Raw genomic sequence first — 57,671 nt, forward strand, 5'->3', positions numbered from 1 at the left:
TGCAGCGTCTTCAGCGGCCACGATGAGGCTTTCTGTTTACTCCGCGGCCAACGGCACCAAGGGCATTTGTTTGTCTACAAAGCCGGGGGCTGTACAGCTCAAAGTGCTCCTGCGCGGTAACACCCTGCCCACGCTGACATGGCTGAACAGCTGCTTTGAAAGCGAGCAAATGGTGGTGCTCGCGAGAGACATCGAGACCGGAAAGGATCTGGTCATTTCTGCACCCTTCCCTGTCCCAGACATCAGTGGACTGCTTGGCCTTTTGCGCGAGCCTTCCAGGCTGACGGATGATCAGCAAGCCCAGGGCATGGCGTGGCTTGTTCGCCGCCTTTCTTCCCCGCAAGACCAAGAGCGGCCTGCGGGCTCTCGTGTGCGAAAGGTGCTCATCTGTGTCGAGGATGCCCACGCACTGATCCCGCTGATGCCGGACCTCGGGATGTCATCAGGTTTCAGGGCAAGCCCCCTGCAGTGAGTTTCCTTTGATTCTGACCGGCCCTCGCGGCCGGTCTTTCATTGGGTCACACATGAAAAAAGCCGGCCCCAAAGGGCCGGCCATGAATCACTCACTTGATGCGTTTCACTTGCGTGAAAACATTCGTTTTGCTGGCCCTGTCGATGCGCGTTGTCACCTGGTATGTGGCGGACTGCTCATCGAGTTGCTTGTCATCAGCAGCCAGCGCAATGAGTGCGCCGGGCACCAGCTCAATCTCAAAAACCGCCTGCCCTCTGCCCGGACAGTTGACATACACGAACCTTTGAACCAATCGCCCAAGCATCGCCCTGACTTGCAGGACGGACGGTTGGCCAGCCAAGAGACGATCAACCAGGTCGTCAGCGGTGACTGCGCATTGACGCTCGACGGCCGCAGCGGTCAGGCTGCCGGCTTCCTTAGATAACGCTTGCAACCTCGCCTTGGCCGTGGCCAAAGCTGCACGGTTTTCGCTCAACTTTGCCCCGACGACTTCGATACCGATACAAGGCTGCACCGCGAGCTCAAGGAGCCGACTCTCTGCTGAAGCAAGCTTTTTGACTTCCGACTGTGCAGCTTGCAGCTCGGCAGCAGGGCCGTTTTTGAGTCTTTGTCTCAGCCTGGTTCGAACCTCTTCAATGGCTCCTGCTTTGGAGACTGCATCCAGCAGCACCGCACGCAGTGCTGCAAGAGCGGCTCGCGGAGATGTATACATCGCCCGGGGGGCCCCCTCCTCGCAGCGTGACCGCTGCTCGCACTGTTGACATGCAAGGCTCGCATGGACGCCACTGACTTTCACATTGAGATAGGCAGGGCATTGCCCGCAAGACACGAGGCCTGACAGCAAGTGTTTTGCACCACCTCTGGCCCTCTTGGGCCGTGCTGGCGGATTGCACTTTTCCCACAGGTCGTCCTCGACGATGCGCAGATGAGGGCGGTCAAAGACTTTGGTCTCTAGCGGCACACCCGTTTTCCGGCTTCTGGTCACGCTGAAACTTGACCCGCCGTAGACAAACAGGCCTTTGTAAATCGCGTTTCGCAAGATTCGATTAACCGAACCAGCGCGCCAGACTGTCGGCAGCCCATCCCGGCCATTTCGAGCAGAGGGAACACCGCGATCGTTCAAGGCCCTCGCGATCTGGTACATGGACATACCCTGGGCACGCATGGTGAACATGTCACGCACAACCTGGGCTTTCTCAGGGTCGATACGCCAGAGCGCGCCGGCAGCGCGGTTGGGGTCGCGGTACGCATTGACATCAAGGGCATAACCAATGGGCGGCGGGGCAATGAGCCCTCCGCGCTCGAGCACACCAGTCATCGACCGGGACACACGGGCGCTCAGGGTCCGAGCCTCTTCCGTCGCAAGGCCCAGCCTGATCATCGCGAGCATCATCCAGCCGGTCCGCCGGGAGTCAATGCCGTCGCTGGTCAGCAGGTGCACACCACCATCATGCAAACGCGCGATGACGGCCAGGCCGCCAACCGCGTCACGACCCAGGCGAGACATCTCTGTGCAAAGAACGATGTCAATGTAGCCACCGTCCCAGGCGTCGAACAGGCGCGCGAGCCCCTGCCGCTTTTTGATGTCTTTGCCGTGGCCTGAGATCGCCGCGTCAGTGAAGATCAAACTTTCTTCGACGAGGAATCCTTCGTCATCGGCCATTTGCCGACACTTTCGGATTTGATCGTCAAGGCTTGTCTCGTTTTGCATGTCGGACGAGAACCGAGCGTAGATGGCAGCTCTGAGCATGTAAGGTCTAGCGAAGTGGTTTTAGCCTTTTGCCGAGCGACATCGACCATGAGGTCGATGAGCTCGTCCAGAGAATGTTTTTTCATGTGTGTCCTGTCCTGCGAGTGCAGGGTCCAACGACGGCACAGGGGGCAACACCCCCTGGCCTTCGAAATCAACGTTCAATGAAGAGGGTCTAGCTCGTCGTCGTGCCCGTCACCGTCAAAGCCAAAAACCTGGCCGTTGATGAGTGACATGAATGCGTGAGGGTTCGGGCACGACTGAAGCTGCGCAGCGACAACGATGTGACGCGTCAGGGTGTCCACAACCAAGCCCGAGTCGTGATCGAATGCGAGTTGAGCAGCGGCCTCTGCGAGGTCGATGCAGCGGTTCTCGGTAGACAGCCACGCGGACCCAGCGGCCGCGCGCGACATCACGTCTGAATCCGCAAGCCGAAACTCGGCTTGAAAGGTCAGGAACGGCCCCTGGTCAGGAGTGCAGACCAAAATCTGCAGCCGCCCACTGGTGAGTGCTTCCGCTGTCAGCCGCATCGTTTCGGTACTTGCGAGTTCAAGTACGAGCCGCAGTTGGACACCACCCGCTTGAACGAACAGAGCCATCAGATACTGGCCGGCGCGGGACAACGAGGTTCTGATCGTCAAACCGACGTCCGCCCCGGAGTGCTCCAGCAAGGGCGCCATCGCGGGCTCTGGGAGGCGCAGCACGAGCGCGGCGCCCGTGGGCCCTACCGAGCCTGGCTGCAAGCCCTGCTGTGCCACCAACAGGGTAGCTTCACCGGGGGAAACAGCTTCGACTGTGCATACACACAACGAGACGAGCTCGCTGGTTTGAGTTTCTGGGAAAAGATCTTGTTCCATGAGTAAGGTCCTAGGCCCGCCACGAAGGTGGCGAGTGCTTCGTATAGACACCGACCCGTCAAGACCCCTCCTCTCTTTTTTTGGCCGCCCCTGGCGGCTGAGGACAAGGCCTTCGGCCCCATGTCCGACACCACCACCGCAGCACGCCAGGCCGGAGCACTGCGATGACCGCCCCTCACTGTTTGGCTTCGCCATCCCTCCTTTTTCTGCATTCGTACGGAACAAGCTGGAACCGCTTGGTGCTCAGGGCGGGTCAACTTCCTGCGGACGATGCTCGCCACCGAGGTTGCGGTCCGTACGCTTGAAGTAGCGGCTGACTGAAGATTTGCTGATGCCAAGAAGTGCAGCGATCTCAGCGGGAGCCTTGCCAGCTCGACGTAGCCTCAGGGCCGCAGCGCAACGGTCGTGGCCAGGCCGCAAGTACTCCTCACGTGTGAGTGCCCCGTCGGCCCTGCGCTGCGCCTCTTTGCGCTTGCGGTCGCGGCACCTCGCTTCTTCTTTGCTGATGATGCATTTCAGCTCCAGCTCTTCGGAAGGGGTGACCTCAAGACGCTCCAGGAGCACCTTGTTGCCGAACTTGTAGCGCGGATCTGTCCAGACTCCTGCATAGAGATCCTTACCCCCATCGAGGGCCTTCTGGGTGCGGCTAAGCACACTGAGAACGCAAGACTGGATCTCCTTCAGCGACCAAGTCGGAGCAAACTCACGGGCAAGGGCGACGGTCTCTATCCACAGCCGATCGGCGACACCTGATTGCGCCAAAAAACAGGCACCCAGGAAGACAAACTCATCCCGCTTCCCGGGTGGAACCCCTCCGCCCCAGCCTCGAATCTCAGCGAGTAGGCGAAGGTCTGCCAGGCGGTCCCAAGCCAGCTTTGTGGAGTTCAGAGCCCGTGCGCCTGGATGTCGAACTTCGTTTTTTGGGGCTGAGCTCTCAACCGGGCACGGTGCTGCCAGTGCGCTCGGAGGGGCGCAGGACGAGCCCGTTGCCTTGAGTGGGCCAGGATCGTTGGCCGCCTGAGATTCGAGTCTGGCCTCGCGTTGATTCGCCAGGTCCAGGCGCGTGAACGGGAGCACGGTGTTCACGAACTCATCAAACTGGTACACGATCAAACCGTCAGCGCGCATTGACGCACCCGTCGCAGGCACTTTGGCGCGATGGACCATACGTATCAGTTCCCCGCTCTTCGAGTGAACCGAACCGACAACGCGCAGAACCCGTGAAGCATCAAGTGCCTTCGCGTCGGCCCCCAACACAGTCATGCGCTCACACAACTTGCGTTGCACCGCTGTCCACCGCGGAAGGGCACCTGCCGGAACAGGCCGCTCGAGCACCCATTTGAGTTGCAAGCCACGGCCAGAAAAAATTATCTGGGAAGGTTCAGGCAGCCCTTGGTCATCCAGTTGACGCAGTGCAGCTTCCGTAAGGAACTCCGGTGCCCGGCCTTGCAGCCGACCCACGTTGTACGTGTCGAGATCAAGGTAAAAACTCGTGAGTCGCGTGCAGTGAACAACCTTACGACCCGGGCGGAAAAACTCGTTCTGTGTGAGATACACGTCACCGTTCAGCTCGCGCTGTAGCAAGAGCCTGGTTGGAAGCTCAGCCAGCCTGAAACTCTGCTGGGTTCGCGCCTGCCCAGGAGTGAACATCGACACGAAGCCAGTCCTCGTGAGATCGTGGTAAGCAAGCACCTCGTCGAGGGCATCATCGTCCGCAAGACGGGTGTGCGAGTTGTACCGAAAAACCATAACTGTCGCCCCTCGCGGGCGGCGCGGGCACTTCGCATGACCTCACCACCCGCAGTCGCCCCCACCTGCAGCAGGCACCAAGCGAGAACGCATGGGCGAATGCATGGGGTCGGGGCACGTTGGTACGGCGCACCCTGTGTGCGCCGCTTGGGGCGTGTAATGAGCCGGTTTATTCAAGGTGCTGGGGTCGTGAGAGCGGTATGGATAAAAGCAACTCGCCATGCACAAGAGCCAACGACTGTTCCACGCCGGGCAGCGTGGGTACACTCTGCAGAGCCACTCGGTGAAAAGGGTGGGCGACGACAACAAAAGCAGTGAGGGCGTGCGTTGTGGCGGTGTTGATTCCTGCGCTGGGCAGCTGTGTGTCCCGGATGACGTCTGGCGAAAAACGCCTGGCCGAGCGGCTGGAGCAAAAGCTCGACGATGACTACCTGATTTGGTACGACGTGCCCGTGGGCCCGAAGCAGTCGCACCCTGACTTCGTTGTGATTCACCCGCGCCGCGGGCTGCTGATCCTGGAGACGAAGGACTGGCGACTCGACACCATCCTCAAGGCCACCCGACAGGCGTGGGACATCCAGGCCAACGGCGAGCACAAGGTGGTCATCAACCCGGTGGCCCAAGCCCGCCACTGCGCCATTCAGGTTGTCAACGCGCTGGAGCGCGACACGCAGCTCATCCAAACCACAGGCAACCACGCAGGCAAGCTGGCCTTCCCCTGGGGCTACGGCGTGGTGCTGACGCGCATCACGCGCAAGCAGTTCGACGACGCGGGCCTGGACCAAGCCATCGCACCACACCTGGTGATCTGCCAGGACGAGATGCTTGAGTCGGCCGACGAAGAGGCCTTCCAGCAGCGGCTGTGGGACATGTTCCCCCACGCCTTCGGCGGTGCGATGTCGTTGCCTCAGCTGGACCGCGTGCGCTGGATCATGTTCCCCGAGGTGCGCCCACCGAGTCAGCGCACCTTCTTCGACGACACCGACGCTGATGCCGAGCTGCCTGACGTCATGCAGGTGATGGACCTGCAGCAGGAGCAGCTGGCACGCAGCCTGGGCGACGGCCACCGCGTCATCCACGGCGTGGCCGGTTCGGGCAAAACGATGATCTTGGGGTTCCGCGCCGAGCACCTGGCCAAGGCCCAAACGCCCACGTCCAAGCCCATCCTCGTGCTGTGTTTCAACGAGCCGCTCGCCGTGAAGCTGGATGCGATGTTCACGGCCCGCGGCATCGCCGACCGCGTGCATGCCCGCAACTTCCACAAATGGTGCTGGCACCAACTCAAAACTTTCGGCCAGCCCCTGCCCGGCCAGGGCCCGGACATGTTCGACCAAATGGTCGATGGCGTCATCCGCGCAGTGGAGCGCAGCCAGATCCCGTCCGGGCAGTACCAGGCCATCCTCATCGACGAGGGCCACGATTTCCGCCCCGAGTGGCTGAAGCTGGTCACGCAGATGGTGGACCCCGCCACCAACAGCCTGCTGCTGCTGTACGACGACGCGCAAAGCATTTACGAGCGCAGCCGCACGCGGCAGTTCAGCTTCAAAAGCGTCGGCATCCAGGCGCAGGGCCGAACCAACATCCTGAAGATCAACTACCGCAATACGAAGCAGATCCTGCAGACGGCCAGCCTCATCGCCGCCGACCTGCTGTCACCCGAAGAGCACGACGACGACGGCATCCCGGTCGTGCGCCCTGTGAGCTACGGTCGCGAAGGCCCGCCGCCCTTGGTGGTGCGATTGCCCAACCTGCGCGACGAGGTGGAGCACCTGGCCGACCTGCTGGCCGACGAGCACCACAGCGGTGGACGCGCATGGGGCGACATGGCCATCTTGTGTCACGACCACACCGTCATGAACGCCTGCGCCGAGGCTCTGCACCGCCGTCGCCTGCCCCACCAGGTGCGTCGCCGCTCAGGCGACTATCGCCCCGCGCAGGACGCCATCCGGGTGATGACGATGCGCGTGAGCAAAGGCCTGGAGTTCCCCCTGGTGGCCATCCCTGGCCTTGGAGCTATGCCTGCGCCGGGTGCGGATGAGAAGGAAGCGGCGAGGTTGTTTTATGTGGCGGCGACTCGGGCCACGGACAAGCTGCTGCTGACGGCCAGTGGGGCTGGGGGGTTTGGGAAGCGATTTGTGGCGGGAGTGACCGCATGAGGCTGGTAGCAGCCGGTTACCGCGCGTCGACCTCATCGCGATACGAGCGCTGGGTCGAATGCCCGTCAGCGGATACTGACCAGGGCAAGCGATTGCCCCATCTGCGACGCTCGCGGCCATGGGCTCGTCGCCCCAAAGCTGCAGCTCGCGCGAGCCGATCGGACCCATACAGAGCCACCCGAAGGAGGCCCTGCTGCGATGGGTACACGCTGGATGGCAGCATTCGGAGCGCCTGAGGCGCGGCAGGAGTTAGCCACATGGCGCGGTGCGGCTCGAGGAAGCGTTGCTGGCGACGCCATGCCAATAAGACGGGACTCACGGATAAAGCATGACTTCGCCTGAACTCACCGGCGGTGCCGGATTCACCTACGAAGACGCGGTCGCAGCGCAGTACCTCGCGGCAATCATCAGCGGCACGACGGCGGCGGGCCTCGACGGAAGGATCGTGCAGCGGGTTGCCCAGCAGCAGGCCGACTTCGGCGAACCGCTCGACGACGTGATCGTCGATGCCGCCTCCCTGGCCGATGGAACCGTCATGCGGCTGTCGCTGCAGGTCAAGCGTTCACTCACCATCTCGGACGCGGCGACCAACAGCGACTTCCGAGAAGTTATCCAACGCAGCTCACAGACGTTGCGGAAGCTGGACTTTCGCGAGAACGTGGACCGCGTCGGAGCAGTCACGGGGTCAGTGGCGGAAGAGACGTCTCGAGCTTTCACGACCGTGTGCGAATGGGCTCGGGCTTCCGACACGACTGCGGTCTTCATGCAACGGTTTGTCGACGGGGGAAACGCCTCGGTCAGTCACCGCGCTGTGGCCGAAGCGGTTCGAATGGCTGCACAGGACACAGGAACGCCCCTGTCCGACGAACAGCTGCACCGCCTGCTCGCGCATTTGGTGCTGATCCGGTTTGATCCCCCCCACGCCGGATCGACGCACGAAGCGGAGGCAATCGCCAGCCTGCAGCGCGCGCTGGAGCCGCAGCAAGTGATGCATGCCGGCGACTTGTGGGATTTGCTGCGCCAGGTCGCCCGCGATGGAGCGGGTCGGAGCGCAGTGCACACTCGCGCATCGCTCGTGCGCGCGCTGGCTGGCTGGCGCTTCTTGGGGGCGCCTGCGTTCGCCGGCGACATGCAGACTCTGCGCGACAACACTCGCCACTGGCTCGACCAGCAGGCCGACGACATCGGAGGTACGCACCTCACGCGCCAGGTGCTGCGCGACCAGCTCGGCGCTCAGATGGCGGCCCACCGCCTGACGTTGATCAAAGGCCTGCCCGGCACCGGCAAGACGGTGCTGCTGCGAGACGTGGTGCAAGAGCTGTCCGCCGATGGCACGACCTTGTTCCTCACCGCCAACCGGCTCTCTGGCCGCAGCTGGTCAGAGCATGCCCGCGCGATGGGCTTGGCGACGATATCGATCGAGCCGCTGCTCGTGGAGGTCGCGGCAACCGGTCATGCCACGCTACTGATCGATGGCCTCGACCGCATTGCGCCTGAACAGCGCGCGATCATGACCGACTTGCTCGGCCAGCTTCTGACGAACCCAGCACTTTCTGACTGGCGCGTGGTCGCCACCGCGCGCGACGCCGGCATCGAGCCCCTGCGCAACTGGGTGCCTGCTGCGCTGCTCGCTAGCGGCGGCGTAGGCTATGTCGATGTGGAGAACCTGACGGACGAAGAGGCCAGCTCACTCGCGGATTCGCTGCCGGCGCTGCGGCCGCTCCTGACTGGCGGAAACGAGCGCGTGCGCACAATGGCACGCCGCCCGTTCTTCGCGGCGGTGCTGGCACGGGGGTTCTCTCGGGCAGCGTATCCCTCCGGGTTCGCGCCTCAGTCGGAGGTGGACCTCGTGGAGGCCTGGTGGACACGGGGCGGCTATGACGCCCACGCGCCCCAGGCCCTGGCGCGGCAGCGGGGGCTTATCGAACTGGCCAAGCGCAGCGCGCCCGACCTAGGTCGCAATGTCCGCATCCGCGACCTGTCGACTGCAACGCAGGACGTGCTCCCGGCGCTGGAGGAGGATGGCCTAGTGCAGCAAGTACGCACGGGTCACACGGCCCAGTTCAGTCACGATATTTTGTTCGAGTGGTCGTTCCTCCACCTGCTGCTAGATGAGGGTGACGACTGGATCGCTGTCCTAACTGCGGCCGGGGAACCGCCCGCCTTGGCGCGCGTGGTGGAACTGCTGTCGCAGGCGACTTATCCGCTCCCTGACCAGTGGCCGCGAGAGCTACATGCCCTTGAGCGGGCTCAGGTGCGGCCGCAGTGGCTGCGCGCCTGGCTCGTGGCGCCCGTGTTCAGCCCACGCTTCGCTGAGCACGCCGAAATGTTCGCTGCCTCTTTGGCGTCGAACGGCTACCGGCTTTTCGGAAAGCTCATGGTGTGGATGCAGGCAGAGAAGACGACACCCAACCCCATGGTGCTCTCCGGAGCCCTGGGCGGCGATCTGGATGCCGCGGCGCGTATCCGTATCGCGGACTCGCTGGGCTGGCCTTCCGACTTCGCGGCGTGGCGCCGCCTGCTCACATGGGCGATCGAACAGGTCGAGTTGATTCCTGACGAACAGTTGCGGGATCTCGCCACGCTGTTCGAAACCTGGCAGGTCGCCTTCGCGGACTACCCAAACGTAGTGTCGCAGCGCATCGTAGCCCGGTGCGCAACGTGGTTGCACGCGATCGAGGACGAGCATGTGGACCGCCGGTTTCGATACAGCACGCCTGAAAGCGATGGCACGCCGCGCCCGCGGGTGCCGACGCAACTGGAGACGGAGCTACGTGCGTTGGTGCTCCGCGCAGCGCGCGCTTATCCTGATGTGGTCAGCGCCTATCTCGCGAAGGTCGAGACAATCGAGCGCTGGTCCGATGGCGGGTTCCGCGAGCTTATGACCTACGCGCCGTTGCTGGCGCAGACGCATCCTGCGCTGCTCGCGAGGGTCGCCAAGCGCTGGTTCATGAGGGAACTGCCGGACGACACATCGGCACGATGGCGTCGTGAAGCGCGTGAAGAGGGTCGTCGGCGCAGGGAAGCCGAGGCCGTCCCGCCGGAGAAGAGATCGCGGTGGGACAAGCTCGCGCTTTCGAGCACGTCGATCATGCACCACTCGTTCTCGCACCACGATTGGGACCGGCTGTCGATCGGCGGCGACCATCAGGGCTTCTTTCCCGCCTCGCCTCTCCGCGAACCGTTCCACTCGCTGCTCATGCGCGATCCAGCGACGGCGCTAGCGCTGATCCGCGACGTGACGAACCACGCCACCACGGCGTGGCGTCAATTGCATGGGCACTCGCATGGCAGCGCAACACCGATGCCGCTCGTGTTGGTGTTTCCGTGGGGGCAGCAGGAGTTCTGGGGCGACGACCGGCACTACTTATGGTTCCGCGGCCATGGCGGGCCGCAGGTCGTGGAGTGCGCACTCATGACGCTGGAGCACTGGGGCATCGCGCAGCTCGATGCCGGACGCCCGTTGGACGAAGTACTGCAACAGCTGCTGGAAGGGCACACGAGTATCGGTATCGTGGGGATTGCGGTGCACCTCGCCTTACGGGCCAAGCAAGTTTCGCCAACGACCTTGGCGCTGCTGCGCAGCCCGCGGCTGTGGCGGCACGACCTGCAGCGCCAGGTCCAAGAGCGCCAACTGCAAAGCGCGGGGCTGATGGGCTTCGACAACGCAAGCGGCGACGCAGTGCACCGTCAAGCAGTCGCCGACAGCAGCCAGATGACGTCGCGCCGCTTGGAGCTGCGCGACCTGGTACCGCTCTTCGTCCTCGGAGGCGACACAGCCTTGCGCGAGGCGTGCCGCGTCGCTCTCGACGACTTCCCGAACAAGCTGGAGTTCGCCTATCAGGAAGAGGCGCAGAACCCAGAACATTTGGCCGAGCTCCGCCGCACCGCCGAACTATGGTCGGAGTTGGGCCACGCCGAGAACTACACCGCAGCTCCGATCCCCGGCCGCAGTGATATGGTCCAGATCTCGATGAGCAGTTCGCGACACGAAGCTCCCGAGATACAAGCAGCCCTGCACCGCCATGCGCAGGCGGCGCGCGAGATGGAGCTGTGGCTGTGGGTTGATAAGTGCTTCACGTTGCGCCAATGGGCGCCGGGCTTCTCGGTGGACGATGCCATCGGGCGTGCGAAAGAGATGGCTGATGCGGCTGCTGCAGGGAGGTCGATGTCGCCGATGCCTGGCAGCGGGTTGACGGAAGGCGCGATTGCGGGAACGGCAGCGGCAGTGATTTGTTTCGCCGATGCGAGCGGGCATGAGGCCTGGGCCGATGCCACCATCGAAAGCTTCCGCGTTGCGGAGGACGAGATCTCCGACGACACGTTTTCTGGATCTGTGATCCCTTGGCACCGGAAGATCTTCGTGGCGCATGCGTTGGCCGCGCGTATCGGATCGGCCCGCGAACATCCTGCCTACCGTGAAGCGCTCTATCGCTTGATTTCGCACCCACTCGATTCGGTTTCGTTCGTTGCGCTGTCCGGCGTGGCTGGCTGCTGGCAGCACGACGCGCGGTTCGCCTGGTGTGGCTTGAACCTCGGGTTGCGGTTGGCGCAGCTCGTAAGCAGGCGAGACATGCACCGGCTAGACACCAAGGCACGGCGGCAGGTGGAATCGGACCACCGTGGCGCGACGATGGCCGCGGCACTCGACGAGTACCGTGCGCAAGGGCCGCTGCCTGCCTGGGTGCGCCCACGGGCTTCGTGGGTGCGGGCCGCGCCGGATGCTGAGAATCCGCAGACTCTCGACGTGGAAGAAGACGAAGGGTGGCAGTGCACCGATGATCTGTGGGACGGCCGGTACGCCGCGAACGTCTTGCAGAGAGTCCCAGTGGCGGTGGTCATGGCGAGCGCTGGCCGTGCGCACTTTGTCGACGCCCTCGAGGCGTATATCGGCTGGACGCTCGACACGCTCAATCCGGTGTGGCGAAAAGAGCGGCGTCGGGGCCGCGAGCGTGGCGATGCAAACCTGTACGAGTGGGAGGATCAGCTGGGTCGGATGGTGGCAAGCGTTGCCCCCCATCTTCCAGCCGACGAGATCTTGCAGAGGTTGCTGCGGCCGATCCTCGCGCAGCCTGACGAGATCGCGATGCGGCTGCTCGCGCCGTTCACTGAGTCGCTGGTTTGCGGTGAAATCCTCGATGCGCCGGAGGTCCGCGATGACACCCTCCTCCTGCTGCATGCCGTGCTCGAACGAATGCTGGAGAACGACTATCTGCGCCGTTCGCCGCACAACGAAGGGCGCATGGGCGGCTTCGACCTGCCGGAGCTGGTCAAGTCGCTGCTGTTCGTGGTCGTCGAGCACGCCTCCGGCGCCGCGCGATTCGCCAACGGCCGCTGGGACGACCTCGGCCAGGTGATGCCACTTGTTGACCGTATGGTGCGCGCTGCGGGCTGGCACCCCTACGTCGCGCGTCAGTTCGTCACGCTGTGTGAACGTTCCGGAGCTGCCTACCCGACCAACACATTCGCCGACCAGGTGCTGGCGCAGGTCGTCGATGGGCGCCTGCCGGCGGGCTGGAAGGGCTCCTCGGTGCCAGCCGCGATCGCGGCTCTGGTTCAGGCGCACGCCGACCGACAGCATCCGTTGCCGGCTCCTCTGGCCCGCAAGCTGCTGCAGGTGCTTGACGCGATGGTCGATTTTGGCGACCGCCGTAGCGCGGCCTTGCAACAGAGCGAGTCCTTTCGCGGCGTGCGCCTCGCCGCGCCAGCCTGATGTGCGCTACGCGAGCAGGACGCTCACCCGTTGTCGGGTCTTCACCTCTTGTTAATCAGGCTTCTCAAAGTTTGCTGGCACCCGCTGGAAGTACTTCTTCAGCGCCCAGCCCGTGGTTGGTCAGCAGCCTGAGAGCTTTCACGAGCAGATGACCGCTCCTGGCCGAGAGCAGTCCCCGGATGAGGTAGCCGCGACCGTCGGCTCTCGCTGCCCAGCAGTCGCTCCATTTCGCGCTTGGCGCGCCCCCCTCGGTAACTGACACCCGTCGCCGGTTTGCACAAGTGTCCGAGATCAGATTGCAGCCCAAGTTAGGACCCCAGACGGCCGAAAGACGACGCGGTCCCTATCCTGACATTGATAGCGGAAGTGATAGCGATTGAGGCTTCGGAGGCCTTCGCTCAGCTTCGGTCGATTTCGGACACATTCGCCTAAGTGGTTGCTACACTTAGGGTTCCGGTGACGGCAAAGCCTGCACACGGGCCTGAGAATTCAACTGTTAATCCGTAGGTCCCTGGTTCGAGCCCAGGTCGAGGAGCCAAATTCAGCGAAAGCCACCTTTGGGTGGCTTTTTGCTTTGTGCCGCCACGGTGATCACAGGGCCGCATTCACAGCGCCACCGTCTCCGCCGCCCCCGTGAGCAGGGCCTTGCTGAGGATGTGGTAGCCGTCGGCATCGAAGGTGGCGCTCACGTGCCTCAGCTTGCGCGCCGCCGCCAGAGTGGTCACGGTGCCCAAGTGGCACCAGTTGCGCACGACGTGGATGTCTTGCCGCTCGCCATCACGCTCCACCACCGCCACGGCCCCCTCGTGCGGCCAGATGGCCACGCGGTGCGCCTGCAGGGCCTCCATGAGGCGTGCGTGGTGCGCCTGCGCAGGCTCCGCGCCACAGCAAGCCCCCAGGCAGCGTCGGATCTGGTGCCGGAAACAGGGGCGCCCGGGGGCCAAGCGCTCCAGGCCCAGCAAGCCGCAGCACAGGCCATGCGCATCGGCCAACTGGCGCAGGTGCTCCTGGGCCGCGCGGGGGCTGCCGAACAGGCCGTAGAGCGGCCCGGCATCGGCGGCAGCACTGACATCGGCCTCCCGCGCCGGCACGATGTCCGGGCGCTCGGCGGCAAAGCGCAGCGACCACAACTGCCTCGACCGCCGCAGGCGCTGGTTGAACAAGGGATGCTCGGCCTTGATCCGGGCCGACTCCAGCAGCAGGGCGCCGATTTCGCCGGCCGTGCGCTCGCAACTGACGCGCACCGTCTGGCGCAGCATCGCGGCCTCGTCAGGGGTGTTGAAGTGGCTCATCACCCGGGCACGGATGTTCACGCTCTTGCCGATGTACAGCGGCAAGCCCCCGGTCGCGCCGTGGAAGGTGTAAACACCCGGCGCTGCAGGCAGGTCGGCCAAACAAGGCCTCAGGTGCTCGGGGTAGGTGTGCGGAACAGGGTGGCCCACGGTGGCAACGGCGCCCAGGGTGCCTGACGAACAAAAGAGGCGCCCAGTTTACGAGGCCATGCACTGCGGTGACCGAGCGAGATGCGCCGGGGCACCAAGCCAAGCACGTCAATCTGGCGTCAATCCGACACCGAGCCCCCCGCATGGCCGCAGCGCCCAAAAGAAAGGCCCCGGCCGTGAGACCGGAGCCTGGGGAAACCGCCCGACGGATCGGGCCGAGCCCACGCTGCACACGCCCATCTCAGTTCAACCTGACCTGGCCGAAGCCGGGCGGCAGGGACCCGCGTTGGATCCACTGCCTGAAAGGCCTGACCCCACATCCGGATGGCATGGGGCGATGGGCGTGGCGCACTCGCGTGCAAGCGCTGCGTGGGCTGGGTTGGCGCGCAAGGCGATCAACCTGCGCGAATCTTAGCCACGCAGGCCGATGCCGAGGGCGCTTTTGCCGCCCCACCTGCACAAGCGCACGCACGTTCCGGCCGAAAGCGTGACTTGCGACCGCTTGGGATGCGACGCCGCCGACATCATCGACGCGAAGAATGCATCAGATCATTTCAATCAATTTGCATGATTGAAACGCCATACGCACACTGTGAACCAAGGGCAAACCCGACCCTCATTCCCAGACTCACTGAAAGGATCGCACCATGAACTCGAACCGCACCGCCCAAGCCAAGTCCCTCAGCGCCACCCTGGCCCTGACCGCTTCCTTGCTGCTGGCCGCCGCCCTGCCCCAGGCCCATGCCGAGGAATTCGACCTGCCCAAGCCGACCGCCTCGCAGCTCAGCCGCGCCGAAGTCATCGCCGACCGGCACCTGTGGCAGCGTGCGGGCGTGGACCGCTTCGCCGACCTGCAGGAATACGGACTCCAAACCAGCGAATACCAGAAGGCTTTTGCCGAGTACCAGCGCCTGCGCAACAGCCCGGCTTTCGCCCAGGAAGTGGCCCGTGTCAAGGCCGAGCAAGCCACGCAGCACGCCAGCCGTTGAGCCTGCACGCAAGGGCGTCTGACGGGCCTGGCGCCTCAAGGCAGCCGGTAGGTTTCGAGGTGGATGCTGGTCTCGGTGTGGCTGATGCCGCGGATGAGGCGCACACGCTCCATCACCTTGGACAAACCGGCCAGGTTCTCGGCCCGCAACTCCGCCAGCAGGTCCCAGCGGCCGTTGGTGTCGCTCAGGCGGGCGACACCCGGCTCGCCCAGCAGGCTGGCAATGACCGCGCGGGCCTCGTTGCCCTCCACGGCGATGCTCATCCAGGCGGTGATCTCGTCCGGGCTGGCATCAGGCCGCAAGCGCACGGTGTAGCCGACGATGACGCCGGCATCCTCCAGCTTGCGGATGCGGTTGGTGACCGTGCCGCGCGACACGCCGAGCTTGTGCGCCAAGGTGGCCACGGTCAGGCGGGCGTCTTGCCTCAACAGGGCGAGGAGTTGCTGGTCGGTGCCGTCCATGTTGACGATTTGACACCTGCGGTTGACGTTTTGGCAAGTCAGGCACCCAAACAGCACATTTCTGGCGATTGTCATTGACGCGCGGGCCGGCCACACTGGTGTTCATCTGCAGGAGCACGGCCATGGGACACGCCATCGTCACGCATTACCTCGGCGCGGCCGACGCCGCCCACATCGTCCAGCGGCTGGGGCTGGCGCATTGCCTGCGCGGCATGGCCGATGCCATCGAGGCCGATTTCCGCCGCTGGCCAGCCTTCGACAAATCGGCCCGCGTGGCCCACCACTCGGCCGGCGGCGTGATCGAGCTGATGCCGATTTCCGACGACCAGGCCTACAGCTTCAAATACGTCAACGGCCACCCCGGCAACCACCGCCTGGGCCTGCCCACCGTGATGGCCTTTGGCGTGCTGGCCGATGTGGCCACGGGCGTGCCCGAGCTGCTCAGCGAACTGACCCTGACCACGGCCTTGCGCACCGCTGCGGTGTCGGCCGTGGCCGCGCGTGCCCTCGCCCGCCCCGACAGCCGCGTGATGGCCTTGATCGGCAATGGCGCGCAAAGCGAGTTCCAGGCCCTGGCCTTCCACCACCTGCTGGGCGTGCACACCCTGCGCCTGTTCGATGTGGACGCGCGGGCCACGGCCAAACTGGCGCGCAACCTGGCCGACACGGGCCTGCACGTGCAGCCCTGCCACAGCGCTGCAGACGCCGTCCAAGGCGCCGACATCGTCACCACGATCACGGCCGACAAGGCCAACGCCACCATCGTGACGGCCGACATGCTGCGCCCAGGCATGCACCTCAATGCCGTGGGCGGCGATTGCCCTGGCAAGACGGAACTGGCGCCCGAGGTGTTGCTGGCGGCCGATGTGTTCGTCGAGTACGCGCCGCAAACCCGCGTCGAGGGCGAGGTCCAGCAGATGCCGCCCGACTTCCCCGTGACCGAGCTGTGGCAGGTGCTGACGGGCCAGGCGCCTGGCCGCCGCCACCGCGAGCAGGTCACGGTGTTCGACTCCGTCGGCTTTGCACTGGAGGATTTCTCCGCGCTGTGCTTCATGCGAGACTGCGCTCAGCAGCTGGGCCTGCTGCGCACGCTGGCACTGATGCCCGAACTCGACGACCCGAAAGACCTGTTCGCGCTGCTGAGCACGCCCGCCACCACCCGAGTGCAAGCCGCATGAGCCCCCAGATCCCCGCGCGCCCCGCCGTCAGCCTCATCGGCGTGCCCACCGACGTGGGCGCAGGTCGCATCGGCGCGCGCATGGGGCCGAGCGCCTTGCGCGTGGCCGGCATCGTCCAGGCGATGGCCGATTTCGGCATCGACGTGCGCGACTGCGGTGACCTCCACGGCCCCGACAACCCCGAGCAGCCCGCCGTGGGCGGCTTCCGGCACCTGACGGAAGTGGCGCGCTGGAACCAGCTGTTGCACGAGGCCACCCTGGCCGAGCTCCGCGCAGGGCGGCTGCCGCTGATGCTGGGCGGCGACCACAGCCTGGCCATGGGCAGCATCAGCGCGGTGGCGCGCCATTGCCGCGACACCGGACGGCGCCTGCGCGTGCTTTGGCTGGACGCCCATGCCGACCTCAACACCGCCACCCTGACGCCCTCGGGCAACCTGCACGGCATGCCCGTGGCCTGCCTGTGCGGCCATGGGCCCGCCGAGCTGACGGGCATTGGCGGCCACAGCCCGGCCCTGTCGCCGCAAGACATCCGCCAGATCGGCATCCGCAGCGTGGACCCGGGCGAAAAACGCTTCGTGCACGAACTCGGCATCGAGGTCTTCGACATGCGCTTCATCGACGAAAACGGCATGCGGCACACCATGGCGCAGGCCCTGCTGGGCTTGGACGAGCGCACCCACCTGCACGTCAGCCTGGACGTCGATTTCCTCGACCCCGACATCGCCCCCGGCGTGGGCACGACGGTGCGCGGTGGCCCGACCTACCGCGAGGCCCAGCTGTGCATGGAAATGATCGCGGACACCGGCCGGCTGGGCTCGCTCGATGTGGTCGAACTCAACCCCGCGCTCGATGTGCGCAACCAGACCGCCGAGCTTGCCGTGGACCTGATCCAGAGCCTGTTCGGCAAGAGCACCTTGATGCGCACGCCCGAGCCCCCGCGCCGCGAGCCCACCGGCTGAGCCCCGACACGCCGTCAGCGAGCACCCCGAACGCGCGCACCGGCCACCGCCAGGAGGATCCCACCATGCGCCTGCCCGCCCCCGACCGCCCCGAAACCGACGTGGTGCGCCAGCGCCTGCACAGCCTGGAAGGCACCCTCGACTGGGCGGCGGTCGCGCGGCAGGCCCGCCCCTGGGTGGAGGCGGTGCGCGCCCACCCGGCCCCGTTCTGGGCGCTGGAATCGCTGCTCAAGGAATTCCCCATCTCCAGCAAGGAGGGCCTGGCCCTGATGCGCCTGGCCGAGGCCCTGCTGCGGGTGCCCGATGCGGACACCGCCATCGCGCTGACGTCCGACCAACTCGGCCGCGCCGATTTCGCGGACACAGCCGGCCACACCCGTCAGTCCGAGTCGGCCATGGGGCGGCTGACACATGCCGCGGTGGCGCTGTCCAAGAAGTTCCTGCCCGATGCCGATGGCAGCACGGGCCTCGCGGCGCGCCTGGGCGCCCGCGCCGTGGTCACCGCCACCGTGCGCGCCGTGCAGTTGCTGGGCCAGCAGTTCGTGCTGGGCGAAAGCATCGCACAGGCCTTGGCGCAATCGGCGCGCACCCACCGCGCACAACCCCACGTGCGTTTCAGCTTCGACATGCTCGGCGAAGGCGCCCGCACCGAAGACGACGCCCAGCGCTACCTGGCCAGCTACGAACGCGCGCTGGACGCCATCGCGGCCAGCCAGCGCGAGGCCCACACCCCGGCCTTGGCCGATGGCCTGTCGATCAAGCTCAGCGCCCTGCACCCGCGTTATGAAGAAGCCCAACATGAGCGCGTCATGGCAGAGCTGGTGCCGCGCGTCTGGGCGCTGTGCGACCGCGCGGCCCGCGCCGACCTCAACCTCACGCTGGACGCCGAAGAGGTTGACCGCCTGGAGCTCTCACTCGATGTGGCCGAGGCGCTGGTCGCGCGCATCGCCGCCGAACACCCGCAGTGGCAAGGCTTCGGCCTGGCCTTGCAGGCTTACCAAACGCGCTCGCTGGAATTGGTCGAGCACGTGATCGCAATGGCACGCCGCCACGGTGTCAAGCTGATGTGCCGCCTGGTCAAGGGCGCCTATTGGGACGCCGAAATCAAGCGCGCCCAGGAGGCGGGCCTGGCGCACTACCCGGTGTTCACGCACAAGCAGCACACCGACATCAGCTACCTGGCCTGCGCCCGCGCCATGCTGGCCGCGCCCGATGCCCTGTTCCCGCAGTTCGCCACGCACAACGCCGGCACCATCGCCGCGCTGCTGCAGATGGCCGAGCGCAGCGGCGCACGCTTCGAGCTGCAGCGCCTGCATGGCATGGGCGAAGCCGTGTACCGAGAGGTGTTGCGCGAACCGCTGATCAGCTGCCGCGTGTATGCGCCGGTGGGCCCGCACCGCGACCTGCTGGCCTACCTGGTGCGCCGCCTGCTGGAAAACGGCGCCAACTCATCGTTCGTGCACCAGCTGGCCGATCCAGCCTGCGGCGTGGACGAACTGCTGCGCTCGCCACTGCACCTGCTGCCGGCCTCGGGCCTGCCACTGCCGCGCGACCTGTTCGGCCCGGCCCGGCCCAACAGCATGGGCGTGGACCTGAGCGTGCGCCGCGACCGCGATGCGCTGTTGCAAGCGCGCCAGACCGCCGTGCTGCCCACCGTGGCCGAAGCCTCGGCGGACGACGTCGCTGCTGCGGCGCAACGCAGCCTGGCGGCCGCCCCCGCCTGGCGCCGCCGCCCGGTCACGCAACGTGCCGCCGTCTTGCGGCACGCCGCCGACGCCCTGCAAAACCGCTTGCCCGCGTTCTGCGCGCTGCTGGTGGACGAAGGCCGCAAGACTTGGCCAGATGCGGTGGCCGAGGTGCGCGAGGCCATCGACTTCCTGCGCTACTACGCCGTCGAAGCCGAGCGTGTGATGGCGCCAGTGAACCTGCCAGCCCCCTGGCCCGGCGTGACCGGCGAGACCAACACCCTGCGCCTGCACGGCCGCGGCATGTGGGTCTGCATCAGCCCCTGGAACTTCCCGCTGGCCATCTTTGTGGGCCAGGTGGCCGCGGCCCTGGTCACCGGCAACACCGTGCTGGCCAAGCCGGCAGAGCAAACACCTGGCGTCGCCCTGGCCGCCGTGGGCTTGCTGCACGACGCGGGCGTGCCCAGCGATGTGCTCCAGGTGCTGCACGGGCCTGGCGAAACGGTGGGCGCCACCTTGGTCGCACACCCGGGCGTGGCCGGCGTGGCCTTCACAGGCTCCACGGCCGTGGCCAAGCACATCCAGCGCGCGCTGGCGGCCAAAGACGGCCCCATCGTGCCGCTGATCGCGGAAACCGGCGGCATCAACGCCATGCTGGTGGACCCCAGCGCCCTGCCCGAGCAGGTCTGCGACGCCGTGCTGCAAAGCGCCTTCCGCTCGGCCGGGCAGCGTTGCTCGGCGCTGCGCCTGCTGTGCCTGCACGAGGACATCGCCGAGCGCACCCTGGCGATGATCGCGGGCGCCGTGGCGGAGCTGCGTGTCGGCGATCCGGCCCGCATCGACACCGACATCGGCCCGCTGATCGACGCCGAAGCCCATGCCAAGCTCTGCGCCCAGGTCGAGCGGCTGCGCCGCCACGGCCGCCCTCTGTGGGCGGAGCGCCCTCCCCGCGACCTGGCCGTGCCGCATGTGCAGACCCCGCTGGCCTTCGAGGTGGACAGCATCGCGGCCGTCCGGGAGGAAATCTTCGGCCCGGTGCTGCAGGTGGTGCGCTGGTCGGGCGATGCGGCCCTGGTCATCGACGACATCAACGCGCTGGGCCATGGCCTCACCCTGGGCATCCAGACCCGCATCGACAGCCGCGCGCAGGCCCTGGCCACACGGGCCCAGGTGGGCAACGTCTATGTCAACCGCAACACGGTGGGCGCGGTGGTGGGCCTGCAGCCCTTCGGCGGTGAGGGCTTGAGCGGCACCGGCCCGAAGGCCGGCGGCCCGCACTACCTGCCGCGTTTCTGCGTGGAGCAAACCCTCACCGTCAACACCACAGCCGCCGGCGGCAACGTCGCGCTGATGGCGGGGCAGGCACGAGAAGCCCCAGAGACCTGAGCGGCCTGAGGGGCCTGAGGGGCCTGGAAGTCAGGGCGCTGCCCGCGCTCACTCGCCTTGCATCAGCGAGTCGAGCGTGAGGGCGAAGGCCGGGGCGAAGGTGTCGAGGAAATAGCGCAGCTCGGGCGTCATGTGCTCGTCTAGCTTGCGGCGGATCTGCTGCTCGGCCTGTGCGAACTCGGGGTTGCCAAAGCGCAGTTCGGCCTGGCACTTGAGCCACGCGGCCAGGCGGTCGGCCGTCTTGACCAGGGCGGCCTCGTGCGCAGGCCAGGTCTCGTGGTCCATCACGGCGGTGAGCGAGGGCTGCAAGGCCACGGGCAGGAGCGACACCATCTCGCGGCAGACCTCGCCCTCGAGGTTGGCCGTGGCGTGACGCATGGCCGGCGAGTACTTGACCGGCGTGGGCAAATCACCCGTGATCGCTTCGGTGGCATCGTGGAACAGCGCGCGCGCGGCCACCGCGTTGGGGTCCACCGGCTGCTGGAACACGTCCCGGCTGATGACGGCCAGCGCATGCGCCAGCACCGCGACCTCCCAACTGTGCTGGGCCACGTCCTCCTCTTCGGCGTTGCGCATCAGGCCCCAGCGCTTGATGTAGCGCAGGCGGGCGAGGTGAGCATAAAAAGGGCTGTGTTCGGCGCTGTGGGAGGGGTCGGTGGGGGTCGTCATGGCGATGTCACTGCGGTGCGGCCTGCATCTTCGCCCAAAAAGCCACAGCGCACCGCCAGCGGACCCCCGGCATCGGCGCAGGCACAATGCCGCCATGCCCGACCAACTTGGCAAGTACATCGTCGCCGCCTTCGTGCTGGCCTTCTGTTTCCTGGCCTGGCGCGCCTGGCAGATCAAGCAGGCCAGCCCGCAGTGGCCCAGCGTGGAGGGCGAAATCACCGAGTCCCGCGCACGACCCTTCAACGCCCAGTCGGGCGAACCCGAGGCCGGCAAGAACGACTGGATGGCCGAGGTGCGCTACCGCTACAGCGTCCAGGGCGTGACCCACGAGGGCAACCGCCTGCAGGCTTTTGGCCGCCACCATTTCAGCCGCGAAGAGGCCGAACAGGCGCTGGCGCCGTATCCCGTGGGTGCGCGCGTCAAGGTTTTCCACGACCCGGCGCGGCCCGAGGTCAGCGTGCTGATCCCCGGCTGATCCCCGGTTGATCAGGGCCAACACCCTTGCCTACCCCGCCGGGTATGCCTAGACTGCCCGGACTGCCGACACCTGCCTGCCCATGACCACCCTGGACAACGACGCCCGCACCGACATCCTCAACCGCCTCAAACGTGCCGAGGGGCAGTTGCGTGGCATCCAGCGCATGATCGAGGCGGGCGAGCCCTGCCAGCCGGTCGCCGTGCAGATGTCGGCCGTGCGCAAGGCGCTGGACAGCACCTGGCTGCGCATGGTGCGTTGCCTGATGGCGCAGGAGCTCAACGAGCGCCTGGGCGCGCCGGACACCGATGACGCGGCGGCCGCAGCCAGCACCGCCGAAGTCGTGGACGCGGTGCTCGACCAGATGGAAGCCATGCTGGGCAAGTTGCGCTGAGGACCCCGCATGGACGCCAGCCACACGCACCACACGGCCCTGCCCCGCGCCCTGCCCGCCGACGACGCCCAGCGCGAGCTGCTGCACAACGAGGTCCACGCCCGACCGCCGGCCCGCATCCGCCTGCCGGCCCTGGTGGTGTATGTGGCCGTGCTCAACGAGGGCGTGAGCCGAGACGACGAATGGGCCCACCTGCGCGCCCTGCCCGGCCAGCAAGACCTGCCGCTGCAGGCGCTGTCGGGCAACTTCGTGCGCCTGCGTTTTGCCGATCACACCCTCAAGTGGGAGCGCCACACCGAGTTCAGCCGCTACTCCATCGTCCAGGCCTTGCCCGGTGAGGCCCTGGCCGCGAGCACCGACGGCGATCACACCGATGGCGCGCACGAAGCCGCGCTGATGCGCTCGCTGGCGGTCGATGTGGCCTGGCTGGCCGGCATCCCCGGCAAAACCGTGGCCGCCATCATGATGGCCATGGTGCATGGCGATGTCGATGACACCCCAGCCATGCGCGCCACCGCCGCGCCCTGGTTCGATGGCCGTGACACCCTGGCCTCGCTGCTGGGCATCCGCCGCTCGTGCGCCATGACGGACTTCCGCCTGCGCGACAGCGGCTTCGAGCGCCTGCTGGTCATCTCGCCGACCAACACCTCGGACCAGCGCGTGGGCCGCATCTCACAGCGCCTGCTGGAACTCGAAACTTACCGCCTGATGGCCCTGCGCGGCCTGCCCGTGGCCAAAACGCTGGCGCCCATGCTCGGTGACGCCGAAGCCCGCCTGGCCGAGATCACGGCGCGCATGGAAAACAAGGACGCCTCCGACCAGGAGCTGCTGGACAAGCTCATCGCCCTGGCCGCCACAGTGGAGCGCGCCACGGCCACCCACCTCTACCGCTTCACGGCCACGCAGGCTTACTACGCCCTGGTCGAGCAGCGCATCGAGCAGCTGCGCGAAACCCCCATCCCCGGCACGCAAACGGTGGGCGAGTTCGTGCTGCGGCGGGTGTCGCCGGCGATGGCGACGGTGCAGGCCACGGCCCAGCGCCTGAGCTCGCTGTCGCAGCGCATCGAGCGCGCCAGCGCCCTGCTGCGCACGCGCGTGGACATCGCCACCGAGTCGCAAAACCAGACGCTGCTGGAAAAGCTCACGCGCGGGCAAGAGATGCAATTGCGCCTGCAAACCACGGTGGAAGGCCTCTCCATCGCAGCCATCGCCTACTACGTGGTCAGCCTGATCCTGTACGTGGGCAAGGCGGGCAAGGCCGCGGGCTTGCCGCTCAACCCGGAGTTGCTCGCCGGTGCGCTCATCCCGCTGGTGTTGCTGGGCATCTGGTGGGGCACGCGGCGGCTGCAAAAAAGGCTGCACGCCGGACATTGATGGCCCGGTTCGGGCTTGGGTTCAGGCTCAGTCCCAGCGCCACTGCCAGATCAAGTCCACCGCGTTGTCCGCACCCGCCTGGGCGCGCAGCTTGAAACGCTGCGCCAGGGCGTAGATGAGCTGCCAGTTCCCACCCGTGGCGTTGAGGTTGCGCTCGTAGCCCACGTACCAGTGGCGCGAGACCTGCTTGCCCACGTTGACCACGGTGTCGCGCACCGTGCCCTCGCTTTGGCGCACCGAGAGGTTGTCCAGGCCCAGCAGGCCGATGACCTTGTCCGTCAAGCCCTCGCGGCTGTCGCCCGACAGCAAGGCCACCGCGGCCGATTGCAGCAGGCCGATGTCGGCACCGCCCAGGCCCGTGGGGGCGCGCCCCAGCACCAGCCAGGAGAGCTGCTCCGTCTCCGACAAGGAGGGCTCGGAGTACAGCCGGATGCGCGGGTCCAGCGCCGTGCCGGTGATGCGCACGCCCACGCGCACATCGCTTTCGTCGGCGGTGGGCAGCTGCGGGCGCATGGCCAGGATGTCCAGCCGCGGGTTATCGATCAGCCCGGTGAAGGTGATGGTGCTGCGCTCGATGCGCAGTTTCTGGCCATAGGCGGCGAACGTGCCTTGCGAGAGCTTGACCACGCCCTTGATGGACGGCTTGTTCGATGGCGTGCTGACCTGCAACTGACCCACCAGCAGGCCGTCCAGGCCGTGCCCTTTGAGGCGCAGCTGCTGGCCCAGGTCCAGGGCGATGTCGGCATCGACCTTGCGCTGGACGTTGCTGTTGGCCTTGCTGCTGGCGTTGTTGGTGCCACTGCCGCCGTCCGACGAGGCCGCATCGCCATCGTCGGGCGGGGTGCCTGGGCGGCGGCGCACGGTCACATCGTCGCCCAAGGTGGGGGCGCTGGCATGGCCGATGTCGATGAGGCCTTCGTCGATCTGGACGCGGCCACGCACCTGCAGGCTGTCGGCGCTGACGGTGGCCTGGGTGTCGCCACTGAGAACGATGCGCCGGTCGATGCGCTGCAAGGCCGCGAAACGTTCGGCCTGCACGTGCAGCTTCAGCTGCGGTGACGCGCCCAGCGTGGCCTCGCCATCGGCCAGCACGCGCCCGCCCTGCGGCCCGCCCGAGGCCACGAAGCGCGTCAGCCGCGCGCGCTCGCCGTCGAGGTCGATGCGCAACTGGCCTTCGCTCAGGTGCACGCCCAGCAGAGACTGCGAGATCGCCAGCTGTTCGCCCTGCACCCAGCCCGACCAGCGCGGCACACCGAGGGTGCCGCCGATCTGGGCGCGGGCCTGCAACTGGCCATTGAGGCGCCAGCCCGCCGGGGCCCAGGTGGCCAGGGGGCGCAGGCTGGCCACCTGCATGTCCACCTCGCCCGACAAGGCTGCGCCGGCCTGGGGCAGCGCCATCGGGTCATGCGCTTGGACGGTCTGGCGGCCGGACAAGCGCCCCAGCACGCGGCCGTCCAGCGTTTGCTGCAAGGTCCACAGGCCGTTGCGCACGCTCAGGCTGGCGCGGGCCTCGCGCAGGCCCAGGCGCTGGGCCGTCTGGCCTTCCACCGTGGGCTCGGACAAGGTGACGTCGCCCGCCTGGCGCGCCAGCTCGGCGTCGATCTCCCAGGGGCGCCCGGGCTGGCGCAGCGCTCGCAGCTGCCCGCCCACGGTGAGGTCACCGCCCCAACCGGCCTGCGGTTGCCAGCGCGCCAGCCACTGCGGCAGGTTCAACGGGGCCAGGCGCAGCAGGAGGTCGAGCTGGGTGTCGTTGGACGGGGTGGTCGCCGATGTGGCCGCAGATGTGGCCACGGGTGCGCTGCCCTGCCACCGCAGCCGCTCCACCGTGAGCTCGGCCCCCATCAGCTGCACACGCGTCGGCTGGACCACGAGGCGGTGCACGCCAGGCCCCTGCTGCCAGGTGATGTCGGTGGGCTGGACCTGGAACCACTGAGGCACACCGGCAGGCAAGGTGCTCGGTGTCGGTGTCGGTGTCGGTGTCGGTGTCGAAGACGATGCGCTGGCCGTGACACTGGCTTGCTGAAGCCGCCCGCGCCACACCGACGTCTCCCCCAGCGCAGGCTGCCCACCGGGCTGACCGCCCTGCCAGCCGCCATCCAGGGACAGCACCAGATGCCCTGGCATGCCGCTCCCACCGCCCGAGGCCACACCCGGTGAAGACAGCACACGGCCATCGCCAGCCAATCGAAACTGGTGGGCCGAGAGGCTGCCGCTCAGCGTCGCCTGGGCCTGGTCGATCTGCAGGCCACCGGTGCGCAGGCCTTGCAGCGTGGCTTGCAGGTGCAAAGGCATGGACGCCAGCGTGCCCCCCGCACCAGCCCCAGCGCCACCCCAGTGCCAATCGCCCACCGCCGACGCCAGGGACACGGCCGTGCCGTCGCTGCGGGTCAGGCGCAGTTCACGGGCATTGAGCGTGCCGTGGCTGTCCCGCGGCGGCCAGCCGCCTTGCCAGCGGGCATCGGCTTGCACGGCACCCTGGAGCTGGCGCAGGCCGAGCAGCGGTGCCAGGGGGCTCAGGGCCTGCAACTGTCCCGCTGCCACCTGCACCTGCCAGGCGCCGTTCAAGGGCTGCTGGGCTGTGCCCTGCCCTTGCGCCTGCACCTGGTTGCCTGCCACGTCCAGGTCCGCCTGGAGTTGCAGGGCCGCAGCCTCGCTGGCGCGCCAGTGCAGCGCACCGCGCAGGGGCAGGCCGGCCAGGGTGCTGGGCAGGAGCGACAGGTCGGCTTGGCCGTGGCCGCGCTGGTCGATGTCGAAGCGGCCTTGCGCAGACAGGCTGTTGCGCCGGTCCATGCCCTGGGGCCAGGGTAGCCAGACCTGGGGGTCGAAACGCGCGACGGCCAGCTCGCCCTGGGCCTGCCAGGCGTTTGGCCCCAACCAGCGCAGGCGCGCGTCGCGCAGGCTGGCTTCGCTGCCCGGCTTCGCGTCAGACGCCTGGCCTGTGCGCAAACGCAAGGTCCGCACGGACCACAGCTGAGGCCGCCACTCGCCATCGAGGTCCAGCGCGACGGGCTGGCGGATGGCCGGCCAGGACGCCGCCTGGGCACGCTGGGCGTGCTCGGGGCCGAGGGTGCCGTCCAGGTGGGCGTCGATCTGGACGCGCTGCAGGCCCGGTGAGGCTGGCGTGGCCTGTCCGCTGGGCGCTGGTGATGTCGATGTCGATGTCGATGTCGATGTCGATGCTGCATCCCATTGCGGTCGCAAACGCAGCTCGCCTTGCAGCAGCAGCGGCGGTGCCGCGACGTGCAGCGCCTGCGGCTGCACCCCGTCGAGTGTCAAGCGCACCACCTCGCGGGCGCCCCACTCGCCTTGCAGCGTCACCGTGGCTGGCGCACGGCCCGCCAAAGTGGGCAGGGTCAAGCGCAGGTCTGCACTGGCGCGCTGCAAGGCAGCGGTCCAAGCGGCGTCTGAGTCTGAGCCTGCCGGCGCTTTCACCGGCGCCCCCTGCGCCACCCTCTGCCCCTCGGGTGCCAGGAACCGACCTTTCATGCCCAGCAGCGGCACGCCGCCTTGTCCCCAGGCGGTGGCGCCGGCATTGCGCAGGTCGATGTCCAAAGCCAGGCCACGGGCACCTTGAGGGGCCAGGGTAAGCGTGCCATCCAGGCGGGTGCGCGGCCAGGCCTGCGGCGCACCCGCTTGGTCCAGCCCATCCTGCCCCGGTTGCAAGGCCGACAGGTCCAGCGCACGCGCCGCCACGCGGGCCTGCGCCAGCGGCCAGGCTGCGAAGGGCTGCAGGCGGGCTTCCAGGTCCAGCTGGGGCTGCTCACCCCCCGACGCGGCCCAGCGTGCCTGGCCCTGCACGCGCAGGTCGCTCACCGACCCTTGCGCTTGCAAATGCAGCTCGCCGGGCAAGGCCGCAACGGGCACTGCCCCGCCCCGATCGGCCCCCACCGCTGCCTGGCCCGCCGCGCGCTCAGACATCGGCTCAGACATCGGCTCAGACGTCGGCTCAGGCTGCGCCACGGCCACCGCCGACAACTGCACCGCCAGAGGCGCCGACGTGCCCAGGCGCAAGCTGGCGCCCTGCGGCCCCAGGCGCCACCCCGACCAGTGCAGCGACTGCAGCTGCACCTGGTGGACGTCATCGCGCAATTGCAGCGACAACTGCAATTGCTGCAAAGGCGCCCCCCACAGATCACTGCGGGCTTCGCCCACACGCACCGTCGGGATGCCTACCGACAGGGGCAGGCGCAGGCTGTCCGGCGCGGTCGCGGGCGGGCTGGCCGGGTCGCTCACCCAGCTCAGGTCCAGCCGCTGTGCTGACACGGCATCAGCGCGCACGCCCAGGCCGACACGCGCGCTGGGGTCCAGCACCAGGCGCAGGCCTTGCCAGCGCGGCGCCACCAGCCACAGCCGCCCGCCGCGGGGCAAGGCCACGTCGATGCGGTCGGCGCTGAAATCGCCCAGCAGCGCACCGCGCGCCTGCGTGACGGTCACGCCCGGCAACTGCCGCACCAACCAGCCGCTGAAGGCCTCGCCATGGGCCAGGGCCCAGAGCGCACCCACGGCCAACACGGCCATCAGCGGCAGGAGCAGCAAGGCGCGCAACAGGCGGGCCGACACGCTCACAGGCTCACCCCCACGCTGAAGTGCAGGCGCCACTGCTGCACCGCTTCGCCGTAGGCCACGTCCAGGCGGAACGGCCCCACCGGGCTGCGCCAGCGCACGCCGACGCCATAGCCGCGCTTGGCCGACATCTTGCTGAAACGGTCGGCCGCATCACCCGCATCGGCAAAGATGGCGCCTTGCAGGCCAGGCACGCGCACCGGCAAGTCGTGGGCCAGCTCCAGGCTGGCCGTGGCCACGGAACGCGCACCGGTGGTCACGCCCGCGATCTCCACACCCAGCGACCGGTAGGCATAGCCCCGCACCGAGTCATCGCCACCGGCGCGGAACAAAAGCGTGTCGGGCACGCTGACGGACTCGTTGGCCAGCACCTGCCCCACCTCGCCGCGTGCGGTCAGCTGCCACGCCAGCGGCAGCGGCAGGTAGCCCGTCAGGCGCGTGTGCGCCCGCCCGAAGAAGCCGTGCTGATCCAGGGCCGAATAGGTGCGCCCGAAGGTCAACTGCGCCATCGAGGCCGTGCCGCGGGTCGGCAGCAAGCGGTTGTCCACGTCGCGAAAAATCCACTGCGTGGTGGCGCTCAGGGCCGTGGCATTCGCCACCAGCACGTCGGTGGCCGAGCGCACGCTGGCGTGCTGCAGCTCGACGTAATCGGCGCGCTCCAGCCGCTCGCCTTCGCGCAAGAGGCCGACACGCGCCCGCTGGCTGCGGGTGACGGCGTTGTCGCTGTCGGTCAGGCCCGTCGTCTGTGCCGACACCAGACCGCGCTTGTGGCCCTCCCAGGGGTGGGAGGTGAAGTCGAGCTGGGCGTCCTGCAGGCGCGCGCCCAGCTGCACCTTGGTCTTGGCCTGCCAGTCCAGTCCGAAGGCATGGCGGTGCAGGTGCTCCAGCGACAGGCGCGGCCCATTGTCACTGCTGATGCCGATGCCTGCGGTGGCCGACTGCAGCGGCAGCTCGCGCACCTGCACCACCAGCGGCGTGGCCTCGGGGTGGCTGGCGTCCAGTGCCGGCGACACGAAGACGCTGTCGAACAGGCCCAGCTTCTGGATGCGCTCCTGCCAGTCCAGCACCTGGCGCTCGCGGTAAGGCCCGCCCTGCTTGAACGGCGTCAGGTTGACGATGGCAGATGCCGGCTGGCGCTTCAGCCCCTCGACCTGGATGGGCCCGAAGGCGAACGCCGGCCCCGAATCGGCCACCAGGAAGAGGCTGGCCGTGTGCGCAGTCGCGTCCACCGTGGCCGACGTGCCGCTCCAGGACGCCAGGGGGTAGGTGTCGGCGCGCAGCCGGGCCAGGGTGTCGGACTTGGCCGATGACCAGTCGGCCTGGCGGAACACTTCGCCCTCGGGCAAGGCCCACTTTGCCGCCAACTGGTCGGCCAGGGCCTGCGCCACCGGGTCGCCATCCGAGAGGCGCTGGTCCAGCCCGCCTTCAAAGACGAACTGCACGCGACTCACCTGTGTGCGCGGGCCTGGCTCGACCGTCACGGTCACCGTCACATCTTGGCGGTCTGCCACCGATGCACCTTCTGCACCGGTGAGCCGCGAGGCGTCGCTGTCCGCCGTCCCGTCCTGCACCCGGATGCGCACCTGCGCGGCGAAGTAGCCTTGCGCGTCCAGCAGGCTGCGCGCCTGCTCGGGCACCGCCGCCACCAGGCGCCGCAACTCACCGCGGCTGACGTTGGCATCCTGCTGGAAGCGCGCCAGGTCGAGGTTGGCCTCCAGCAGACTGTCCAGGGGCGATGGCGCATCGACCACCAGGCGCCAGTTCAAGGGCAGGCGGGCAGCCCGCGGTGATGCCGCAGGTGCCGAAGCGCCCGCCACCGCTGGCATCGCGGGCGTCACAGGCACCACCTGAGCCCACGCCACCAGCGGCCCAGCCAAGGACCCCACCAGACACCCGACCAGGCACCCAGCCATCCTCACAGCCAGGCGAAGCCCGCAGGACAAGCTCATTTGCTCAACAGACGCATGGCGCTTTCCAGGCCCTGCAAACTCATGGGGAACATGCGCCCGCCCACCAGCTGCTGCATGATGGACACGCTCTGGCGGTAGCCCCACACACCCTGCGGCTCGGGGTTGATCCAGGCGTGGTTGGGGAAGGCGTGCGTCAGGCGTGCGATCCACTCCGCGCCGGCTTCCTCGTTGTTGTACTCCACGCTGCCGTGCGGCTGCAGGATCTCGTAAGGGCTCATGGTCGCATCGCCCACGAAGATCAGCTTGTAGTCCTTGTTGTACTTGCGCAGGATGTCCCAGGTCGGGACCTTCTCGGTGAAGCGGCGGTGGTTGTTCTTCCACATGAAGTCATAGACGCAGTTGTGGAAGTAGAAAAACTCCAGGTGCTTGAACTCGCTCTTGGCCGCCGAAAACAACTCCTCCACGCGGTGCACGTGGTCGTCCATCGAACCGCCCACGTCCATCAGCAGCAGCACCTTCACGGTGTTGTGGCGCTCGGGCACCATCTTGATGTCCAGCATGCCGGCATTGGCCGCCGTGGCGTGGATGGTGTGGTCCAGGTCGAGTTCCTCGGCCGCACCCTGGCGGGCGAATTTGCGCAGGCGGCGCAAGGCCACCTTGATGCTGCGGGTGTCGAGTTCGATCGAGTCGTCGTAGTCCTTGAACTCGCGCTTGTCCCACACCTTCACCGCGCTGCGGTTGCGCGACTTGTCCTGGCCGATGCGGATCCCCTCCGGGTTATAACCGTGTGCGCCAAACGGCGAGGTGCCACCCGTGCCGATCCACTTGTTGCCGCCCTCGTGGCGCTCTTTCTGTTCTTCGAGCAGCTGCTTGATGCGGTCCATGAGCTTGTCCCAGCCCATGGCCTCGATCCTGGCCTTGTCCTCGGGCGTGAGTTCGCGCTCGAAATGCTTGCGCAGCCAATCCAAGGGAATGTCCTTGCCCATCTCCAGCGCGGCCGAGCCCCCCCTGAAATAGGTGGCAAAAGCGCGGTCGAATTTGTCGAAATGCGCTTCGTTCTTGACCAGCGACATCCTCGCAAGGTGGTAGAACTCGTCCACCGACGGTTCGATGACGTCCGCCTTGATCGCCTCCAGCAAGCTGAGGTACTCGGGGATGGTCACCGGCAGTCGGGCCGCACGCAAGGCGAAGAAGAAGTCGATGAGCATAGGCTGTCCTGCGAATCTGGCGCTATTTTGACCCCTGAACGGGTGTCCTGCCAGGGCCAGGCCATGATCCGGCATCGAAGCAGCACAGAGGCGACACGGCAGCGGCATTGAGTTGGAGTCCCCGCGCGCATGCACATCTCTCCCCACCTGCTGTTGACAGCCTACATCCTGCTGATGCACAGCCTCACCACGGCCATGTGGCTGATTGGCGGGCGCTGGATGGGGCTGTCGCGGCGCGCCGCCGCCGAGTGGATGCGCGCCAGCATCGCCAACGGCGCCGCGCTGCTGGTCACGGTGACCGAAGGCGGCACCCACAGCAGCCTGCAGGTGATGCTGGCCTGCACCCTGGCGGTGCTGGGCGCGGCCTCGCTGCGACGCGGTTTGCTGTCCTTCCTGCGCATGCCCCACACCACGTCCGACTTCGTTCGCCTGGTCGCAGGCATGGCGGCTTTCAACCTGCTGCTGTGCGCCCCGCTGGGGTGGCCTTCCCTGGGCATCTTCGCGTCCTGCCTGGTCATGGTGGCCCTGCTGCTGAAATGCGCCCGAGAGACCCACGCCGCCATTGCCCGCGAGTTCCGCCCGGGCACGGCCTTGGCGTCCAGCGTGGTGCTGTGTGCCACCGCCCTCGTGTTCACGCTCACCAGCGTCGCCGTGCTCATGGGCCAGACAGGCGCACAGGCCCTGCTGCCCCCGCTGGAAGTGCGCCAGGTCGCGCTGGTGTTCGTGACAGCGGTGCTGTCCATCGTGGTCGCGTTCGTGCAGGGCTACATCGTGGTCATGCGCCTGGTCAACCGGCTGCAGCACCTGTCACAGCACGACAGCCTGACCGGCTTGCTCAACCGCCGCGCCATCGAGCAATGCCTGGCCCGCGAGGCACACCGCCTGCAGCGCTTCAACGAACCGTTCTCGGTGCTGCTGGTGGACATCGACCACTTCAAGCGCATCAACGACCTGCTGGGCCATGCGGCCGGCGACGAGGTCTTGCGCCAGGTGGCCCAGACGCTGGCGGATCAGGCCCGCGAGGTGGACCGCGTCGCCCGCTATGGCGGCGAGGAGTTCTGCGTGCTGCTGCCCCACACCGAGCACGAGGGCGCCGTGCAAGCCGCCGAGCGCCTGCGCGCCGCCGTGCACGGGCGCGAAATCACCTGGCACGACGAGACCCTGGGCGTGACCATCAGCACCGGCGTGGCCTGTGCGACAGACCCCACCGAGCCCATGGACGCGCTGCTGCGGCGCGCCGACGACGCCCTCTACCGTGCGAAGGCCCAGGGTCGCAACCGGGTGGAAGTGGCCGACCCGCTGGCCGCCTGAGGCTGCAAAGCGGGCCCTGACGGCAGCTCAGCGGTTGTGGCGGGCCATGTGGACCAGGCGCTCGAACAGGCTGAGGTCCTGCTCGTTCTTGAGCAGCGCGCCCACCAGCGGCGGCACGCTGACCTTCTCGTCTTTGCTCTGCAGCGCCTCGGCCGGGATGTCCTCGGCCACCAGCAGCTTGAGCCAGTCGATCAGTTCCGAGGTGCTCGGCTTCTTCTTCAGGCCGGGCAGGTTGCGCACCTCGTAGAAGTGGCGCATGGCCGCCGACAGCAAATCCTGCTTGATGTGCGGGAAGTGCACATCGACGATCTGCTTCATCGTCGTGGCGTCGGGGAAGCGGATGTAGTGGAAGAAGCAGCGGCGCAGGAAGGCGTCGGGCAGGTCTTTTTCGTTGTTCGAGGTGATGATCACCAGCGGCCGGTGGCGGGCCTTGACCAGCTGGCGCGTCTCGTACACGTAGAACTCCATGCGGTCGATTTCGCGCAGGAGGTCATTCGGGAATTCGATGTCGGCCTTGTCGATTTCGTCGATCAGCAGGGCCACCGGCTGGTCGGCGTCGAAGGCCTGCCACAACACACCCTTGACGATGTAGTTGTGGATGTCCTTGACCTTTTCCTCGCCGAGCTGGCTGTCGCGCAGGCGGCTGACCGCGTCGTATTCGTACAGGCCCTGCTGCGCCTTGGTGGTCGATTTGATGTGCCATTGCAACAGCGGCATGCCGAGTGCCATCGAGACTTGCTCGGCCAGCATGGTCTTGCCGGTGCCTGGCTCGCCCTTGACCAACAGCGGGCGCTGGAGTTTCAGCGCGGCATTGACAGCGAGTTTCAGGTCGTCGGTGGCGACGTATTCGTCGGTTCCTTGGAATTTCATGCGCAGACTCAACCGGGTTGTTACTGTGTTCGAGTATAGGGCGAGCCCCAATAATGCCCCGAACCCTGTGTTTTTCCCTGCCGGACATCCCTTCCTGACCGACGACCCATGAAAACACCCTCGATGCGCTTTTCCTCCCTGGCCATCATCGCCCTGGCCGCTGGCCTGACCGCCTTGGGCAGCTCGGCCGCCCAGGCCCAGACCGCAGACGGCATGGCCGACGCGACCGCCGCCCGCCAGAAAGTCGCCATGTGCATCGGTTGCCATGGCATCGCGGGCTACCAGGCCAGCTTCCCCGAGGTGCACAAGGTGCCCAAGATCTCGGGGCAGAACGCGAAGTACATCGCCGCGGCACTCACCGCCTACCGCAAGGGCGAGCGCAAGCACCCGACGATGAAGGGCATTGCCGCGTCCATGAGCGACCAGGACATCGCCGACGTGGCTGCCTTCTACGAGGCCAGCGGCAAGGACCTGCCCTCACCTGCGGCCTCAGCCGCCCCTGCGGCACCGTCCGCCGACATCCAGGCGCTGCTCACCAAGGGCAATTGCATGGCTTGCCATGGCGCCGACCTGAACAAGCCCATCGACGCCAGCTACCCGAAGATCGCCGGACAGCACGCCGACTACCTGTACGTGGCGCTGAAGTCCTACCAGACCGAGCGCAACCCGCAGATCGGCCGGGCCAACGCCATCATGGGCACCCAGGCCAAGCTGTTCACCCACACCGAGCTCAAGCAGTTGGCCACCTACGTGGCCAGCCTGCCCGGCGAGCTCAAGACCGTGGCACAGCCGAAGCTGCGCCGCTGATCAGGCGCTGATCAGGCGTCCACCAGCAGCTTGCCTTGCTCGACGAGCTTGGCAATCAACTGCTGCTCGCTCAGGCCCGCACCCAGGCGGGCCACCAGGTCCACGTTGTCCAGCACGATGCGCTGGTCGGCCGCACCCATGTTCGCATCGGTGGTGCTGAAATCGCCGATGCTGCTGACGCGGATGACGGTGCTGCCCGCCTCGGCGTTGATGTGGATGTACTGGCCGATGTTGTAGAGGCCCGAGCTGCCATGCTCGCCTTGCAGCAGGTCGCGCAGGTCGAGCACATCGCCACCGCGGTTGGGCAAGGCCGCGCCGAAATCGCGCACGTGGTCTTCGGCGGGTGCCATCGGCGTGCCCGCATCGCTGAAGCGCCACGCGAACACATCGCTGCCCTGACCACCTTCCAGCTGGTCGTTGCCGGCACCGCCCACCAAGGTGTCCCGGCCCAGGCCGCCGCGCAGCTCGTCGTTGCCCGCATTGCCCACCAGGATGTCGCTGCCATCGCTGCCCGTCAGGGCGTCGTTGCCCTCGCGGCCCATCATGAACTGGCTGCTGCCATCGCCCGAGATCGCGTTGTCGGCCGCCGTGCCCACGCGGACATCGGTGTGGTCCAGGTTGATGTTGAGCACCGACTTGCCGGCGTCGCCATCGTGGTCCACCAGGGTGAAGGTGATCTGCTCCTGGATCTGGCCGAAGCTGCCCGAAGGCGCGGCGTAGCTGTACTCGGAGGTCAGCATGTTGACGGTGAACACGCCGCCCGCATCGGTCGTGAACGTCTTCACCGCGTTCTGACCGGCCACGAATGCCTGGGTCTTGCCGTCGATGGTGACGGCGCCAACGTGGTCGAAGCCATCGGCGCCGACCAGGCCCCCGGCGCTGGTGGCCGTGTTGACCAAGCGGCCCGAGATGGTGTCGCGGGTCGAGCTGTTGAGCGCGCCGGTCAGGCCATCGAAGGCCGTGATGAGGGTGGCGCTCAGATCCGAGGAAGCCTGGCCGTCGTAGGCGATGGCGTCCAGCGCCGCCTGGCCCGACGGCCCCACTTCGGCGCCCAGGCCCACGGCCTGGCTCTTGATCTGGTGCTCGTTGAGGAAGCTCGTCCAGCCGTTGGCGGTCAGGGGGCTGACGCCGCCCAGGTCCGACGGGTTGCCGCCGGCCAGGAAGTAGGACACGTTCTGGGCATCGGCCAGCTTGCCGACGCTGTCGAAGGCGTCACGCGCGGCCAACAGGGCCACCGCGTGGTTGAGCTCGTTGCTGCCACCGGCGTTCAGCGCGGCCAGCAGCGCCTTGGCCTCGCCGGCGCTGAGCCAGTGGTCGGTCTGGGCCTGGGCCGTGCCCGAGAACGTGACCACGCGCACAGCCACCTCGCCGAACTGGTCGTAGCGGTCGATGAGCTGGGTCAGGGACTTCACCGCGGCCTGCAGGCGGGTGAGGTCGCCCACACCGCTGGCAGCCCCCATGGCGCTGGACGTGTCCAGCACCAGCAGGAGGTTGGTGTCCAGGGTCGTGGCCGAGACGTCGATGGTCGCGGGCAGGCGCGGCTGGTCGTCCATCACGTGGATGGTCAAGGTGCCATTGCCAGCATCCGTGGTGGCGCCCACCGGCTGCATGGCGAACCGGATGTCCTGCACATCGCTGCCGTCGGCGTGCTGGAGGGCCTGCAGCAGCGAGAAGCTGACGCCGCCCTGGCCGTCGGTGCTCAAGCGCGCCACCAGGGGCGCATCGGCGGTGCTGCCAGCACGGGCCACGAGGTCGCCGTTGGCCTCGGTGGTCCAGACCAGCTTCTGGCCGCTGATGCTGGTGAACAGCGCGTCGGCCGGTGCCTTGAGCGTGATTGGCACAGGTTGATTGCCGGTGTCCACCACGCCCAGGCTGCCCTTGAAGATGGAGGGCGTCGGGGTGGTGATGCCCGCCAGGCTGGACTCGTAAACCGTGCCTTCGGCATCGTTGTCACGCACCGTGACCGCCGCCGTCAGCGGGCCGGCGCCACCAGGGGCCGTGTCACCCGAGGCGGTGGCCTGCAGGCCGACGATTTCCGTGCCTTCCACCGCGTCATCGTTCAGCGTGGGCACGCGCACCTGCAGCGAGGTCGTGCCAGGCTGGAACACCAGCGCGCCGCTCAGCAACTCCCACTGACCCGTCTTCGGGTTGAGCACTTCCAGCGGGGTGCTGTCCTCGCCCGGGGTGATGTATTGGCCCTGGCCCGTGACCGGGTCCACCGCACCCGTCAGCAGCTTGAGGGCCACGTCCACGGGGAAGTTGGAGGGGTGCGTCAGTGACAGCGTGAACACCGCCGGCTGGTCTTCGACCACCGCAGTGCCCGCAGCGATCTGCACGGCGGGGCGGTCGTTGTCGGCCACGGTCTGGTTGGGGCCCAGGGTGCCGCTGCCGTTGTCAAGGATGGTGCCCGTGCCGGTGCCCTGCCCGATGGTCGCGTTGACCGGTTGGCTGAGCACCACCTGGAAGGTTTCGCTGCCTTCGTAGGTGCCGTCGTTGGTCACAGGCACGGTGACCTGGGCCGAGGTCTGGTTGGCCGGGATGGTGACGGTCTGCGTGACCACGCCCGCATCGGCGCCTTCGCCGGTGCCGACCACGGCCGTGCCGCTGCGGCTGGTGTAGGTGACGGTGACGGGCTGAGCCGAGGGCTTGTCCAGGCTGATGGTGAAGGTCGCCACGCCGGCACCTTCGTTGACGGTCACCGAGTCGATGGACACGGCCGGCAGCGCGGGTTGGGCGTCGATCACGTGGATGCGCAGGGTGGCGTCTGGCACACCGCCTGCGGTGGTGGGCGTCAGGCCGAAGTCCAGTGTCAGGTCGGTCTGGCCATTGGCGTGTTGCAGGGGCTGCTTGAGGTCGAAGGTGTACTGACCATCGGCCGACAAAGTCAGCGAGGCCACGGCGCGCGCACCGGGTGCATCCCCCGCGTAGCCGATCAGGCCGCCGTTGCCGTCGGACTTCCACACCACCGTCTGGCCGGAGGCCGTCGTCACCGCCTGGGTGGGTGCGGTCACCGTGCCGGCCACCGGGTTGCCTTGGCCATCCACCAGGGGCGAGGGGCCGGTGGCTCGGGTGGTGGGGCTGCTGCTCGGCATCGTGGTGGTCAGGCCGGATTCATAGACCGTGGCCTCGGCGTCGTTGTCGCGCAGCGCGACCGCGGCCGCCACCGGCGCACCTGTGCCCGGGGCGATGTCACCGGAGGCCGTGGCCTGCAGGCTGACGATCTCCATGCCTTCCACCGCGCCGTCGTTCAGCGTGGGCACGCGCACCTGCAGCGCCGTGGTGCCGGGCGCGAAGGCCAGCGCGCCGCTCAGCAACTCCCACTGGCCCGTCGTCGGGTTGAACACTTCCAGCGGTGTGCTGTCTTCGCCTGGGGTGATGTACTGGCCCAGGCCCGTGACCGGGTCCACCGCGCCGGTGAGCAGCTTGAGCGTCACGCCGACGGGGAAGTTCGAGGGCTGGCTCAGCGAGAGCACGAACACCACCGGCTCGCCTTCCACCACCGTGGGGCCCACGGCGATCTGCATCACGGGGCGGTCGTCGTCGGCGACGCGCTGGTCGGGGCCCAGGGTGCCGGTGCCATCGTCGAGGATGGTGCCCGTGCCGGTGCCCTTGGCGATGCCGGCGTTGGTGGGCTGGCTCAGGTCAACCAGGAAGGTTTCGCTGCCTTCGTAGGTGCGGTCGTTGACGATGGGCACCGTGACATCGACCGAGGTCTGGCCGACGGGGATGGTGACGGTCTCGGTGACCAGGCCCGCGTCGGCGCCCTCACCGGTGCCGACCAAGGCGGTGCCGCTGCGGCTGGTGTAGGTGACGGTGACCGGCTGGTTGGAGGCCTTGTCCAGGCTGATGGTGAAGGTCGCCACGCCGGCGCCTTCGTTGACGCGCACGTCGTTGATGCTGAGCTGGGGCTGGGTCGGCTCGGGCTCAGGCGTGGGCGTGGGCGTCACGGGGGCAGCGGCAGCGGCCAGCGTGCTGGCCTGCGGCGCCGTGACCGCGAAGATGGGCGGAGGCAGCACGCGCTCGGTGCCGAAGTCAAGGGCCAGGGGCGTCACGCCCTCGGCGATGCGGTCCACGCGCAGGCCCGACGACAGGCTGCCGGCGAGGCCACCCTGCAGGCCACCGCCCGGCGGGTCCAGGGGCACGGTGTTGTTGAGGTCGGCGATGACGGCGTCTGCGGGCAGGGGCTTGGCCGCCTGCGCTGGCAGCGTGCGCACCGCGTCAGGCGCGATCTGCACCAGGCCGTTGTCTTCCGTGATGATCTGCTGGCCGCCGACGACCTTGTCGCCGACTTTCACAGCGCGCAATTGCCCGTTGGGCAGGCGCAAAAACGCTTGGCCCCAGACGGCGGTGACGGTACCGGAAGACATGGCAAGGATCGGCATGGTTCAACCCAAAGACGGAAATCGTGCGAAGTGCACAGTCTAGGGCTTTACAAGGGCCGATGGGCGCAGGCGACATCCCGCGGGTGGAGGGCCAAGCTGGCGCGCAGCGCCCCCCATTTGCGGCGTGCTCAGTGGCCGGCGCGCATGCGGATGCGTTCGATGTAGGCCTCGCCGTCGAAGGGCTGGCCGGCGCGCTGCGAGGCCCAGACCATCTCGCCCAGGGCCTCCATGGCCTCGTGGTGCGCCTCGTGCAGGGAGCCTCGGCGCTGGGCCAGGGCCTGGACGGCGGCGCGGATGCCCCGCGGCTGGTCGATGCTGACCTGCTCCGTGATGGACAGGTGCATCGACAGGTGCAGGAAGGGGTTGGTGCGCCCCTCCTCGACGGTGTACATGGCGGCCAGCGCCACATCCACATCGGCCAGGTCGGCGTGGTACTCGGGGTGCTGCACGATCCAGTCGGCCGCCTGCGCCTCCAGGGGCGTCAGGGGCTGACCGGCCTGCTGCTTGGCCCAGGCTTCACAGAAGAAGCGCCGGACCTGTTCCTGCGAGGGGGCGAACATCGGATGGCGCCGGGCTCAGACGCCCAGCAGCTCGACTTCGAACATCAGCGTGGCGTTCGGCGGGATCACGCCACCGGCGCCGCGGGCACCGTAGCCCAGCTCGGCCGGGATCACCAGGATGCGGGTGCCGCCAACCTTCATGCCTTGCACGCCTTCGTCCCAGCCGCGGATGACGTGGCCGGCGCCCAGGGGGAACTGGAAGGGGTCGCGGCGGTCCTTGGAGGAGTCGAACTTGGCGCCCTTGACGCCGTTCTCGTACAGCCAGCCGGTGTAGTGCACGGTGACGTGGGCACCCGCATTGGCGACGTCGCCGCTGCCTTCCACGGTGTCTTCGAATTGCAGGCCGGAGGAGGTGGTGGTGACGGGCATGGCAGGTCCTTCAGGAGGTAGGGGTGACGCAGGCGACGGGGCAGGTGTCGGGAAAGAGCCGGCAGTCTAACTGCTGTGCAGGTGTCTTGCAGCGCCGCCGGCACGGCGACAATGCAGGCCATGAGCACCACCACCCTCCCCGGCCCCGATGGGCAGCCCCGCTGCCGCTGGTGCGCATCGGCGCCCGAGTTCCTGCCCTACCACGACACCGAATGGGGCTTCCCCGTGGCCGACGACCGCCGCCTGTTCGAAAAGCTCTGCTTGGAGGGCTTCCAGTCGGGCTTGAGCTGGCGGACCATCCTGGCCAAGCGCGAAAACTTCCGCGCGGCTTTCCGCGGCTTCGACATCGAGCGGGTGGCGCGCTTCACCGCCGACGACGTCGAGCGCCTGCTGCAGGACGCCGGCATCGTGCGCCACCGCGGCAAGATCGAGGCGGCCATCCACAACGCGCGCTGCGCCCAGGCGCTGATCGCGCAAGAAGGCTCGCTGGCCGCCTTCTTCTGGCGGCACGAACCGGACCCGGCCACACTCGGCACGCCGCAAACCGCCTCGACCTCGGACACCTCGGTGGCCTTGTCGAAAGCGCTCAAGAAGATGGGCTGGAAGTTCGTCGGCCCGACCACGGTGTTCGCCTTCATGCAGGCGATGGGCCTGGTCAACGACCACGCCGAGGGCTGCGTGGTGCGCGCGCAGGCGGCCCGGGCCCGCGCGGCCTTCGCCAAACCCGGGCGCAGCCTGGGCTGAGACCATGACACCCCAAGGTGAAGCCTGAATGGAAGACGCCCCCCGCCTGCACACCAACAGCCAGACGCTGTCGCTGAGCTTCACCTCCTCGCTCATCCAGAGCAGCATGCGCCTGGACGCCCCCGACGAGCTGCTGCTGGACTACACCCGCGCCATGATGGGCTGCCTGCTGCTGCACCCCGCGCCGCGCCGCGTGCTGATGATCGGCCTGGGCGGGGGCTCCATGCTCAAGTACCTGCACCGCCACCTGCCCCACGCCGCGTTCACGGTGGTGGAGATCAGCCAGGCGGTGATCGACCTGCGCGGCGATTTCCTCATCCCGCCGGACAGCGAACGGCTGCACACGGTGTGCGACGACGGGGCGCTTTTCATCCGGGCGCACGTGCGGGCGCTTGCTCAAGCCGCACCGCCCCCCCGCTTCGACGTGATCCTGGTGGACGGCTTCGATGGCGCGGGCCTGCCCCCGGCCCTGAGCAGCCGCCGCTTTTACGAAGACTGCCGCGCCGCCCTGAGCGAGGACGGCGTGCTGGTGGCCAATGTGCAGGCCGACACGGCGCGCAGCCGCGAGATCCGCCAGCGCCTGAGCCGCGCCTTCGACGGCGCACTCGCCTCGGTGGAGTCGGACGAAGGCGGCAACGAGGTCATGAGCGCGGCCACGCGCACCATGCTCGCGCAATGCGGCGCCGACTTCGAGGCCCGTTGGGCCGCGCTGCTCCCGGTGCACCAGGCCACGCTGGCGGCCACGTCCACCCGCTTGCAGCGGGCGCTGGTCAAGGGCTTTCCGCTGGGCTGAGGCGGAGGCGGAGCCTCGGCACGCGAAGCTCCGAACCTTGCGCACAAGGCGAAAAGCCTTGCGCGCAAAGCCAAAAGCCTTGCACGCCGAGCTTTGAGCTCGGGGCGCGGAGCTCAAAGCTCGGCGCACGGAGCTCTGAACTCGGCGCACGGAGCCCACCCACTCCGGCGGCCGAGCCCGGAGCTCGGCGTGCGGAGCTCTGAACGCCGTGCGCGAAGCTCAGAGCTCGGCGTGCCGAGCAAATGTCTCGGTGCGCGGAGCTCCGAGCTCGGCGCACCGAGCTCCAAGCTCGACACGCGCAGCGCCAAGCTCGACGCGCCGAGCGCCAATCTCCGCGATTGCACCAGAACGGTGCAAACACGCACCCCATCAGGGCGTACGCCGCGGTGCCTGGGCCGCATCCCCGGTCAAACCAGCCGCCCACGGGCCAGATCGGCTTGGCACAGAACCTGCTGTTCCAGGGAAGAAGCAAAGAAGCTCACACAGATGTCTGCATCGCTCCGCTAACGAAGGTGGACTGGGCATGCCGCCTGCACGGCATGCGATCCGCACCGCATTGGATTCGTTGGTTTGCGCTGGCCGCTGCACCTCCTGCAGCCCGCCACGCGAGATAGGAGTGAACATGAAAATCGTCGTCATCGGCCACGGTATGGTGGGCCACAAGTTTCTGGAAAGCCTCGCCGAACTGGCGCCCGGCAGCCTGCAAGGCGCCGAGGTCACGGTCCTGTGCGAAGAGCCCCGCCCCGCTTACGACCGCGTTCACCTCTCTGAATTCTTCTCCGGCAAATCGGCCGAGGACCTCTCCGTGGTCGAGCCCGGCTTCTTCGAGCGCACCGGCTTCAGCCTGCGCCTGGCCGCCCGCGCCGCGCACATCGAGCGCCGCACCAACACCGTCACCACCGTTGACGGCGAGGCCTTCACCTATGACAAGCTGGTGCTGGCCACCGGCTCCAACCCCTTCGTGCCGCCCGTGCCCGGCCGCGACCGCAAAGACTGCTTCGTCTATCGCACCATCGAAGACCTGGAGGCCATGACCGAGTGCGGCGCGCGCGCCAAGAGCGGCGTCGTGGTCGGCGGTGGCCTGCTGGGCCTGGAATGTGCCAAGGCCTTGCGCGACATGGGCCTGGACACCCACGTGGTCGAGTTCGCCCCGCGCCTGATGGCCGTGCAGGTGGACGAAGGCGGCGGTCGCGTGCTGCGCAGCAAGATCGAGGCGATGGGCCTGCACGTGCACACCGGGCGCAACACGGTCGAGATCGTCGATGGCCGCGAGGCCCGCCACCGCATGGTGTTCGCCGATGGCAGCCACCTGGAAACCGACATGATCGTGTTCTCCGCCGGCATCCGCCCGCGCGACGAACTGGCCCGCCAGAGCCTGTTGGCCGTGGGCGCGCGCGGTGGCATCGCCATCGACAGCCATTGCCGCACCAGCGACCACAAGGTCTATGCGATCGGCGAATGCGCGGCCTGGAACGACCAGACCTTCGGCCTGGTGGCCCCTGGCTACGACATGGCCCGCGTGGCGGCCAAACACATCGCTGGCGACACGCAGGCCACGTTCGCCGGCGCCGACATGAGCACCAAGCTCAAGCTGATGGGCGTGGATGTGGCCAGCATCGGCGACGCCCAGGGCAAGACGGCAGGCTGCCGCAGCTTCCAGTATGTCGATGAGGTCAAGCAGATCTACAAGAAGATCGTGGTCAGCGCCGATGGCAAGCAACTGCTGGGCGCCGTGCTGGTGGGCAATGCCGACGAGTACGGCACGCTGCTGCAGATGGCGCTCAATGGCATCACTTTGCCGGCGGAACCCGAATTCCTGATCCTGCCCAGCAGCGATGGCAAGGCCAAGCCCGGCCTGGGCGTGGAAGCCTTGCCCGACAGCGCCCAGATCTGCTCGTGCAACAACGTGAGCAAGGGGCAGATCGGTGCGGCGGTGGGCAACGGCGTGTGCACCATCGGTGAGATGAAGGCCTGCACCAAGGCCGGCGCCACCTGCGGCGGCTGCGTGCCCCTGGTGACCCAGGTGATGAAGGCCGAGATGGCCAAGCGCGGCATGGCCGTCAACAACCACCTGTGCGAGCACTTCGCCTACTCGCGCCAGGAGCTCTACCACCTGGTGCGCGTGGGCCAGGTCAAGAGCTTCGACGAGCTGCTGGCCAAGCACGGCAAGGGCCTGGGTTGCGACGTCTGCAAGCCCACCGCCGCCAGCATCCTGGCCTCGGTGTGGAACGAGTTCGTGCTCAAGAAAGACCTCGCCAGCCTGCAAGACAGCAACGACTACTACCTGGGCAACATCCAGAAAGACGGCACTTACTCGGTGGTGCCGCGCATGGCCGGTGGCGAGGTCACGCCCGATGGCCTGATCGCCGTGGGCCAGGTCGCCAAGAAGTACGGCCTCTACACCAAGGTGACGGGCGGCCAGCGCGTGGACCTGTTCGGTGCGCGCGTGGAGCAGTTGCCCTTCATCTGGGAAGAGCTGATCGCTGCGGGCTTCGAGTCGGGCCATGCCTATGGCAAGTCCCTGCGCACGGTGAAGTCCTGCGTGGGCTCGACCTGGTGCCGCTATGGCGTGGGCGACAGCGTGGGCCTGGCCATCGCGCTGGAGAACCGCTACAAGGGCCTGCGCGCGCCGCACAAGATCAAGTTCGGTGTGTCAGGCTGCACCCGCGAATGCGCCGAAGCCCAGGGCAAGGACATCGGCATCATCGCCACCGAGAAGGGCTGGAACCTCTATGTGTGCGGCAACGGCGGCATGAAGCCCCGCCACGCCGAGCTGTTCGCCTCCGACCTGGGCCAGGAAGAGCTGGTGCGCCTGATCGACCGCGTGCTGATGTTCTACGTGCGCACCGCCGACCGCCTGCAGCGCACCAGCACCTGGCGCGACAACCTCGAAGGCGGCCTGGCCTACCTGCAGGACGTGATCCTGAACGACAGCTTGGGGCTCAACGCCGAGCTGGAAGCCCAGATGCAGCACGTTGTCGATACCTACCAGTGCGAGTGGAAGACGGCCGTGACGGACCCCGAGGTGCGCAAGCGCTTCCGCAGCTTCGTCAACAGCGAGCAGGTCGATGAGACCGTGGTGTTCGTGAAAGAGCGCGGCCAGATCCGGCCCGCCTTCGCCGAAGAGCGCGACCTGGCTTCGACCAGTGCACTCGACGCCTGAACCCCACGCCTGAGCCTCACCGACCGAGACACGCCATGAGCACCATGACTCCCATCTGCCCTGCCAATGACATCCTCCCCAACACCGGCGTGTGCGCCCGGGTGGCGGGCCGCCATGTGGCGGTCTTCCGCGTGGGAGCCGGGACTGGCGCGGACAGCTTCTTCGCCATCGACAACATCGACCCCAAGAACGGCGCCAGCGTGCTGTCGCGCGGGCTGATCGGCAACCTGGGCGAACAGGTCGTCGTGGCCTCGCCGCTCTACAAACACCACTTCGTGCTGGCCACGGGCGCGTGCATCGAGAACCCCGAGTGGTCGGTGCAGGCCCACCCCGTCGAGGTGCGCGAGGGCCAGGTCTGGGTGTCGCTGGCATGAGCATCCCCATCCACCCGGTCTCTCAGCAGACCCGTTCCACCTGCCCGTACTGCGGCACGGGCTGCGGTGTGCTCATCGGGTCGGTGGGCGGGCAGATCGTCAGCGTGCAGGGCGACCCCGAGCACCCGGCCAACTTCGGCCGCCTGTGCACCAAGGGCAGCACCCTGCACCTGACGGCCGCGGCCAGCGTGACGCAGCAAACCCGGCTGCTGCGCCCCCTGCACCGCGCGCAGCGGGGCGGCGAGGCACAGCCCATCGCGTGGGACGCGGCCATGGCGATGGCGGCCGAGCGCTTCGCCGACGTCATCCGCCGGCACGGGCCGCAGGCCGTGGGCTTTTACGGCTCGGGCCAGCTGCTCACCGAAGACTATTACGTGCTCAACAAGCTGGTCAAAGGGCTGGTGGGCACCAACAACCTGGACACCAACTCGCGCCTGTGCATGAGCAGCGCGGTGGCCGGCTACAAGGCCACGCTGGGCAGCGACGCCCCACCCGCCTGCTACGAAGATTTCGACCACGCCGAGACGCTCTTCATCGTCGGTGCCAACACGGCCTGGGCCCACCCCATCCTGTTCCGCCGCATCGAAGACGCGCGCGCCGCCCGCCCCAGCCAGAAGCTGATCGTGGCCGACCCGCGCCGCACCGAAACGGCCGACATGGCCGACCTCTACCTGCCCATCCGCCCGGGCAGCGACGTGGCCCTGTTCCACGGCCTGTTGCACATCATGCTGGCCGAGAACCTGGTGGACCACGGCTACATCGCCCGCCACACCCAGGGCTTCGAGGCCCTGCAGGCCGTGGTGGCCGCGCACACGCCCGCCGCCGTGGCCGAGACCTGCGGCATCCCTGTGGCCGACCTGCTGCAGGCCGCCCGCTGGATGGGCGGGCACACGCCGACGCTGTCGCTGTACTGCCAGGGCCTGAACCAGAGCAGCCGCGGCACCGACAAGAACGCCGCCCTCATCAACCTGCACCTGGCCACCGGCCAGATCGGAAAGCCCGGTGCCGGGCCGTTCTCCCTGACGGGCCAGCCCAATGCCATGGGCGGGCGCGAGGTGGGCGGCATGGCCAACCTGCTGAGCGCCCACCGCGACCTGGGCAATGCCCAGCACCGCGAAGAAGTGGCGGCCCTGTGGGGCGTGCCCGAGGTGCCCGCGCAACCCGGCCTGACCGCCGTGGAGATGTTCGAGGCCGCCGCGCGCGGTGAGCTCAAGGCGCTGTGGATCGCGTGCACCAACCCGGCGCAGTCCATGCCCGACCAGGCCACCGTGCGCCGCGCGCTGGAACGCGCCGAGTTCGTGGTGGTGCAAGAGGCCTTCGCCACGACCGCCACCTGCGACTACGCCGACCTGCTGCTGCCCGCCACCACCTGGGGCGAGAAGGACGGCACTGTCACCAACAGCGAACGCCGCATCAGCCGCGTGCGCCCCGCTGTGCCACCCGCAGGCGAAGCGCGCCACGACTGGGCCATCTTCACCGAACTGGGTCGCCGCCTGGAAGCCCTGCTGCCCGAGCGCGTGGCGGCTTACCGCCCCGGCGTGGGCACGCTGTTCCCCTATGCCGCGCCGGAATCGGTCTGGCTGGAACACCGCGAGAGCACCCGCGGCCGCGACCTCGACATCACCGGCCTGAGCTACGCCCTGCTGGACACCGCCGGCCCGCAGCAATGGCCGCTGCCCGAAGGCGGCGGCAGTCATGGCCAACAGCGCCTCTACGCCGATGGCCGCTTCCCCACGGCCGATGGCCGCGCCAAGTTCGCCGCGGTGGCCTTCGTGCCCCCGAAGGAAGCCGCCGATGCCGAGTACCCCTTCAGCCTGAACACCGGCCGCCTGCGCGACCAGTGGCACGGCATGAGCCGCACCGGCACGCTGGGCCGCCTGTTCGGCCACGTCAGCGAACCGGCGGTGGACGTCCACCCCGACGACATGCAGCGCCTGGGCCTGACAGACGGCGACCTGGTGCGCGTGCGCTCGCGCCGTGGCGAGGTGCTGATCCCTGCGCTCACATCGGGTGCGCAGATGCCCGGCCAGGTCCACATCGCCATGCACTGGGGCAGCGAATTCCTCAGCGGACGCGACGCCGGTGGCGAGCGCCTGCAAGGCGTCAACGCCCTGACCCAGCCGGCCTTCTGCCCCACCTCCAAGCAGCCCGAGCTCAAGCACGCCGCCGTGGCCATCGAGCCGGTGGCGCTGCCCTGGCAGCTGGTGGCCATGGCCTGGCTGCCCGCCGGCAAGGCCCTGGTGGTGCGCGAGGCCGTGGCCGCCCTGGCGCGCGACTTTGCCTTCTTCAGCTGTGTGCCTTTTGGTGACGAGGGTTCGGGTGATGACGGCAGTGCAGACCGCCAAGTCGGCGTGCTGCTGCGCATGGCCAGCGCGAAGGCGCCCGAGGCCGAACGCATCGCCCCCCTCATCGCCCAACTGGAAGGCTGGTTCGGCGTGCAGGCCAGCGACACCTTGCGCTACGACGACGCCGCCCGGCACCAGCACCGCGCCATGCGGGTGGCTGGCACCGGCGAGGGCGAGGGCGAGGGCGAACGCCTGCAAGCCTTCCTGATGGTCGGCCAGGTGGCGTCGCAAGCCTGGGTGCGCCCCCTGCTGCAGGAACGCCAGCCTGTGCAGGCGCTGGGCACGCGGCTGCTGTCACCCAGCGCCCAGCCACCTGGCGATGTGGTTTCGCGTGGCAAGCAGGTCTGCACCTGCTTCAACGTGAGCGAGCCGCAAATCATGGCCTTCCTGCCCCAATGCAGCGGCACGGAAGGCGAGCGCCTGGGCCAACTGCAAGGTGCGCTGAAATGCGGCACCAACTGCGGCTCCTGCGTGCCGGCGCTGCGCAAACTGATCCGCGAGACCCCCATGGCCATCGAGGCCCTCTGAGCCCCACTCACCAAACCCTCGCTGAGGCACCCATGTCTGACTTCAAAACCTTCCTGCGCTCAGGGCACGCCCCGACCTTGTTCTCATCGTTCCTGTACTTCATGTTTTCATGCGGCATCTGGGTGCTCAATGGCGGCATGGCGCCCTTCATCGTCGAGGACCTGAAGCTCAGCCAGTCCGAGAAGGCGCTGATGTTGTCGGTGCCCATTTTTGCGGGCGCACTGATGCGCTTCCCGCTGGGCATCCTGGCTCAGTACGTCGGACGCAAGAACGCCACGCTGGTGGAGATGGGCCTGATCCTGGTCGCCATGCTGTACGGCTATTTCTTCGTGGACAGCTTCGACAACCTCCTGGCCATGGGCGTGTTGCTGGGCATCGCCGGGGCCAGTTTCGGCGTGGCCTTGTCGCTGGGTTCGGGCTCCTTCCCGCCGCGCTACAAAGGCCTGGCCATGGGCCTGGTGGGCGCGGGCAACGTCGGCACGGCGGTGTCGGTGCTGGTGGCGCCGCCCCTGGCGCAAGCCTACGGCTGGCAGACGGTCTATGGTTTCGCTGCCATTGCCATCCTGATCCCGATGGTCGTGATGGTGGTGTTCGGCCAGGAGCCTCCTGACCGCGACGAACACGGCACCTTCCGTGAACACATTGCCTGCCTGTTCGAGAAAGACGGCTGGGCCTTCAGCGGCATCTACGCGATCACGTTCGGCGGCTTCATCGGCCTGACTTCCTTCCTGCCCAGCTACTACTACGAGCAGTTCAACGTGAGCAAGGTGCAAGCGGGCCAATTGACGATGCTGGCCGCGTTCATGGGCGCTGCGGTGCGCGTGCTCGGGGGCTGGATCTCGGACCGCTGGGGCGGCGTCAACACGCTGACGGCCGTGATCTCGGTGGCGGCCGTGTGCCTGGTGGCCGTGGGCATGTCGGGCGACTCGCTGGCCCTGACCACCTTGCTGTTGATGGTGTGTTTTGCTGCACTCGGCGCAGGCAACGGCGCCTTGTTCCAACTGGTGCCCCTGCGCTGGCCATTGGCCACGGCCGTGGCGGGCTCCATGATCGGCGAACTGGGTGCGCTGGCGGGTGGCGTGGTGCCCAATGCGATGGGCTATTCCAAGACCCATGCGGGCACCTTCATGTGGGGCTTCATCGGCATGGCCGTCGCGGCGGTGCTGTCCCTGGTGATGATGCGCGTCATGCAGATCCGCTGGACCCGCACCTGGGCTGAGAAGGGTGGCCGCGCCCGCACTGCCGGCACGCCGGGCAGCAGCGCCGCGACCTTCCGCCAGGCCGGCAAACCTCGCCGCTGAATGTGCGAATGAGTGCGCCCATGCATGCACCGAAGAAAGAGCCCGCCATGTCCACCCCACCCCGCAAGCAACTGGTCGTCATCGGCAACGGCATGGCGGGCATCCGCACGGTCGAGGAACTGCTGAAGATCGCGCCCGATCTGTACGACATCACCGTTTTTGGCGCGGAGCCCCACCCCAACTACAACCGCATCATGCTGTCGCCGGTGCTGGCCGGTGAGCAAACGGTGGACGACATCGTCCTCAACCCGGTGGATTGGTACGCGGCCCACGGCATCACCCTGCACATGGGCAAGCCCGTGACGGCGGTGAACCGGCGCCAGCGCATCGTCACCGCGGCCGATGGCACGCAGGCCCCGTACGACCGGCTGCTGCTGGCCACCGGCTCGCAGCCCTTCGTGCTGCCGGTGCCGGGCCATGACCTGCAAGGCGTGGTCACCTACCGCGACATCGCTGACACGAACGCCATGATCGAGGCGGCGCGCACGCACCGTCACGCGGTGGTGATTGGCGGGGGGCTGCTGGGCCTGGAGGCGGCCAATGGCCTGGCCCTGCGCGGCATGGCCGTGACCGTGGTTCACCTGGGTGACTGGTTGCTGGAGCGGCAACTCGACCGCGAGTCCGCCGGGCTGCTGCAGGCGGAGCTCGGTGCACGCGGCCTGCGTTTCGCCTTGAGCGCCCACACCGCCGCCTGCCTGGCCGACGCCGAAGGCCGCGTGCGCGCCGTGCAGCTCAAAGACGGCACCGAGATCCCGGCCGACCTGGTGGTGATGGCTGCCGGCGTGCGCCCCGACGTGCGCCTGGCCACGGCCATCGGCCTGCAGTGCAACCGGGGCGTGCTGGTCAGCGACACCCTGCAGACCCTGACCGACCCGCGCATCTACGCCGTGGGCGAGTGCGCCAACCACCGCGGCATGGCCTACGGCCTGGTGGCGCCGCTGTACGAGCAGGCCGCGGTCTGCGCCAACCACCTGGCCGACTTCGGCATTGGCCGCTACGTGGGCAGCCAGGTCAGCACCAAGCTGAAGGTGACCGGCATCGACCTGTTCTCGGCTGGCGACTTCATGGGCGCGGATGGCACCGAGGCCATCGTGCTGCGCGACCCGGTGCGTGGCATCTACAAAAAGCTGGTGCTGAAAAACGGGGCCTTGGTGGGCGCCTGCCTGTATGGCGACATCCACGATGGCAGCGCCTACTTCGAGCTGATCCGCAGTGGCGCCTCGGTGGCGGCGCAGCGCGACACGCTGGCCTTCGGTCCGCAGGCAGCCACAGCGCTGGCGGCGTGAATCAGCGCTTTGGCAGGAACACCAGCCAGTACACCAGCAGCAGGTTGAACAGCATGGCCACGCCGAAGGCGATCTTCCAGACCGCGGCGGGGTCGCGCTCCAGCAGCGACGATGCCCGGGCGGGCGTCAGCGGGCGCGAGGCGCCGCGCTCCAGGGCCAGGCGGAGCTCTTCGGCCGTCTCGAAGCGGGCCTTGGCCTCGCGGGCCACGGCCTTGAGCACGATGTGGTCCAGCCAGATGGGCACGTCGGGGCGCAGGCGCGAGGGCGGCACGGGGTCGCGCCGGTAGCGGCTGAGCTGGTAGGGCTCGATCTCGCCATACGGCAGACGCCCGGTCAGCCACACGTACAGCGTCACGCCGAGCGCGAACAGGTCGGACTGCGGCGTGGCCTGGGCCAGCGCCGGGTCGTCCGACCACTGCTCCGGGTTCATGTAGCTCGGCGTGCCAGCGTGCAGCACGCGCAGCGATTCGGGCTCCTTGCCCGACAACGCCACGCCCAGGTCCAGGATGCGCCACTGCCCATCGGCGCCGCGGTGCAGGTTGTCGGGCTTGATGTCGCGGTGCACGACGCCGTGCTGGTGCAGGCGCCCCAGCGTGCGCGCCAGGCTGCTCGCGGCGGCCACCACCTCGGGCACGGGGAAGCTGGCTTGGCGGTCGAGCATGCTGGCCAGGGACTCGCCCTCCAGCCAATCAGACAAGGTGTAGAAAGCGGTGGGGTTGACCGGCTCGGTGACGTGCAAGAAGCCCTCGGCGTTGCGCTCGGAGACGCGCGCGGCCAGCCAGGCCTCGTGGGCCAGCATCTCGCGCTCCTGCGCGTCGCTGGCGCGGGACTCGTGCAGCGTCTTGAGGGCATGCGCCGTGCCATGCGCCAGGCTGCGCACGCGATAGACGCGGTGCACGCCGTTGCTGAACACCGATTGCTCGACCTGGTACTGGTCGATGACATCGCCTTCCTTCAGGCGGGGCGGCACGGGCAACTGGTGGCCACGGCGGCTCATGTCGGCCAGGCTGGCCACGTCCAGGCCCTGGACGCGCAGCACCACCGCCGTCGTGTTGTCGCGCCCGCCCGAGGCCAGGGCCTTGTCCACCAGGGCTCGGCTGGCCTCCTGGGCCGAACCGCTGCTTGCCAGCGCGTGCAGCGTGGCCGACTTGATGTAGCCGTGCACGCCATCGCTGGTCAACACGAGGGTGTCGCCGATGCGCAGGTCACCATCGAGGTAATCCACGCGCAGGGCGTCGTCCAGGCCCACGGCGCGGGTCAGGCCGTTCTGGAACTCGGTGCGCCCCATCACGTGGTCCTGGGTGAGCTGGGTGCACTCGCCATCGCGGATCAGGTAGGCGCGGCTGTCGCCCACATGGGCCAGGGTGAAGCCATGGGCGCGCAGCACCACGGCCGTCAGGGTGCAGGTGCCCGTGGGGGCCATGCGGCCTTCCAGGGCCAGGCGGCGGCGGTTGTGGTCCACCAGCCAGCCGTTGTGCGCCTGGATCACGCGGTCCAGGGCCACGGTCGGGTCCCAGGTGGCGGGCGTGGCGTACCAGTCCTCGACCAGGCTCATCACCGTGCTTTGCGCGGCCTCCAGGCCCAGGCCGCCGGTGGAGACCCCATCGGCCAGCGCCGCGATGACGCCCCAGGCCGCATCGCCGGGCCCAGGCTGGCGCACCAGGGCGAAATCTTCGTTGCCGGTGCGCGGTCCGCGCTCGCTGGTGAAGCCGATGTCGAGGTCGAAGCTCATGGTGTGCCGGAGGCCGGCTGGGTGAGGTTGCTGGGGCTTGCCTGCGTGTTCGCCAGGGCGATGTCGGTGAGCGCGAGGGTCGCTTCGGCCACATCGAGCAGGCGCTTGTTGTGGTCCATCGCGGCCTTTTGCAAGGCGCGGTAGGCGGCGTCTTCGGTCATGCCCAGGCGGCTCATCAAGGCCCCCTTGGCGCGCTCGATGACCTTGCGGTCGTGGATGGTCTGCTTGGCCTTGCGCAGCTCCTGTTCGGTCTGGGCGAGCTTGTCGGTCTGCTGCTGCAGCAGGTCCTGCAGGGAGGCGATGCGCGAGGAGGCCGCCACCGCCTGACCCGCATCGGCAGCGGGTGCGGCATCGCCCTTGGTCGCCAGCACGGGCACCGAGGCAGGCTGCCCTTCTTCGCTGAAATAGCGGTCTGCCGCCTGCGCGTGGGGCGAGGGGTTCTGGCGCAGGCGCTGCACCAGGCCAGTGGAGTCGGCCAGGTCTTGCCGGGCTGCAGCGATGGCCGCCTGGCAATTCGCCTGCAGGCGCGCTGTCAGGGCGGCTTCCAGCACACCGAGGTCGGCCAGGCGCTTGCTGCTCACGTCGAACCACACCGTGCTTTGCGCGGCGTCCAGCACCTGATCGACCTTGGCCATGCACAGGCCGCGGCGCAGGCGCTCCAGCTGGGCGGTGTTCGGGCTGTTCTGGGCGTCGTCCCAGTGCGGGCGCAGGTCGGCGTCGATGAAGTCCAGCAGCACGTCGCCGGCGCGCTCCTGCGCGTTGATGAGGTGGATGAAGCGCTGCTGCGCCAGCTCGCTGCACACGCCGCAGGCCAGCAGGGAGGCCCCCACCGCGCGCTCCTGGCCCGCCGCTTCCTTGACCTGCAGCAGGTGCACCAGGGTGACGAGCAGGCGCGAGATGGCCGGGTCGGTCGCGCCGTCGGCCAGTTGGAAGACCAGTTCGATGAGGCCGGCGATGACGCGGCTGAACCCGCCCATGGCATCGCCCACGCTCGGTGCCTTCTGCGCGATGGCGGCGCGCAAGGGGCCCAGGCTGTCGAGGTCCAGCAGCACCCAGCCCATGGTGGACACCATCTGGGCGCTGGCGGCACTGCCGGCATCGAGCTGCGCGGCGAAGGCGGTGCGCAGCGCCTGCGCCAACGGCTCGGCCAAGGCCACGACCTCGGTGCGCTCGGCATCGAAACTGCGCCCGCCCGAGGCCAGGTAGATGCTGCTGGCGCCGCGCTCCCACTGCAGCGCGTGGACCAGCTTGCCGATGACCTCGACCAGGGCGGCGCGCGCCGCGAGGTGCTGCATGGCTTGCAGCTCGAGTTCGCGCGCCCGCACGATGAAATCAGAGGTGGATCGGTTCATGTTCTTGCCCATCGCAGCGGTCCTTCAGGAGGTGCCGCATTATCGGTGTGCGTGCAAGAACCATGCGCATGAGGTGCCTGCCGTCAGAATGCACCGAGCCCAACCTCAGCCTCAGCCACGGAGCCCCGCATGCCATCGCACTACGCCTTCTGCCCGCACTGCGCCAGCCCGCTCACACCCCGCGCCCACACGGGCTCGCTGGACGTGCTGCGCCACAGCTGTCCCGACGCGGCCTGTGGCTTCGTCCACTGGGACAACCCGGTGCCGGTGGTGGCGGCGGTGGTGGAGCACGAAGGCGCGCTCATCCTGGCGCGCAACAAGGCTTGGACGGCGCCCTTCTTCGCCCTCATCACAGGCTTCCTGGAAAAAGCCGACCCCAGCCCCGAAGAAGCCGTGGCCCGCGAGGTCAAGGAGGAGCTCGACCTCGACGCCACCGGCGTGCACTTCATCGGCCACTACCGCTTCGAGCGGCAGAACCAGCTCATCCTGGCATTCCACGTGCCCGCCACCGGCGTGATCACCCTGGGCGAGGAACTGGCCGAGCACAAGCGCATCGACCCGGCACGGGCGCGCTACTGGCCGGTGGCCACAGGCCTGGCCTTGCGCGACTGGCTGCGCGCCCAGGGCCACGACCCTCAGCCTTTCGACGTGCCGGACAAGGTCTGAGGACTTGCGGGCCTGAGGGCTGGTCTGGCTTTTGCATGGGGGATGACGTCACCCTTTTGCACCGACCATGGACCTCACCCCCCGCGAAAAAGACAAGCTGCTGATCTTCACGGCGGCCCTGCTCGCCGAGCGCCGCAAGGCACGCGGTCTCAAGCTGAACCACCCGGAAGCCGTGGCGCTGATCACCGCCGCCATCATGGAAGGCGCCCGCGACGGCAAGACCGTGGCCGCGCTGATGAGCGAAGGCAAGACGGTGCTGGGCCGCGCCGACGTCATGGAGGGCATCGCCGAGATGATCCCGGACATCCAAGTCGAAGCCACCTTCCCCGATGGCACCAAATTGGTGACCGTGCACCAACCCATTGCATGAATGGCATGGACAACCCACCACGCACCACCATGAAGCACCGCACCCTTGCCCTGTCCGCCCTGTTGTTGTACAGCCTGCTCGCCTGGCCCGCATGGGCCCACGAAGGCCACAGCCTGTCGGGCACCTCGCACTGGCACGGCACCGACGTGCTCGGCTTTGTCGGCGCCATCGCTGTGGCCGCGGTCGTCTGGCTCCAAGGGCGCAAGTGATGTTGCCCGGCGAGCTGTTCACCGACGGGCCCGACATCGTCCTCAACCCGGGGCGGCGCACGCTCACCGTGGTGGTCGAGAACGCGGGCGATCGGCCCATCCAGGTCGGCTCCCACTACCACTTCGCCGAAACCAACGCTGGCCTGCGCTTTGACCGCGACGCCGCGCGCGGCATGCGCCTGAACATCGCCTCGGGCACCGCGGTGCGCTTCGAGCCCGGCCAGCAACGCACCGTCGAGCTCGTCGATTTCGCCGGCGACCGCGTGGTCTGCGGCTTCCGTGGCCTGGTCCAGGGCGCACTCTGAAAGACATTCCCAAGATGGCCAGCATCCCCCGACGCGCCTATGCCGAGATGTTCGGCCCCACCACCGGCGACCGCCTGCGCCTGGCCGACACGCAGCTGGTCATCGAGGTCGAAGACGACCTGACCTTGCGCGCCGGCGGGTACGGCGAAGAAGTGAAATTCGGCGGCGGCAAGACCATCCGCGACGGCATGGGCCAGGGCCAACGCCCCAACGGCCCCGGCCCCGGTGACGCTTGCGACTGCGTGCTGACCAACGCCCTCATCCTCGACCACTGGGGCATCGTCAAGGCCGACATCGGCATCAAGGCCAGCCGCATCGTGGCCATCGGCAAAGCGGGCAACCCCGACGTGCAACCCGGCGTGGACATCGTCATCGGCCCGGGCACGGAAATCATCGCGGCCGAAGGCATGATCGTCACGGCCGGCGGCATCGACACGCACATCCACTTCATCTGCCCGCAGCAGATCGAAGAGGCGCTCATGAGCGGTGTGACGACCATGATCGGCGGCGGCACCGGCCCGGCCACCGGCACGTTCGCCACCACCTGCACCCCCGGCCCCGACAACATCGCGCTGATGCTCAAGGCCGCCGAGGCCTTCCCCATGAACATCGGTTTGCTGGGCAAGGGCAATGCGTCCCGGCCCGAGGCGCTGCGCCAACAGGTCGAGGCCGGTGTGATCGGCATGAAGCTGCACGAGGACTGGGGCACCACGCCCGCGGCCATCGACACCTGCTTGAGCGTGGCCGAAGAGACCGACGTGCAGGTGGCCATCCACACCGACACGCTCAACGAATCGGGCTTCGTGGAAGACACGGTGGCGGCGTTCAAGGGCCGCACCATCCACAGCTTCCACACCGAAGGCGCGGGCGGTGGCCACGCACCGGACATCATGAAGGTGGTGGGCGAGCCCAATGTGCTGCCGTCCTCGACCAACCCGACGCGGCCCTTCACAGTCAACACCATCGACGAGCACCTCGACATGCTCATGGTGTGCCACCACCTCGATGCCGCCATCGCGGAAGACCTGGCGTTTGCCGAGAGCCGCATCCGCCGCGAGACCATCGCCGCCGAGGACATCCTCCACGACCTGGGCGCCATCAGCATGTTCTCGTCTGACTCGCAGGCCATGGGCCGCGTGGGCGAGGTCATCATGCGCACCTGGCAGACGGCCCACAAGATGAAGGTGCAGCGCGGCGGCCTGCCTGGCCCGAGCGGGGACACGAACCGCCACGACAACGCCCGCGTCAAGCGCTACATCGCCAAGTACACGGTCAACCCGGCGCTGGCCCACGGCGTGGCGCACGAGGTCGGCAGCATCGCGGTGGGCAAGTGGGCCGACCTGGTGCTGTGGCGCCCGGCCTTCTTTGGCGTCAAGCCCAGCCTCATCCTCAAGGGCGGCTTCATCGCCGCCGCGGCCATGGGCGACCCCAACGCCTCCATCCCGACGCCCCAGCCAGTGCACTACCGCCCGATGTTCGGCAGTTTTGGCGGGGCCTTGTCGCGCACCTCGCTGACCTTCATGAGCCAGGCCGGCATCGCCGCGGGCCTGCCTGCCGCCTACGGCCTGAAGAAGACGGTGACCGGCGTGAAGGGTTGCCGCACCGTGAAAAAGGCCGACATGGTGCACAACGCCTACCTGCCGAAGATGGAGATCGACGCGCAAACCTACCAGGTGCGCGCAGACGGCCTGCTGCTGACCTGCGAGCCCGCCAACGAGCTGCCCATGGCGCAGCGCTACTTCCTGTTCTGAGTGGCCTGGGCGTCCTGAGCCCACGGCCGCCCAGGACATTGAGCGCGGGCGCCACGGCCCCGCGCCCAGGCCGCTACGATGGCGGCTTCGCCGTCGCGAGGGATGCAGCCAAGCCGTTCGCTGCCAGCCGTGGCGCGCCCCGACAGGCCCGCCGTTGAACACGACACCCCCCAGCACCGCCCCGATCAGCGCGAGCCACCTGCGCGCCATCACCTGGCTGTCCATGGCCGCGTTCGCCAGCGCGGCAGCCACCCGCTTGTGCGACCCCATGCTGCCGGACCTGGCGCGGCACTTTGGCGGCTCGGCGGCAGAAGTCGCCTGGGCGGTGTCGGGCTATGCCGTGGCCTACGGCTGCCTGCAGGTCATCTTCGGCCCCTTGGGCGACCGCCTGGGCAAGTACCGCCTGATCGCGCTGTGCACACTCGCCTGCGTGCCGGGGTCTCTGTTGGCCGCCATGGCCAGCTCCCTGGATGGCCTGATCGCTGCGCGCATGCTCACCGGGGTCACCGCCGCGGGCATCATTCCCTTGGCCATGGCCTGGATTGGCGACACCGTGCCCTACGAGCAGCGGCAATCCACCCTGGCGCGCTTCCTCATCGGGCAGGTGCTTGGCGTGGTCGGCGGGCAGTTCATCGGCGGCATCTTCGCGGACACCCTGGGCTGGCGCTGGGCCTTTGGCGCGATGGCGCTGCTCTACCTCGCGGTGGGCGTGGGCGTGCTGGTGCAGTCTCGCCGCCTGGCCGGGAGCGGCCACACCGTGACGCCGATCACCGCGGCCGCTGGCCCCGACGCGCCCCCCACGGACATGCTTGGGCAGATCCGAACCGTGTGGCAGACGCCCTGGGCGCGCACCATCCTCGCGGTGGTCTTCACGGAAGGGGCCTTGGTCTTCGGAGCCCTGGCCTTCGTGCCCAGCCACGTGCACGACCGCTTCGGCCTGACGCTGTCGGCCGCCGGGGGCCTGATGGCCTGCTTCGGCGTGGGCGGTTTGTCTTACGTGCTGTTCGCGCGGCACTTCGTGCAACGCCTGGGCGAAGTCGGCCTGGCCCAACTGGGCGGCGGC

The 57,671-nt window shown here is 67.9% G+C and carries 39 protein-coding genes and 1 pseudogene (2 of these 40 only partly in view); 25 read left to right on the forward strand and 15 right to left on the reverse strand.

The genetic code is table 11. From position 1 onward, the window contains the following. Nucleotides 1-472, forward strand: the 3' portion of a protein-coding gene (locus EV672_RS08210) for a hypothetical protein (RefSeq protein WP_133608080.1). It extends 164 nt beyond the left edge of the window; 472 of the gene's 636 nt are visible here — the last part of the coding sequence; its start codon lies beyond the left edge, outside the window; it ends in the stop codon at nucleotides 470-472. A 91-nt stretch (nucleotides 473-563) separates the two neighbouring features. Here EV672_RS08210 and EV672_RS08215 read toward each other — a convergent pair whose 3' ends face one another. From EV672_RS08215 to EV672_RS08225, 3 genes are all read right to left on the reverse strand, one after another. Then, nucleotides 564-2,222: a recombinase family protein gene (locus EV672_RS08215; protein WP_133608082.1), complete on the reverse strand. Its 1,659-nt coding sequence runs from the start codon at nucleotides 2,220-2,222 to the stop codon at nucleotides 564-566. Between the two features lie 161 nt (nucleotides 2,223-2,383). Then, the gene (locus tag EV672_RS08220) at nucleotides 2,384-3,079 is read right to left on the reverse strand and encodes a hypothetical protein (protein ID WP_133608084.1); all 696 of its coding nucleotides are present in this window, start codon (nucleotides 3,077-3,079) and stop codon (nucleotides 2,384-2,386) included. Between the two features lie 243 nt (nucleotides 3,080-3,322). Then, on the reverse strand, nucleotides 3,323-4,729 hold the full coding sequence (locus EV672_RS08225) for a helix-turn-helix domain-containing protein (RefSeq protein ID WP_341770463.1): 1,407 nt from the start codon (nucleotides 4,727-4,729) through the stop codon (nucleotides 3,323-3,325). Between the two features lie 470 nt (nucleotides 4,730-5,199). On the opposite strand from EV672_RS08225, the gene EV672_RS08230 reads away from it, so the two are divergent. Continuing rightward, nucleotides 5,200-6,984 carry a DEAD/DEAH box helicase gene (locus tag EV672_RS08230; RefSeq protein WP_133608088.1) on the forward strand — a complete coding sequence of 595 codons (1,785 nt, stop codon included), beginning with the start codon at nucleotides 5,200-5,202 and terminating at the stop codon, nucleotides 6,982-6,984. Between the two features lie 328 nt (nucleotides 6,985-7,312). After that, nucleotides 7,313-12,697, forward strand: coding sequence for an NACHT domain-containing protein (locus EV672_RS08235; RefSeq protein WP_133608090.1), 5,385 nt, complete (start codon nucleotides 7,313-7,315; stop codon nucleotides 12,695-12,697). A 605-nt stretch (nucleotides 12,698-13,302) separates the two neighbouring features. Here the strand turns inward: EV672_RS08235 and cho are convergent. Further along, nucleotides 13,303-14,139: an excinuclease Cho gene (gene cho, locus EV672_RS08240; RefSeq protein WP_243738579.1), complete on the reverse strand. Its 837-nt coding sequence runs from the start codon at nucleotides 14,137-14,139 to the stop codon at nucleotides 13,303-13,305. A gap of 647 nt (nucleotides 14,140-14,786) precedes the next feature. Here cho and EV672_RS08245 point away from each other — a divergent pair. After that, nucleotides 14,787-15,128 (forward strand): hypothetical protein, encoded by a 342-nt coding sequence (locus tag EV672_RS08245; protein ID WP_208110733.1) that lies wholly within the window; start codon nucleotides 14,787-14,789, stop codon nucleotides 15,126-15,128. Nucleotides 15,129-15,163: 35 nt separating this feature from the next. Here EV672_RS08245 and EV672_RS08250 read toward each other — a convergent pair whose 3' ends face one another. Then, nucleotides 15,164-15,589 (reverse strand): Lrp/AsnC family transcriptional regulator, encoded by a 426-nt coding sequence (locus tag EV672_RS08250; RefSeq protein ID WP_133608094.1) that lies wholly within the window; start codon nucleotides 15,587-15,589, stop codon nucleotides 15,164-15,166. A 122-nt stretch (nucleotides 15,590-15,711) separates the two neighbouring features. Here EV672_RS08250 and ocd point away from each other — a divergent pair, with 122 nt between their 5' ends. The 3 genes from ocd (at nucleotide 15,712) to EV672_RS08265 (ending at nucleotide 20,797) form a co-directional block, all read left to right on the forward strand. Further along, nucleotides 15,712-16,767 carry an ornithine cyclodeaminase gene (gene ocd, locus EV672_RS08255; RefSeq protein WP_133608097.1) on the forward strand — a complete coding sequence of 352 codons (1,056 nt, stop codon included), beginning with the start codon at nucleotides 15,712-15,714 and terminating at the stop codon, nucleotides 16,765-16,767. After that, nucleotides 16,764-17,726, forward strand: coding sequence for an arginase (gene rocF / locus EV672_RS08260; RefSeq protein ID WP_133608099.1), 963 nt, complete (start codon nucleotides 16,764-16,766; stop codon nucleotides 17,724-17,726). Before ocd ends, rocF begins: the two co-directional genes overlap by 4 nt. 65 nt (nucleotides 17,727-17,791) lie before the next feature. Then, nucleotides 17,792-20,797, forward strand: coding sequence for an L-glutamate gamma-semialdehyde dehydrogenase (locus EV672_RS08265; protein ID WP_133608101.1), 3,006 nt, complete (start codon nucleotides 17,792-17,794; stop codon nucleotides 20,795-20,797). Nucleotides 20,798-20,845: 48 nt separating this feature from the next. Here EV672_RS08265 and yfbR read toward each other — a convergent pair whose 3' ends face one another. Beyond that, complete coding sequence (gene yfbR, locus EV672_RS08270; protein ID WP_133608103.1) at nucleotides 20,846-21,466, reverse strand: 5'-deoxynucleotidase; 621 nt, start codon at nucleotides 21,464-21,466, stop codon at nucleotides 20,846-20,848. Nucleotides 21,467-21,560: 94 nt separating this feature from the next. Here yfbR and EV672_RS08275 point away from each other — a divergent pair, with 94 nt between their 5' ends. The 3 genes from EV672_RS08275 to EV672_RS08285 all read left to right on the forward strand — a co-directional run bounded on the left by EV672_RS08275 (nucleotide 21,561) and on the right by EV672_RS08285 (nucleotide 23,709). Next, nucleotides 21,561-21,941, forward strand: coding sequence for a DUF3592 domain-containing protein (locus EV672_RS08275; protein ID WP_166643508.1), 381 nt, complete (start codon nucleotides 21,561-21,563; stop codon nucleotides 21,939-21,941). Between the two features lie 82 nt (nucleotides 21,942-22,023). Next, complete coding sequence (locus EV672_RS08280) at nucleotides 22,024-22,335, forward strand: metal-sensing transcriptional repressor (protein ID WP_133608107.1); 312 nt, start codon at nucleotides 22,024-22,026, stop codon at nucleotides 22,333-22,335. Nucleotides 22,336-22,344: 9 nt separating this feature from the next. Next, nucleotides 22,345-23,709 (forward strand): DUF3422 family protein, encoded by a 1,365-nt coding sequence (locus EV672_RS08285; RefSeq protein ID WP_133608109.1) that lies wholly within the window; start codon nucleotides 22,345-22,347, stop codon nucleotides 23,707-23,709. Nucleotides 23,710-23,736: 27 nt separating this feature from the next. Here the strand turns inward: EV672_RS08285 and EV672_RS08290 are convergent, their stop codons facing one another. The 3 genes from EV672_RS08290 to EV672_RS08300 all read right to left on the reverse strand — a co-directional run bounded on the left by EV672_RS08290 (nucleotide 23,737) and on the right by EV672_RS08300 (nucleotide 31,390). Next, the gene (locus tag EV672_RS08290; protein ID WP_133608111.1) at nucleotides 23,737-28,275 is read right to left on the reverse strand and encodes a translocation/assembly module TamB domain-containing protein; all 4,539 of its coding nucleotides are present in this window, start codon (nucleotides 28,273-28,275) and stop codon (nucleotides 23,737-23,739) included. Further along, complete coding sequence (locus EV672_RS08295) at nucleotides 28,272-30,110, reverse strand: autotransporter assembly complex protein TamA (RefSeq protein WP_166643509.1); 1,839 nt, start codon at nucleotides 30,108-30,110, stop codon at nucleotides 28,272-28,274. The genes EV672_RS08290 and EV672_RS08295 overlap by 4 nt, the downstream gene beginning before the upstream one ends. 107 nt (nucleotides 30,111-30,217) lie before the next feature. Then, nucleotides 30,218-31,390, reverse strand: a complete 1,173-nt coding sequence (locus tag EV672_RS08300; RefSeq protein WP_133608115.1) for a vWA domain-containing protein — start codon at nucleotides 31,388-31,390, stop codon at nucleotides 30,218-30,220. A 129-nt stretch (nucleotides 31,391-31,519) separates the two neighbouring features. Here EV672_RS08300 and EV672_RS08305 point away from each other — a divergent pair, with 129 nt between their 5' ends. Beyond that, complete coding sequence (locus EV672_RS08305; protein ID WP_133608117.1) at nucleotides 31,520-32,701, forward strand: GGDEF domain-containing protein; 1,182 nt, start codon at nucleotides 31,520-31,522, stop codon at nucleotides 32,699-32,701. Nucleotides 32,702-32,728: 27 nt separating this feature from the next. Here the strand turns inward: EV672_RS08305 and EV672_RS08310 are convergent, their stop codons facing one another. Then, the gene (locus tag EV672_RS08310) at nucleotides 32,729-33,571 is read right to left on the reverse strand and encodes an AAA family ATPase (RefSeq protein WP_133608119.1); all 843 of its coding nucleotides are present in this window, start codon (nucleotides 33,569-33,571) and stop codon (nucleotides 32,729-32,731) included. A gap of 108 nt (nucleotides 33,572-33,679) precedes the next feature. Between EV672_RS08310 and EV672_RS08315 the strand changes: the two genes are divergently transcribed. Next, nucleotides 33,680-34,378 (forward strand): c-type cytochrome, encoded by a 699-nt coding sequence (locus EV672_RS08315; RefSeq protein ID WP_243738580.1) that lies wholly within the window; start codon nucleotides 33,680-33,682, stop codon nucleotides 34,376-34,378. 11 nt (nucleotides 34,379-34,389) lie between these two features. On the opposite strand, the gene EV672_RS08320 is transcribed toward EV672_RS08315, so the two are convergent. The 3 genes from EV672_RS08320 to EV672_RS08330 form a co-directional block, all read right to left on the reverse strand. After that, complete coding sequence (locus EV672_RS08320) at nucleotides 34,390-38,745, reverse strand: Calx-beta domain-containing protein (protein WP_166643510.1); 4,356 nt, start codon at nucleotides 38,743-38,745, stop codon at nucleotides 34,390-34,392. Between the two features lie 143 nt (nucleotides 38,746-38,888). Next, nucleotides 38,889-39,320, reverse strand: coding sequence for a DUF1841 family protein (locus EV672_RS08325; RefSeq protein ID WP_133608123.1), 432 nt, complete (start codon nucleotides 39,318-39,320; stop codon nucleotides 38,889-38,891). A 15-nt stretch (nucleotides 39,321-39,335) separates the two neighbouring features. Further along, nucleotides 39,336-39,689 (reverse strand): FKBP-type peptidyl-prolyl cis-trans isomerase, encoded by a 354-nt coding sequence (locus EV672_RS08330; RefSeq protein WP_133608125.1) that lies wholly within the window; start codon nucleotides 39,687-39,689, stop codon nucleotides 39,336-39,338. Nucleotides 39,690-39,809: 120 nt separating this feature from the next. On the opposite strand from EV672_RS08330, the gene EV672_RS08335 reads away from it, so the two are divergent. The 7 genes and pseudogenes from EV672_RS08335 to EV672_RS08365 form a co-directional block, all read left to right on the forward strand. Beyond that, the gene (locus EV672_RS08335) at nucleotides 39,810-40,433 is read left to right on the forward strand and encodes a DNA-3-methyladenine glycosylase I (protein ID WP_133608127.1); all 624 of its coding nucleotides are present in this window, start codon (nucleotides 39,810-39,812) and stop codon (nucleotides 40,431-40,433) included. Between the two features lie 28 nt (nucleotides 40,434-40,461). Next, a complete protein-coding gene (locus EV672_RS08340; RefSeq protein ID WP_133608128.1) occupies nucleotides 40,462-41,226 on the forward strand; it encodes a spermine/spermidine synthase domain-containing protein in 765 nt (254 codons plus the stop codon). Nucleotides 41,227-41,848: 622 nt separating this feature from the next. Beyond that, complete coding sequence (gene nirB, locus EV672_RS08345) at nucleotides 41,849-44,389, forward strand: nitrite reductase large subunit NirB (protein ID WP_133608130.1); 2,541 nt, start codon at nucleotides 41,849-41,851, stop codon at nucleotides 44,387-44,389. 35 nt (nucleotides 44,390-44,424) lie between these two features. After that, nucleotides 44,425-44,763: a nitrite reductase small subunit NirD gene (gene nirD / locus EV672_RS08350; protein ID WP_133608132.1), complete on the forward strand. Its 339-nt coding sequence runs from the start codon at nucleotides 44,425-44,427 to the stop codon at nucleotides 44,761-44,763. Then, the gene (locus EV672_RS08355; protein WP_133608134.1) at nucleotides 44,760-47,636 is read left to right on the forward strand and encodes a nitrate reductase; all 2,877 of its coding nucleotides are present in this window, start codon (nucleotides 44,760-44,762) and stop codon (nucleotides 47,634-47,636) included. The genes nirD and EV672_RS08355 overlap by 4 nt, the downstream gene beginning before the upstream one ends. A gap of 32 nt (nucleotides 47,637-47,668) precedes the next feature. Then, entirely contained in the window at nucleotides 47,669-48,937 is a 1,269-nt protein-coding gene (locus EV672_RS08360) for an MFS transporter (RefSeq protein ID WP_133608136.1), read from the forward strand. Between the two features lie 20 nt (nucleotides 48,938-48,957). Then, a pseudogene (locus EV672_RS08365) lies at nucleotides 48,958-50,193 on the forward strand (NAD(P)/FAD-dependent oxidoreductase); the annotation flags it as partial. Nucleotides 50,194-50,224: 31 nt separating this feature from the next. Here EV672_RS08365 and EV672_RS08370 read toward each other — a convergent pair. Beyond that, a complete protein-coding gene (locus EV672_RS08370; RefSeq protein WP_133608140.1) occupies nucleotides 50,225-51,955 on the reverse strand; it encodes a bifunctional protein-serine/threonine kinase/phosphatase in 1,731 nt (576 codons plus the stop codon). Further along, entirely contained in the window at nucleotides 51,952-53,307 is a 1,356-nt protein-coding gene (locus EV672_RS08375; RefSeq protein WP_133608142.1) for a nitrate- and nitrite sensing domain-containing protein, read from the reverse strand. Before EV672_RS08375 ends, EV672_RS08370 begins: the two co-directional genes overlap by 4 nt. Nucleotides 53,308-53,436: 129 nt before the next feature. Here EV672_RS08375 and EV672_RS08380 point away from each other — a divergent pair, with 129 nt between their 5' ends. The 6 genes from EV672_RS08380 to EV672_RS08405 all read left to right on the forward strand — a co-directional run. After that, nucleotides 53,437-53,973 (forward strand): NUDIX domain-containing protein, encoded by a 537-nt coding sequence (locus EV672_RS08380; protein ID WP_133608144.1) that lies wholly within the window; start codon nucleotides 53,437-53,439, stop codon nucleotides 53,971-53,973. 67 nt (nucleotides 53,974-54,040) lie between these two features. Beyond that, complete coding sequence (locus EV672_RS08385) at nucleotides 54,041-54,343, forward strand: urease subunit gamma (RefSeq protein ID WP_133608146.1); 303 nt, start codon at nucleotides 54,041-54,043, stop codon at nucleotides 54,341-54,343. Nucleotides 54,344-54,348: 5 nt separating this feature from the next. After that, on the forward strand, nucleotides 54,349-54,552 hold the full coding sequence (locus tag EV672_RS08390; protein WP_133608148.1) for a hypothetical protein: 204 nt from the start codon (nucleotides 54,349-54,351) through the stop codon (nucleotides 54,550-54,552). Continuing rightward, nucleotides 54,552-54,857, forward strand: coding sequence for an urease subunit beta (locus EV672_RS08395; protein ID WP_133608150.1), 306 nt, complete (start codon nucleotides 54,552-54,554; stop codon nucleotides 54,855-54,857). Before EV672_RS08390 ends, EV672_RS08395 begins: the two co-directional genes overlap by 1 nt. A gap of 14 nt (nucleotides 54,858-54,871) precedes the next feature. Next, on the forward strand, nucleotides 54,872-56,608 hold the full coding sequence (ureC, locus tag EV672_RS08400; RefSeq protein ID WP_133608152.1) for an urease subunit alpha: 1,737 nt from the start codon (nucleotides 54,872-54,874) through the stop codon (nucleotides 56,606-56,608). A 223-nt stretch (nucleotides 56,609-56,831) separates the two neighbouring features. Beyond that, nucleotides 56,832-57,671 carry the 5' portion of an MFS transporter gene (locus EV672_RS08405; protein WP_133608247.1) on the forward strand. The gene runs 339 nt beyond the window's last position, so 840 of the gene's 1,179 nt are visible here — the first part of the coding sequence; its start codon is at nucleotides 56,832-56,834; its stop codon lies beyond the right edge, outside the window.

This window comes from Aquabacterium commune, from assembly GCF_004362855.1.
GTDB lineage: Bacteria > Pseudomonadota > Gammaproteobacteria > Burkholderiales > Burkholderiaceae_C > Aquabacterium > Aquabacterium commune.

Excerpts from the sequence above, each read along its gene's own strand:
- EV672_RS08215 (WP_133608082.1), bottom strand. The coding sequence starts at position 2,222 with ATGCTCAGAGCTGCCATCTACGCTCGGTTCTCGTCCGACATGCAAAAC.
- EV672_RS08220 (WP_133608084.1), bottom strand. The coding sequence starts at position 3,079 with ATGGAACAAGATCTTTTCCCAGAAACTCAAACCAGCGAGCTCGTCTCG.
- EV672_RS08225 (WP_341770463.1), bottom strand. The coding sequence starts at position 4,729 with ATGTTCACTCCTGGGCAGGCGCGAACCCAGCAGAGTTTCAGGCTGGCT.
- EV672_RS08230 (WP_133608088.1), top strand. The coding sequence starts at position 5,200 with ATGACGTCTGGCGAAAAACGCCTGGCCGAGCGGCTGGAGCAAAAGCTC.
- EV672_RS08235 (WP_133608090.1), top strand. The coding sequence starts at position 7,313 with ATGACTTCGCCTGAACTCACCGGCGGTGCCGGATTCACCTACGAAGAC.
- EV672_RS08245 (WP_208110733.1), top strand. The coding sequence starts at position 14,787 with ATGAACTCGAACCGCACCGCCCAAGCCAAGTCCCTCAGCGCCACCCTG.
- EV672_RS08250 (WP_133608094.1), bottom strand. The coding sequence starts at position 15,589 with ATGGACGGCACCGACCAGCAACTCCTCGCCCTGTTGAGGCAAGACGCC.
- ocd (WP_133608097.1), top strand. The coding sequence starts at position 15,712 with ATGGGACACGCCATCGTCACGCATTACCTCGGCGCGGCCGACGCCGCC.
- rocF (WP_133608099.1), top strand. The coding sequence starts at position 16,764 with ATGAGCCCCCAGATCCCCGCGCGCCCCGCCGTCAGCCTCATCGGCGTG.
- EV672_RS08265 (WP_133608101.1), top strand. The coding sequence starts at position 17,792 with ATGCGCCTGCCCGCCCCCGACCGCCCCGAAACCGACGTGGTGCGCCAG.
- yfbR (WP_133608103.1), bottom strand. The coding sequence starts at position 21,466 with ATGACGACCCCCACCGACCCCTCCCACAGCGCCGAACACAGCCCTTTT.
- EV672_RS08275 (WP_166643508.1), top strand. The coding sequence starts at position 21,561 with ATGCCCGACCAACTTGGCAAGTACATCGTCGCCGCCTTCGTGCTGGCC.
- EV672_RS08280 (WP_133608107.1), top strand. The coding sequence starts at position 22,024 with ATGACCACCCTGGACAACGACGCCCGCACCGACATCCTCAACCGCCTC.
- EV672_RS08285 (WP_133608109.1), top strand. The coding sequence starts at position 22,345 with ATGGACGCCAGCCACACGCACCACACGGCCCTGCCCCGCGCCCTGCCC.
- EV672_RS08300 (WP_133608115.1), bottom strand. The coding sequence starts at position 31,390 with ATGCTCATCGACTTCTTCTTCGCCTTGCGTGCGGCCCGACTGCCGGTG.
- EV672_RS08305 (WP_133608117.1), top strand. The coding sequence starts at position 31,520 with ATGCACATCTCTCCCCACCTGCTGTTGACAGCCTACATCCTGCTGATG.
- EV672_RS08310 (WP_133608119.1), bottom strand. The coding sequence starts at position 33,571 with ATGAAATTCCAAGGAACCGACGAATACGTCGCCACCGACGACCTGAAA.
- EV672_RS08315 (WP_243738580.1), top strand. The coding sequence starts at position 33,680 with ATGAAAACACCCTCGATGCGCTTTTCCTCCCTGGCCATCATCGCCCTG.
- EV672_RS08320 (WP_166643510.1), bottom strand. The coding sequence starts at position 38,745 with ATGTCTTCCGGTACCGTCACCGCCGTCTGGGGCCAAGCGTTTTTGCGC.
- EV672_RS08325 (WP_133608123.1), bottom strand. The coding sequence starts at position 39,320 with ATGTTCGCCCCCTCGCAGGAACAGGTCCGGCGCTTCTTCTGTGAAGCC.
- EV672_RS08330 (WP_133608125.1), bottom strand. The coding sequence starts at position 39,689 with ATGCCCGTCACCACCACCTCCTCCGGCCTGCAATTCGAAGACACCGTG.
- EV672_RS08335 (WP_133608127.1), top strand. The coding sequence starts at position 39,810 with ATGAGCACCACCACCCTCCCCGGCCCCGATGGGCAGCCCCGCTGCCGC.
- EV672_RS08340 (WP_133608128.1), top strand. The coding sequence starts at position 40,462 with ATGGAAGACGCCCCCCGCCTGCACACCAACAGCCAGACGCTGTCGCTG.
- nirB (WP_133608130.1), top strand. The coding sequence starts at position 41,849 with ATGAAAATCGTCGTCATCGGCCACGGTATGGTGGGCCACAAGTTTCTG.
- nirD (WP_133608132.1), top strand. The coding sequence starts at position 44,425 with ATGAGCACCATGACTCCCATCTGCCCTGCCAATGACATCCTCCCCAAC.
- EV672_RS08355 (WP_133608134.1), top strand. The coding sequence starts at position 44,760 with ATGAGCATCCCCATCCACCCGGTCTCTCAGCAGACCCGTTCCACCTGC.
- EV672_RS08360 (WP_133608136.1), top strand. The coding sequence starts at position 47,669 with ATGTCTGACTTCAAAACCTTCCTGCGCTCAGGGCACGCCCCGACCTTG.
- EV672_RS08370 (WP_133608140.1), bottom strand. The coding sequence starts at position 51,955 with ATGAGCTTCGACCTCGACATCGGCTTCACCAGCGAGCGCGGACCGCGC.
- EV672_RS08375 (WP_133608142.1), bottom strand. The coding sequence starts at position 53,307 with ATGAACCGATCCACCTCTGATTTCATCGTGCGGGCGCGCGAACTCGAG.
- EV672_RS08380 (WP_133608144.1), top strand. The coding sequence starts at position 53,437 with ATGCCATCGCACTACGCCTTCTGCCCGCACTGCGCCAGCCCGCTCACA.
- EV672_RS08385 (WP_133608146.1), top strand. The coding sequence starts at position 54,041 with ATGGACCTCACCCCCCGCGAAAAAGACAAGCTGCTGATCTTCACGGCG.
- EV672_RS08390 (WP_133608148.1), top strand. The coding sequence starts at position 54,349 with ATGGACAACCCACCACGCACCACCATGAAGCACCGCACCCTTGCCCTG.
- EV672_RS08395 (WP_133608150.1), top strand. The coding sequence starts at position 54,552 with ATGTTGCCCGGCGAGCTGTTCACCGACGGGCCCGACATCGTCCTCAAC.
- ureC (WP_133608152.1), top strand. The coding sequence starts at position 54,872 with ATGGCCAGCATCCCCCGACGCGCCTATGCCGAGATGTTCGGCCCCACC.